This is a genomic window from Allobranchiibius sp. GilTou38, from assembly GCF_017565325.1.
GTDB classification, from domain to species: Bacteria; Actinomycetota; Actinomycetes; order Actinomycetales; family Dermatophilaceae; genus Allobranchiibius; species Allobranchiibius huperziae.
In genome coordinates, this window is sequence record NZ_JAGEKN010000016.1 from 1 (window position 1) to 41,063 (window position 41,063).

Below are 41,063 nucleotides of genomic sequence, written 5' to 3' on the forward strand. Positions count from 1 at the left end.
CCACGTGGTCCGGGACTTCTCGCATGCGGTCGGCGGCGTGGGCCTTCGCCACGTCCTCGACCCTCACGCCGCCGTCGATCGAGTGGACATCCATGAATCGAGGCATCGGTGACTCCTTGAGATGGTTCCGGAGCGTCCAACGTACGACGCGGTCGGACGCCGACGGCCCCTCCATCAGGACAGGTCGCCCCGGCCTTATCGAGGGTCTGAGTAGGTGCCCGGGCTGTCCGGAGTCGCGGTGAAGGCCTCCGGGCGCTCGCGGGGCGCGTCGGCGAGGGCGGCGCGGACGCCGGCGACGTCGAGGTCGGTCGTGTAGACCGGGGTGCCCGGCTGCTGGCGCCACGAGTCGGCGATCGTGCCCGCGTCGACCGGGTCGAAACCGAGGGCGTCGACCAGCTCCTGCACCACCTTCTTGGCGTCCGCATCGTCACCCGCGATCGGCAGAGCGATGCGCCCGTCGGCACCCTGCGGCTGGCCCTTGTCCTGCAGGTGAGCGGCGAAGATATTGTTGAACGCCTTGACGACCGGATGACCGATCCGGTCCTGCACCCAGTCGCTCTCGACCGCCCCGTCCTCGATCGCGGCGATGCGCCCGTCGCGTTCGCGTGGGTAGTAGTTGCCCGTGTCGACGACCACGACGTCCGCCGGGACGTCGGCGAAGAGGCCGGCGGGCAGCGACTCGACCTTGGCCTGGGGGATGGTGACGACGATCAGGTCCTTGTCCCGTACGGCGTCCTGCACGGTGACGGCGCTCGCGCCGGTCTCCGACGCCAGCTCTTGCAGCGTCTGCGGTCCGCGTGAGTTCGCGACCTGCACGTCGTGGCCGAGGGGCACGAGCCCGCGCACGAGGGCCCCGCCGATGTTGCCGGCTCCGATGATCCCGATCCGCATGATGCGACCTTCCATAGATGTTCGGTGTGCTGCGAACATAGCACCCACCTCAGGAACAGTCGACGGTCGTCGAACATGAGATGCTGAGGCGCATGGCGAGCAGGAGATCCGGGCCCCTCACGCACCCCGACCAGCAGGACATCGACCTGTCCCGGGTGATGGCGGCGTTGAGCGACCCCGTGCGGCTGGGCATCGTCTCGGCGCTGGACGGCATCGACCGTGGGGTGCCCTGCTGCTCGCTGGAGCTGCCCGTCGGCAAGTCGACCGCCAGCCACCACTTCCGCGTGCTGCGTGAGGCCGGCGTGCTCCTGCAGTCCGACGAGGGCACCCGCAGGATGAACCAGGTACGCCGCGCGGATCTGGACGCGCGCTTCCCCGGACTGCTCGACCTGGCGCTCGCGCACGGCCGGGAGGCGCCGGTGCAGGTGCGCTGAAAACGCCTCGGGCACACAGCGATCACTGTGTGCCCGAGGCGTCGTCGATGTGCTCTGCCGAGGTCAGCTCCGCACGACGGTCGGCGCGGTGAGCGGCGAACCGGACTTCAGGACCCGCCGGCGGGCGGCGGCGACCCCGCCGTACGACTGCTCGATCGAGGTCAGGCGTGCCGCGTAATGGCTGATCGGGGTCTCGAAGGTCATCCCGATACCGCCGTGCAACTGCACGACCTCCTCGGCGACCACACGGGCGGCCTGGGCGATGTAGACGAACGCGTCGTCTGCCGTGGCGTCCACATCGGTGTCGTCGGTCTGCGCGTCCCGCTCGAGGCTGGCGGTCGCCCACAGCGCGACCGAGCGGGCGAGTTCCACCTCGGCGTAGAGGTCGGCAGCGCGGTGCACCAGGGCCTGGAACGTCGACAGCGTCACGCCGAACTGCTTGCGCGACTTCAGGTAGTCGACCGTCACCTTGCTCGCGCGGTCCATCAGGCCCACGGCCTCGGCGAGCACCGCGATGCGGGCGCGGGCGACGCCGGCGTCGAAGGCGCGGCGACCCTGGTCGCCGGCGGTGCCCAGGAGAGTGGCGGGCGTCCCCTCGAAGGTGACCCGTGAGACCCGGGTCCAATCGGCGGTGCGGCCGTCCGTGCGGGTGATCCCCTCGGCGTCGCCGTTCACCAGGTAGACACCGAAGCCGGCGTCACCGGACGCGGTCACGAGCAGCCACTTGGCCTGATCGGCGTGTGCGACAGCGGTCTTCGTGCCCGACAGGGTGACCTTGTCATCATCGCCGGTCGCGGTGGTGGCGGGTGCGGCGTCCCAGACGCGGCCGGGCTCGGAGTGCGCGACGGCGGCGATCGCCTCGCCGGCGGCCAGCGCGCTCAGGACCTCATCCGGCGCGGAGCCGCTCGCGGACAACAGCCACGACGGCAGGTAGACGCCGTCGAGGAAGGGCTCGATGGCGGCGTTCTGGCCGAGCGCGTAGAGCGCGGCGTACACCTCGCCCGCGCCGGCGGCCAGGCCGTCGTGCTCCTCGTCGATGGTGAGCGCGCTCGCGCCGATCTCCGCCAGGGTCGAGAAGAGCTTCTCGTCCCAGCCGACATCGCTGGCTGCGGCCTTGCCGCGGAACTCGGCGGTGTACGTGCGGGCCAGGGCGTCGTCGATGCTCTCGGCGAAGGCTTCCTGGTCTTCGTTCAATGTCAGGTCCATCAGATGCTCTCGTTCGTCGTGTCGAAGGGGTCTGCCGGCGTCCTGCGGGTCACAGACCCAGGACCGCCTTGGCGATGACGCCACGCTGGATCTCGTTGGAACCACCGAAGATCGACAGCTTGCGCATGTTGAGGTACTGCAGGGCGGCCGTACTCGCGGCGTGCTCGCTGCTCAGGCCGACCGGTGTGCCGTCGGTGCCCTCGGTGTCCCCGACGAGCACGGAGTCGGTGCCGCCGGCATCCAGTCGCAGCGCGGTGAGGCTCTGCAGCAGTCGGGTGCCCTCGAGCTTCAACAGGGAGGACGCCGGGTCCGGCTTGCCGTCGGCCGAGGCGCCCGCGACACGCAGCTGGGTCGCCTCCAGAGCAAGCAGCCGCATCTTGGCGGTGTGCAGCCGGGAACGGAAGTCCGGGTCGTCGGCGAGGGTGCCCTCTTCGACGTCGGTCTCCTTGGCGGCGTCGACCAGCTCGGCGAAGACCCGCTGGCTCGTGCCCACCTGGGCGATGCCGTTGCGCTCGTTGCCGAGCAGGAACTTGGCGTAGGTCCAGCCCTTGTTCTCCTCGCCGACCAGGTTGGAGACCGGCACGCGGACGTCGTCGAAGAAGAACTCGTTGACCTCGACGCTGCCGTCGATCAGCTTGATCGGGCGGCGCTCGATGCCCGGGGTCTTCATGTCGACCAGGATGAAGGAGATGCCCTGCTGCTTGCGCTCGGCACCGGGGTTGGTGCGGGCGAGCAGGAACATCCAGTCGCCGTACTGCCCCAGCGTGGTCCAGGTCTTCTGGCCGTTGATGACGTACTCGTCACCGTCGCGGATCGCGGTGGTCTTGAGGCCGGCGAGGTCCGAGCCGGCTTCCGGCTCAGAGAAGCCCTGCGACCACCAGATGTCCAGGTTGGCCGTGGCCGGGAGGAACTTCTCCTTCTGCTCCTGGCTTCCGAACTCGGCGATGATCGGCCCGACCATGCTCACGTTGAAGGCCAGGGGAGTGGGCACCGCGGCCCGCTGCAGTTCGGAGGCGTAGATGTTCTGCTGCGTCGCGGTCCACTTCTTGCCACCCCACTGGGTCGGCCAGTGCGGCACGGCCAGCCCGTGCTCGTGCAGGATCCGCTGGCTCGCCACGATGTCCTCGCGGCTGATCTGCCCCCGCACCACCCGTTCGCGGATCTCGGCCGGCACCTTCTCGTAGAAGACGGTGCGCAGTTCGTCGCGGAACTGCTGCTCCTCGGGCGTGTATTCCAGATCCATCGGGGTCCTTCCAGGGTTGGTCCGGCGTGGCGATCTCTCCAGGCAGCATCTCACTTCCCGTACGCGCCGGTAGCATCACCCGGGGCAGGATGGAGCGCCGGATGAGCACAGCACGCAGGATCGCGCCGGATCCCGGCCAGGAGTCGGTGTGGGACTACCCGCGCCCACCCCGGGTCGAGGACACCGCCGAGCTGGTCGAGGTGGACCTGGGAGGGCGCACGGTCGCGAGCAGTCGCAGCGCCGTACGGGTGCTGGAGACGAGTCACCCGCCGACCTACTACCTGCCGGTCGCCGATTTCGCCGAGGGGGCATTGCGCCCGACCGCGGGATCCTCCTACTGCGAGTTCAAGGGCGTCGCGGCGTACTTCGACGTGGTGGGCGGTTCGGCGACGGCGCGCAAGGCGGCGTGGACCTATCCGGAGCCCAGCCCCGGATTCGAGCGACTGCTCGGCTACATCGCCGTCATGCCGGGCCAGGTCGACGAGTGCCGGGTGGACGGCGAGCGGGTCCAGCCACAGGCCGGGGGGTTCTACGGCGGGTGGATCACGGGGCGCGTGGTGGGCCCGTTCAAGGGTGAACCGGGGACGCTCGGGTGGTGAGCGCGCCACTGCGGATCGACCCGGACGACGCGACCCCTCCGTACGAACAGATCTGCCGGCAGATCGCGGCCGGGTCCAATGACGGCTCGCTTGCGGTCGGCACCAAGCTGCCGACCGTGCGAGGGCTCGCCGAGCAGCTCGGAGTCGCGCCGGGCACCGTCGCGAAGGCCTACACCCGGTTGGAGCAGTCCGGTCTCATCGAGACCCGCGGCCGGGCCGGCACCTTCGTGAGTTCGTCCGGTGACCGTTCGCAGGCCGAGGCGGCCGCGGCCGCTGCCGATTTCGCACAGCGGACGCGCCACCTCGCCCTCAACGAGGAATCGCTGATCTCGGTCGTACGCGCGGCCGTCACCAACGTGCGCTCGCGCTGAGGGCGTTACTTCAACTGGTTGGAGGACAGGCCGAGCAGCCGGCGGGCCACGATCAGCAGCTGGATCTGCTGGGTGCCCTCGAAGATGTCCAGGATCTTGGAGTCGCGGGCCCACTTCTCCAGCAGCTCGGTCTCGGCGTACCCGCTCGCGCCCGCGAGCTCGACGCACGCAAGTGAGACATTGACGCAGGTGCGCCCGGCCTTGGCCTTGGCCATCGACGCCTGCATCGAGTTGGGCTTGCCGTTGTCGGCCATCCACGCGGCGCGCAGGGCCAGCAGGTACGCCGCCTCGTAGTCGGCCTCCATCTGGATCAGCCGGGCCGCGGCGTACGGCTGGGTCGTGAGGGGTGCGTCGACGTCGGGGACGACGCCCTCCTTCGCCAGCAGCTCGGTCGTCAGGTCCAGGCAGGCCCGGGTGAGGCCGCACGCCATCGCGGCCACCAGCGGACGGGTGTTGTCGAAGGTCTGCATGACCCCGCCGAAGCCACCTTCGGTTCGGATCTGCGGATCTCCCAGCAGGTCGCGGGCGGGCACCCGGCAGTCCTGCAGCAGGAACGCTGCCGTGTCCGAGGCGCGGATGCCGAGCTTGTGCTCCAGCCGCACGAGCTGCATGCCCGGATTGCTGGTCTCGACCACGAACGACTTGATGGCCTGCTTGCCGAGCGACCGGTCGAGCGTCGCCCACACCACGACCAGGTCCGCACGCGAACCCGCCGTGACATAGATCTTCTCGCCGTTGAGGATGTAGTCGTCGCCGTCCTTGACGGCGGTGGTGCGAATCGCACCGGAGTCCGAACCGGCCTCCGGCTCGGTGATCGCCATCGCGGCCCACCGGTTGCCGTAACGCTCCTTCTGCTCGTCACTGGCGACGGCGGCGATCGCCGCGTTGCCCAGACCCTGGCGAGGAATGGACAGGGTCAGACCGACGTCGCCGCGACAGGTCTGCATGATCGACAGCACCGAGGACAGGTTGGCGCCGTTCTTGTTGGGCTTGCCCCGGCGGTCGTTGCGACCGGACCCGACGCCCGCCGGGGCGGTGCCGGGATCCTTGACCTGCGCCGATCCACTGGCGCCCGCGCCCTGGGTGGCGCCGGAGTCGGACATCCCGTCCAGCACCGCGGACAGCAGGTCGAGTTCGGTCGGGTACTCGTGCTCGGCCAGGTCGTACTTGCGGCTGATCGGTCGGAACATGTCGTCGGCCAGCGATGCCGCCTGGGTGAGCAGCGGGCGGAACTTCTTCGGGACTTCCAGATCAATCATGTTCAATTCCTGTCGTCGGTCGGGCCGGCTCAGACCAGCAGGGTGCCCTCGAGCACCCCGGCGCCGCGCAGGTCGCGGTACCAGCGTTCGTTGTCGTACTCCTTGACGAATCCGTGTCCGCCGAGCAGTTGCACGCCGTCGGAGCCGACCCGGGTCAGGTAGGTGGACGTGAGGCTGCGCGCGTGCGCGACGGACGCGCCCGCGTCACGCCCCGCGTCGAGCTGCGCCGCTGCCCGCCAGACGACCAGCCGCAGCGCGTCGACCTCGATCGCGGCGTCGGCCACCGTGAAGGCCACGGCCTGACGCTGGGCGATCGGCTCGCCGAAGGCGGTGCGTTCGACGGTGTACGTCGTGAGGTGGTCGACCACGGCCTGCCCGGTGCCCACCGCGGCTGCGGCCCAGGCCAGCCGGGCTCGGCGCACGGCGTCGAGCACGTCGGCGGACGTGCCGAGCACGTTGCCCGCCGGGACGCGTACGCCGTCCAGGTGCAGTCGGCCGGTAGCCGCCGCGCGCAGCCCCATGGCCGGGTCGTCGGTGGTGGTGAGGCCGGCGGTGCCGGGCTGCACCACGATCAGCCGGGGTTCGTCGTCGAGCAGCGCCGACACGATGAAGAGGTCCGCGCTCGCCGCGGCGACCACCAGCGACTTCTGTCCATCGATCACCACGTCGCCCCCATCGGTGCGGGCGAGCGTCCGGGGCTTCAGCGGGTCGAACAGCGGCTGCGGTTCGGTCATGGCCAGGGCCCCGGTCGCGGGATCGTCCTCATCGGTGAACGGCGGCAGGAAGGTCGCCTGCTGGGCCGAGTCCCCGTAGTTCACAAGGGCGTTGGCGACGGCGGCCGAGGACATGATGGCTACCGCCAGCCCCATGTCGCCACGGGCAAGCTCCTCGATGACCAGAGCGCTGGTGACCGCCGACGCCTCTTCGGCGACGCCGCCCAGATCGGTCGGGACACCGACGAGCGTGAGCCCCATCGACGCCGCCTGTCGGCGGACCTCGTCCGGCACCGCGCGGTCGGTGTCGGCCTGCCCACCGGCCGGTCGGATGACCTCGTCGGCCAACTCGCGGGCGGCCTCCTGGATCATTGCCTGGTCCTCGGACGGCGTGAGGTCGAACTCGCGGCGTGCCGTGCTGCGCTCGGGGCGGGTGGCGGACCCGGACCCGCTCTTGCGGGCGAAGGCCTTGCCGGCGGCGGTCTGGGCCCTGAAGCCCTGCTGCGCGCTCTTGTAGAGGATGCGCTCGACCTTCGAGCGCAGGACGGGGTTCTTCATGGCCTCGAGGCCGCCGGCACGGGCGATCAGGCGCAACCCGAACGCCTGGCCCTTGTCGGCGAGGCTCGGTTTGGAGTGCGTACTCACGGTGCGACGCTCCTTAGGGACGAGATGTCGTAAGTTTCCGGGCAGTAAAGTTAGCCTACTTGATAACTGGTACGCGCGGTACCGGTAACACGCGATACGGCCTCTACGGTCGGCACGCGAACGCGAGACCGCCCGACCGGGTGGCGGTCGGGCGGCCTCGTGAGAGTTGTGCGGGCGGTGTCAGGCCATCCGCTCGTACGCGGGCAGGGTCAGGAAGTCGGCGTACTCATCGGCCACCGCGACCTGCAGGAACGTCTCTTTGGCATCCTCGTAGTCGGCCGGCTCGCCGGGCAGGTCCGCGATGACCTCGTCGGCCAGCTGCAGCACCCACTCCCGCGTGATGAGCGTGCCCGTGTCGGCCGTCGTGACGTCGTTCTGGATCTGCTGCCAGATCTGCGAGCGGGAGATCTCGGCGGTCGCAGCGTCCTCCATCAGGTTGTGGATGGCCACGGCGCCGCGGCCGGTCAGCCAGCTGCGCAGGTACTGCAGGGCGATGTCGATGTTGGCGCGCAGTCCGGCCTCGGTGACGTCACCGGGCGTGGAGCGCACGTCCAGCAGCGCGGCGGCATCGACGTGCACGTCGTCGCGGGTCTTCTGCAGCTGGTTCGGTTTGCCGCCGAGCACCTGCTCGAAGACCTCGAAGCACGTTTTGACCATCGCGGGGTGGGCCACCCACGACCCGTCGAAGCCGTCGTTCGCCTCGCGCGTCTTGTCGGCGGTGACCTTCTCGTACGCCGCGGCGTTGGTCTGCTCGTCCTTGGTCGGGATCTGAGCGGCCATCCCGCCCATGGCGGACGCGCCGCGCTTGTGGCAGGTGCGCACGAGCAGCTCGGTGTATGCCCGCATGAACGGCACCGTCATCGTCACGGTGTTGCGGTCGGGGACGATGTAGTCCGCGCCGCGGGTGCGGTAGGTCTTGATGACCGAGAAGAGGTAGTCCCAGCGGCCGGCGTTGAGTCCCGAGGAGTGGTCGCGCAGCTCGTAGAGGATCTCCTCCATCTCGAATGCCGCGGGCAGCGTCTCGATCAGGCAGGTCGCCCGGATCGTGCCCTGGGGGATGCCGAGGAAGTCCTGGCCGAGCACGAAGGCGCGGTTCCATAGCCGGGCCTCCTTGTGGCTCTCCATCTTGGGCAGATAGAAGTACGGCCCGTGGCCGCGGTCGATCTGCTTCTGACCGCAGGCGGTGAGGTAGAGCGCGAAGTCGACGAGGGAGCCCGAGGTCTGCTCACCGTCCACCAGGATGTGCTTCTCCGGCAGGTGCCAGCCGCGCGGCCGCACGATGATCGTCGGCTGCTGCTCGAACGGCGCGACCTTGTACTCCTTGCCCTCGGCGCTGGTGAAGTCGAGCGTGCCGTCGATGGAGTCCATCAGGTTGAGCGGACCCTGCACGACGTTGCCCCACATCGGGGTGTTGGCGTCCTCCTGGTCTGCCAGCCAGGCGCGGGCGCCGGAGTTGAGGGCGTTGATCGTCATCTTGGCGTCGGTCGGGCCGGTCATCTCCACCCGGCGGTCCTCCAGGCCCGGCGCCAGCGGCGCCACCTTCCAGCTGTCGTCCTCGCGCACTGCGCGGGTCTCCTCGAGGAAGTCCAGGTCGGTCCCGTCGGCCACCTGCTTGATGCGGGCCGCTCGCGCCTGCAGCGCGGTGAGGCGGTCGGCGTTCAACTCACGCTGCAGGCGGGCGATGAGTGCCAGCGCCTTCGGCGACAGGATGACGTCATAGCGCTCCTGCAGAGGTCCCGTCACCTGCACGCCGTCGGGCAGCTGAAGAGTGGGTGCGTCGGACATCGATCCTCCTGAGAAGGCACGGAATCGGCGCGCTGGAGCGCCGCGGGCGTTGATCCGTCGATGTTACCAGCCGGTAACATCGACGCAGCCCTTCTGGGACAGTCTGCCGGACACGCCGTGTGCCGCCCCGTCGATGACGGAGCGGCACACGGTCGGAAGTGACGATGGGTTGAAAATCAGTCCTTCTTCGCCAGGTCGGCGATCGAGACCAGGTGGTACTTCTCGGCCGTGGCCTTGGTCACCATGACCGAGTCGTTGTCCTGTGCCTGCGCCGGGGTCAACGCGACGATGCTGGAGGGCAGCGCCTTCTTCAGTGCCGCCATCACCTCTGCAGTGCTGGAGGCACTGGTCGAGTTGTCCAGGTAGCTCGCCAGGGCGCCGTTGTACTCCGGGAACATGTTGATCGATCCGGCCTTCAGCGCCGGGTAGTACTTCTCGCGGCTGCCGATGTTGAACTTGTCGGTGACCTTCGCTCCTGCGCTCTTCAGGGCCTGGGAGTAGAGGTTGCCGAGTACGACGCTCTCGGGGAAGTTCGAGGAACCGACGCTGAGCGATACGCCGCTGGCCTTGCCCGGCATGTTGATCGGGTTCTTGGCCAGGAAGGCCTTCGCGACCGCCGCGGGATCCTCCTTGTCGGTGATGGCCTGGGAGACCATGTCGACCAATGCCTGCTGCGACAGCTTGGCCGACACCGCGTTGAGCACCGCCTCGACTCCCGGTGTCGCCTTGCTCTTGCTCACCAGCGGGGTGATGTTCTGGGCCGCGAAGTTGTTCTTCGGATCCTTGAGGGAGACGAACCCGTACTTCTTGATCGACGGGTCCGTGCTGAAGATGTCGGCCGCATCGATCTGACCGTTCACCAGCGCCCCGACGGTGACCGGGCCGCCGGTGTCGGTGACGGTGTACTTGCCGAAGACGACGCCGTAGTTCTTCTTCAGCCCCGGGAGACCGTTGGCGCGGGTCTTGAACTCGGCCGAGCCTCCCATGATGAGCTTCGAGGCGACGGTGCCGCTGCCCGATGTCGCGCCGTTGCTTCCCCCGGTCTTGGAGCTGTCCTTGCCGCACGCGGCCAGGCCGAGGCCCAGGCCGATCACTGCGACGATGCCGATGCTGCTTCTGATCATGGTCAGCCCTTCTTCGCAAGGTCCGCGATGGACACGAGCTTGTACTTGTCGGCGGTGGCCTTGGTCACCACGATGGCGTCGCTGTCCTGGGCCTCGGCGGGCTTGAGCGCGACGATGCTGGATGGCAGGGCCTTGGACAGCGCGGTGTCGACGGCGGTCGTGCTCGCCTCGGTGGCCCCCTGCTGCAGGTAGCTGAGCACGGCGCCGTTGTATTCGGGGAAGACGTTGATCGAGCCGGATTTCAGTGCCGGGAAGTACTTCTCACGGCTGCCGATGTTCAGCTTCGTCGACACCTTTGCGCCCGCGCTCTTGAGGGCCTCCGCGTAGATCTCGGCAAGGACGACGTTCTCCGGGAAGTTCGCCGACCCGACGGTGAGCGAGGCTCCGCTCGCCTTGCCCGACATGTTGACGGGGTGCGCCGAGAGGAAGCTCTTGGCCACAGCGTCGGGGTCCTTCTTGTCGGTGACCGCCTGGGTGACCAGGTCGCGCAGGGCCGCGGTGGACAACGTGGCGGAGACCGCGTTCAGCACCGCCTCCACACCGGGAGTGGCCTTGGACTTGCTGACCAGCGGGATGATGTTCTGAGCCGCGAAGTTGTGCTTGGGGTCGGTGAGCACCACGAAGTTGTCGGCCTTGATCGACGGGTCGGTGGTGAAGATGTCGGCCGCGTCCACCTGGCCGTTCTTCAGGGCGCCGATGGTCACCGGGCCGCCGGTGTCGGTGACGGTGTACTTGCCGAAGGCGACGCCGTAGTTCTTCTTGAGCCCGGGCAGCCCGTCGGCCCGGGTCTGGAACTCGGCCGGTCCGCCCATGATCAGTTTCGAGGCGACGGTGCCGGCGGCAGCACTACCGCTGCCACTGCCGCTGCCGGATTTCGAACTGTCCTTACCGCACGCGGCGAGGCCGAGGCCGAGGCCGGCGACCGCGACGATGCTGATGGTGCGCTTGATCATCTGTGCTCCTGTGGTGAAGTGCCTGCTGGTGAACTGGTCAGTTTTCGAAGGGACCGCTCCGGGGCCTCTCAGGCGGCTACCTCCGCCTCGTCGAGGGCGGCCACCCGGGAGTCGGCCTCCCCGGCGGCGCCGCGGCGCCGGTCGGCGCGTTTGGAGAACCGGCGGCTCACCCCGGGAGAGACGAGGACCCGCTGGATCGCTGCCAGGAGGAGGTCGAAGAGCAGCGCCAGCGCCGCGACGAGGACTCCGCCGCCGATCATCTGGGGAAAGTCGCGCTGGGCGAGTCCGTCGTAGATGAAGCGGCCGAGGCCGCCGAGCGGCACGAACGATGCGATGGTGGCCGTGGCGATGAGCTGCAGCGCCGCGGAGCGCACTCCCGAGAAGATGAGGGGCAGGGCGTTCGGCACCTCCACCTTGAGCAGCACCTGGCCACCCTTCATCCCCATGCCGTATGCGGCGTCCCGCACCGTGGGGTCCACGTTCTCGACGCCGGCGTAGGTGCCGGCGAGGATCGGCGGGACGGCGAGCAGCATGAGGACAATCTCGGTCGGAATGATGAATCCAGCCTGGGTGCGCCCGTGGAAGTGCGGGGAGATGATCACCACCAGCAGGATCAGCAGTCCGATGCTCGGGATCGACCTGATGGCGTTGGCGACGGAGACGGCCGAACCGCCCCTGCCCGTGTGGCCGATGAGCAGGCCCAACGGCACGGCGATCAGCATCGCGATCAGGAGCGCGATGCCGACGTAGGAGATGTGGCGTTCCAGCTGCGTGACGATGCCGTCGGTCGTCCCCGTCCCGCGCCAGTGCGACGGGTCGTTGAGCCAGGTGATGACGTTGCCGATCATGCTCGTACCGCCCGTCGCCACGGTGTGAGCCCTCGACCGGCCAGGATCACCAGCGCGTCCAGCGCGAGCGCGAGGATCACGCAGAGGATCAGGCCCAACACGATGGGCGGGTAATAGGGGCTGGTCCCGGAGGACAGCTGGTAGCCCGTCGTGAAGAGGTTGCCGAGGTTCTGGAAGCCGATGGTGCCGGCGATCGCCACGATGCTGACGTTGGAGACCACGGCTACCCGTAGGCCCGCGGTGATCACGGGCACGGCGATCGGCAGGTCGACCTTGAAGAAGCGGGCCAGCGGGGTGAAGCCGATGGCGGTGGCCGCCTGGCGGGTGTCCTCACTGACCGAGCCGAGGCCGTCGGCGACGACCCGCACCAGCAGCGCCACCGAATAGACCGTGAGGGCGATCGGCACCTGCAGTTCCGAGAGCTGGTCCAGGTGCAGCAGCGGCGGGATCAGCACGAAGAGCGCGATCGAGGGGATGGTGTAGAGCAAGCCCGAGACGGTCATGATCGGCGGATAGCTCCACGAGAACCGGTTCGAGAGCCACCCGAGCGGCAGCGCGATGATCAGTCCAAGGACGACTGGTACGACCGAGAGCCAGGTGTGGGACCAGAGCAGCTGCAAGTCCGTGCTGCGGTGGTCCATGAAGTAGCTCCAGAAGCTGAGCGGTGAGGAACTCACCTCGCTCGCGAGGCCGCTCACGCCGGACCCTTCTGCAGCGTGGCCGGCGTGGCACCGGAGACCCGGTGGTCGGCGCCGTTCTGGTCGGCCTGGCCGGGCTGGTCCGTGTGGTCGGCGAGGGACGGGCGGGGCTCGGTCTTGATGAGCTGCACGACCTCGTCGAGCTGGGCGCTGCCGAGCAGCCGGTGGTCCTCGTCGACGACCACGCCGCGCCCGGACGGCGAGGACAGGCAGGCGTCGAGGGCCGCACGCAGCGATCCGCCCTGGGTGGCGAGGGTGCCGCCGCGGTAGAGCAGCTCCTCGGTGACCTCGCGTCCGGCGGTCTGCCCCACGTTGATCCAGCCCTGCGGGTGCAGGTCACCGTCGACCGCGAGCAGCCACTCGGCGGCCTCGGACGCGGCCGGGACCGTCTCGCCCATCCGCACGGTGGGCTCCTCGTGGTGCGGCAGCTCCTGCCCCTCGCTGAACCCGAGCGCGCGATAGCCGCGGTCGCGCCCGACGAACCCGGCCACGAACGCGTCGGCCGGGCGGGCGAGCAGGTCGGCGGGGGTGGCGAGCTGGGCCAGGTGGCCGCCGACGCGCAGGACGGCGATCTGGTCGCCAAGCTTGATGGCCTCGTCGATGTCGTGGGTGACGAACACGATGGTCTTGCCGAGGTCGTCCTGCAGGCGCAGGAACTCGTCCTGCAGTTGCTCGCGCACCACCGGGTCGACCGCCGAGAACGGCTCGTCCATCAGCATCACCGGCGGGTCGGCCGCGAGCGCGCGGGCGACGCCGACGCGCTGCTGCTGGCCACCGGACAGCTGGGCGGGGTAGCGCTTGGCGAAGCCCCGATCCAGACCGACCCGCTCGAGCAGATCCATCGCGTCGCTGCGCGCCTTCTTCTTGTCGGTGCCGAGCAGCAGCGGCACGGTGGCGACGTTGTCGACGATGGTGCGATGGGGGAAGAGGCCGGCGTGCTGGATGACGTAGCCGATCCGGCGCCGCAGTTCGTGCGTGGCGATCTCGGAGGTGTCGCGGTCGTCCAGCCAGATGGAGCCGGCCGAGGGCTCGATCATCCGGTTGATCATCCGCAGGCTCGTGGTCTTGCCGCAGCCTGATGGACCGACGAGGACGGTGATCTTGCCGGTCTGCGCGGTCAGGTCGAGGGAGTCCACGGCGACGGTCCCGTCGGGATATCGCTTGGTGACGTTGTCGAAACGGATCATGCGCAATCTCTCCTAGGTGCCGAGCTGGACTTCGAGACGGTGCGCCGCTGCCGCAATCACAGCACCGCAGTGTGACAACGCGTTTCCGGTGAGTCGGTAGGTCGGGCCGAGGATCGTGACCGCGGCGACGATCCTGTCCTGCGATCGCACCGGAGCGGAGACCGCCGTGATGTCGGGCTCCAACTGCCCGCGGGTGGCGAGATAACCCTGCGGCGTCGCCTCTCCGGCCAGTGCGGCGCGCACGGCGTACGCGTCCCGGCCGACCTCCCGGCCGATCCACGAACTGTGCCGGATGGGCCAGGTGCCCTCGTGCGTCGCGGCGTACACGGCGGTCCGACCCGGTCCGGGCAGGGCGAGGTAGGCCGACTCGCCGGTCGCGTCGACCACGTCCGCGAGCAGCGGGCGGCTGTGAGCGACGAGGCGGTGACTGCTGAGGGCGCGGGTCCCGATCTGCACCATCCGCGGACCGGCGCCGAAGCTGCCGTCGGGGTCGCGGGTGACGAACCCGGAGTTCTCCAGGGTGCGCAGGAGACGCAGTGCGGTGCTCGCGGGCAGCGCGGTACGGCGTGCGCACTCGGTCAAGGTCAACGACTGTTCGCCGCACACTTCCGAGAGCAGGGCCATGGCCCGGTCGACGGCACGGGTCGACGACGCGGGGGCCTCGGAGGCCGTCCTGCCGGGAGCGCTCAACGGTTTCCATTCCATAGCAACGGGTTTTCGCTAGGCGGTAGCCTGGCACTCTTTTCCTGTCTGTGGAACCACCCGGCGATCTCTCGCCTGGCGGCGCTCGGTAGGGGAGGGTGTGGGGGTGGAACTGACGTCTGCGGGACTGCGCATCGGCGATATCGCTCGCATCGCGCTGAGTCGCGAAATGCTCTCTGTGACAACGGAAGTCAGCGAGCGAGTGGCCTCCGGCGCCGCCGTCGCGGAACGCCTGTCGGCGCAGCGGCCGGTCTACGGTCGTTCCACCGGGGTCGGCGGCAACCGATCGGTGCCCGTCCAGGATCCGGACGGTCAGCTGGCCCGGGTGCTGCGCTCGCACGCCACCTCGCTCGGCACGCCCCGTGACGCGACCCGGGTGCGGGCGATGATCGCTGTGCGGATCGGTCAGCTCGCGGCCGGCGGCAGCGGGCTCAGTCGGACGGCGTTCGACGCCCTGCTCGAGCTGCTCAACACCGACACCCTGCCTCCCGTGCTCGAGCGCGGGAGCATCGGCACCGGCGATCTCAGCGCCCTGGCCACGGTGGGGGTCGCGTTGCTGGACCACCCCGACGGCCCGCGTGTCCAACCGGGTGACGCGCTGGCGCTCATCTCCAGCAACGCCGCTGCCATCGGGGACGCGGCGCTCGCGATCCACCGCCTGGAAACCCTCACCAGAGCCGCCGTGCCGATCGCCTCGCTCACTCTGCGTGCGGTGCACGGCAACGTCGAGCCCTTCGGGCCGGCCGTCGAGCGTGCCACCCCGTTCCGCGGTGCGCACCGGGTGTGCGCCGGGATGAGGCAGGTGCTGGACGATGACGGGTACGCCGATCCGCCGGCCCGGATCCAGGATCCGTTCGGGCTGCGCGCCATGCCCCAGGGTCACGGGGTCCTGCTCGACGCGCTCGACCGGGCCGCGGGCACCGTCCACGCGATGGCGAACGCGCCGAGCGAGAACCCGGTCTTCGACGAGCACAGTGGGATCACCCATCACGGCGCGTTCCATGCCGCCTACCTCGCGAACGCGGTGGAGGGGCTGCTCGGTGCGCTCGTGCAGGCCGCCCAGCTCGGGCTCGGCCGCACGACGATGCTGGCGAGCCCCGGGCTCACCGGTGCCTCGGCGTTCCTCGCCGACGGCACTCCCGGCGCGTCCGGCACGATGCTGGTGGAACTGGTCGCGGCGTCGGCCATGGCGGCGCTGCGCTCCCTCGCCGCCCCGGCCAGCGCCGGGACCGTCACGCTGTCGCGGGGACTGGAGGACGACGCGTCCTTCGCGTCGGTGTCGGCGCGGGGCGCGCTCGATGCCGAGCAGGCCTACCGCGACCTGCTCGCCGCCGAACTCCTCACTGCCGCCAGAGCCCTCACCCTCACCGGGCGAATGCCTCGGTGGTCCCAGCTTGCACCCTTGCAGGCAGGTCTCGCTCGGTTGGAGGATCGCGACCTGACGGCCGATCTGCAGGCGGCACGGCAGGTGGTGCCGGACCTGGCCCACCGGCTGCGGGTCCGCTGAGTCAGTTCGGTGCCACCCCGAGCAGCCGCGCGGGATTGTCGTGGCAGTACGCCCGCATTTCGGCGTCGCTCAGGTGCGGATCGGCGATCAGGTCGAACGGCTCGGCGTACGGCCGGTCGCTGCCGAGGACGATCGTGCGCGCGCCGAGCGCCGTACGCAGCGCGTCCACACCGAGGCGCCCGTACGAGGAGGTGTCCACGAAGAGGTCATCATCGGCGCGCGCGACGGCGCGGGCGCGCACCGCGAACCGCTCGATGGACAACGGCGCGAGACCTGCGCCCGCCACGAAGCAGATGCGCAGATCCGGCAGGAGCGAGCGGCCGACCGTCTGCCAGGACCACCACGCCGCCTGCTGGGCCGCGGGGTACTGCACCACCGCCGGCCACCAGTCGGGTCCGGGATGCGGATCCACGGGACCGGGATGCACCAGGACGGGTCGATCGGCGAGCTCGGCTCGGCGCAGCAGGGGGGCCAGGGCCTCCAGGGACGCAGGCGTGTCCATCGAGTGCGACCCCACCTGCAGACCCACGATCCCGTGGGTGCGCAGCAGCCGGTCGAGGTGAGCCAGTTCCGGCTCGCGGGTCGATGCGACGGCCCAGCCGACGAACGGGCCGCCTAGACCAGCGACGCCGGTGTGCCACGCGGCGAGCAGCGGCTGCGCGTCGTCGGGCGGCAGCGCCTCCACCCCGAGCGGTGTCGACATGGCGAGAGCGACGAGGGCCCGGTCGATGTCGGAGGCGCGCCGCAGCTCGACGTCGTGGGCCGCGGCGTCGACGTCGTACGGCGCCTCGTACGCCGTGTGCAGCGTCCAGCCGCGCAGCATCGGGGGAGTGGCACGCCGGCGCAGCCGCTCGATGAACTCCGGCGGCCACAGGTGCTGGTGGACGTCGATGCCCCCCGGTGGCCGCTGCGTCATGGAGTCCATCCTGCAGCTGCGCCCGCCACGATTTCGGCTGCGCCCCGCGAGGTAGCACCATGGTGACAGTGACAGACACCGTCCCCGGCCCTGCCGCGCTCGACGCGACGCGCCCCTCCGAGCGCCCCGCGACCAAGCCGCCCACCAGGGCGCTGCACGGGTTCGCGCTGAACGCGGCGCTGGCGTCGATGGCGCTCGGCGGCTTCGCGATCGGCACCACCGAGTTCGTCACGATGGGCCTGCTGCCGCAGATCGCGCACGGCGTGCACGTTGGCATCCCGCAGGCCGGCCACGTCGTCTCGGCGTACGCGCTCGGCGTCGTGGTCGGAGCACCGACCATCGCCACGTTGGCCGCGAAACTGCCGCGCAAGGGTCTGCTCATCGCGCTGATGATCGCGTTCGCCGTCTTCAACACGGCATCCGCGCTCGCACCGAATTTCGGCACGCTGCTCGTTGCGCGCTTCCTGTCCGGGCTCCCGCACGGAGCCTTCTTCGGCATCGCCTCGGTGCTGGCCGCCGGCCTGGTCGACAAGGAACGGCGCACCTGGGCCGTGGCCATGATCCTGTCGGGGCTGACGGTCGCGAACATCGTGGGCGTCCCCGCGTCGACCCTCATCGGTCAGGATCTCGGCTGGCAGTGGCCCTACGCCGGCGTCGGCGTCATCGCCGCACTCACCGCGCTCGCCGTGTGGCGCTGGGTGCCGCATCAGCACACGGACACCGCAGCGAACGCCGGATCGGAGCTGGCGGCCCTGCGCCTGCCGCAGGTGTGGCTGGCGCTCGGGATCGGCACTGTCGGATTCGGTGGGATGTTCGCGACCTTCTCCTACATCGCGCCGACCCTGACCCATCTCACGGGCGTGCACGACGGCGTCGTCCCGTTGTTCCTGGTCTGTTACGGCGTGGGCATGACGACCGGCGCCTTCGCCAGCGGCCGGGTCGCCCGGATCGGGCTGCTGCGCGGGATCCTGCTCTCGCTCGTCCTCATCACCGGGCTCCTGTTCGCCTTCGGCCCGATGGTGCACACGGTGCCGGGCGCGGTGGCCGCGGTCTTCCTGCTGGGTTTCGTCGGCACCCTGCTGGTGCCGATGCTGCAGACCCGGCTGATGGACGTCGCGCGCGACGGCCAGGCGCTCGCCGCCGCGCTCAACCACTCCACGCTCAACCTGGCCAACGCGCTCGGCGCCTGGGTCGGGGGACTGGTGCTCTCGCAGGGTCTGGGGTACGAGTGGCCGAGCCGGGTCGGGGCGTTCCTCGCGGTCGGCGGCATCGCCATCACCGCGGTCTCGGCGGTGGCCGGGCGGCGTACGGCGCGCAACGCCGTGGCCGCCCGACCCGCCTGAGTCCCTACTTGGGGACGACGTAGTCCACCTTCACGGTGTTGCCGTCGCCACTTGTCAGCGCGCTGACGGCCGGAGTCGCCAGCCCGCAGCCGGCGAACTTCGGGATGGAGAACGTGCCCGAGAGGCTGAACGGGTCGAACAGCCCGGTGACCTTGCCGGTGAGGTTGAGCGTCACCGGCGTCGAGGTCTTGCAGTCGTTGCCGACCAGGTTCACCGGCAGACCCAGCGGGTCGAGGCTGGTGATGTGCAGGTTGACCCGCTGGGTGACCGACACCTTGTTCTGGTAGTCGATCGTCCCCGTGGCCTTGCCGACGTTCTTGATCGCGATCGTCGCCTTGGCGAGCGGCAGACCGGCCAGCTTGATGTCCGTGCTCGTGGGGGCCAGGTTCAGTACGGCGGTGAGCTTGCGGTTGGTCAGGTCGAACTGCGCCGTCTGCGTGCCGGTGGTCGTGACCGACTTGTTCATCGCCTTGATGTACGTCGTCGCGGTGGCGTTGTGCCGCAGGGTCCACACGGTGTCGGCCGAGGCGCCCGGCGCGGAGGTGAGCAGCAGTCCCGCGCTGCTCGCGACCGCCGCGCAGCCCAACAGTGTCGTTCGCGTCCTCATGGATGATCCCTTCGCTACTGATCGGTAACTTGCGGCACCACCATAGGGACTCAATGTGACGCCGCCCACCCGGGGGCGGGTCGGGCACGACCGGCGTGTCCGCGGACCGTGGGAGAATGGGCCCTTCGCCGCACTTCTCCGCTATCCCCTGAGGACCTCACACGTGTCACCCATGGCCCGCACCGCGCTGCAGCCTGCCGCGACGCCGCCGGACCTGATCCGCAACTTCTGCATCATCGCCCACATCGACCACGGCAAGTCGACCCTGGCCGACCGGATGCTGCAGATCACCGGCGTCGTCGACGACCGGGCGATGCGCGCGCAGTACCTGGACCGGATGGACATCGAGCGCGAGCGCGGCATCACGATCAAGAGCCAGGCCGTGCGGATGCCCTGGGAGGTCGACGGGACGACGTACTGCCTGAACATGATCGACACGCCGGGCCACGTCGACTTCACCTACGAAGTGTCCCGTTCGCTCGCAGCGTGCGAGGGTGCGGTGCTGCTGGTCGACGCGGCGCAGGGCATCGAGGCGCAGACCCTGGCCAACCTCTACCTGGCCATGGAGAACGACCTCACCATCATCCCGGTCCTCAACAAGATCGACCTGCCGGCCGCGCAGCCGGAGAAGTACGCGGAGGAGCTCGCCGGGCTCATCGGCTGTGAGCCCTCGGACTGCCTGCAGGTCTCGGGCAAGACCGGTGTCGGCGTCGAACCGCTGCTGGACCAGATCGTGCACCAGCTGCCCGCGCCCACCGGCAACGCCGACGGCCCCGCCCGCGCGATGATCTTCGACTCGGTCTACGACACCTACCGCGGCGTCGTGACCTACGTGCGCGTCATCGACGGCAACCTGGCACCGCGCGAGCGCATCACCATGATGTCCACGAAGGCGACCCACGAACTGCTCGAGATCGGTGTCATCTCACCGGAGCCCAAGCCCGCCCAGGGCCTCGGCGTGGGCGAGGTGGGCTATCTCATCACCGGTGTGAAGGACGTGCGGCAGTCGCGCGTCGGCGACACGGTGACCAGCTCGCGAAACGGCTCGGTGCAGGCTCTCGGCGGGTACCGCGACCCCAAGCCGATGGTGTTCTCCGGGCTCTACCCGATCGACGGATCGGACTACCCGATCCTGCGCGACGCCCTGGACCGCCTGAAGCTGAACGACGCCGCGCTGGTCTACGAGCCGGAGACCTCGGTCGCGCTCGGTTTCGGCTTCCGGATCGGCTTCCTCGGCATGCTGCACCTGGAGATCGTCCGGGAGCGCCTGGAGCGGGAGTTCGACCTCGACCTGATCTCGACGCTGCCCAGCGTGGTCTACGACGTCACCCTGGACGACGGGCGGGTCGAGGTGGTCACCAACCCGAGCGAGTTCCCCGAGGGCAAGGTCGCCTCGATCACCGAACCGATCGTGCGCGCGACGATCCTCGCGCCGAGCGAGTTCATCGGCGCGATCATGGAGCTGTGCCAGACCCGGCGCGGCACGTTGCGCGGGATGGACTACCTCTCACCCGAGCGGGTCGAGATGCGCTACACGCTTCCGCTCGCCGAGATCGTCTTCGACTTCTTCGACGCACTGAAGTCCAAGACCCGTGGATACGCCTCTCTGGATTACGAACCCGATGGTGAGCAGGTCGCCGACCTGGTCAAGGTCGACGTGCTGCTGCAGGGCGACATGGTCGACGCGTTCAGCACGATCGTGCACCGGGACAAGGCCTACGCGTACGGCGTGATGATGGCCGGCAAGCTCAAGGACCTCATCCCGCGCCAGCAGTTCGAGGTGCCGATCCAGGCCGCGATCGGCGCGCGGGTCATCGCGCGCGAGACCATCCGCGCCATCCGCAAGGACGTGCTCGCCAAGTGCTACGGCGGCGACATCAGCCGCAAGCGCAAGCTGCTGGAGAAGCAGAAGGAGGGCAAGAAGCGGATGAAGATGGTGGGCTCCGTCGAGGTGCCGCAGGAGGCCTTCATCGCCGCGCTCTCCCAAGACTCATCCGCCGCGGAGAAAGCGAAGAAGTAGGTGTCGCAGGGAGATTCGCCGCAGACCTACGTGGACGACGACCGCAGGGCGGCGGCGACCAACCGGTCGTTCACCCGTCGCGGCGGTCGGATGCCGCCCCGCCACCACCGCGCGCTGGAGGTGCACGGTCCGGCGTACCTGTTGTCCCCGCCGATCGAGGGCACCAGCGTGGCAGCCGGCTTCGTGCTCGACCTGCCGGCGGCCTTCGGGCGTACGGCACCGCTGGTCGTCGAGATCGGCTCCGGCTCGGGTGACTGCGTGGTCGCGGCCGCGGCCGAGCACCCGGAGTGGGACTTCCTGGCGGTCGAGGTCTGGCGTCCGGGGATCGCGCAGACCCTCGCCAAGGCCGCCCAGGCGCAGGTGGGCAATCTGCGGGTGCTGCGCGCCGACGCCGCGGGCGTGGTCGCGACGGCGCTGCCGGCCGCGAGCGTGGACCAGCTGTGGACCTTCTTCCCCGACCCGTGGCCCAAGGCCAAGCACCACAAGCGCCGGCTGGTCGACCCGATGTTCGCCGTCGACGTCGCGCGGGTGCTGCGGCCCGGCGGGCTGTGGCGTCTCGCGACCGACTGGGAGGACTACGCCCAGCAGATGCGGGACGTGCTGCGCGAGGCTCCCGGCTTCGAGCCGGGTGCGGAGTACGGCGACCGTTTCGACGGGCGGGTGATGACCCGGTTCGAGCGCAAGGGCATCGAGGCGGCTCGCGCGGTGCGGGACATCGTCGTCCGACGTGCGGATGCTACCGACCAGTAATATGTGGTCGTGGCCTCGACCTACGACCTCTACCAGCGGCTGACCGGTCGACCGTTCGGTCGGCGGGTCTTCTCGACCGCCTACGCGTTCAAGGCGCCCTACTTCGCCAGCGTGCGGCCGTTCGTGACGCAGATGGCGCCGAACCACGCCTCGGTGCGCATCCGTAAGCGTCGTGCCGTGCAGAACCACATCGGCACGGTGCACGCGATCGCGGTGGCGAACGGGCTCGAGGCGGCGCTCGGTCTGCTCTGTGAGGCGAGCGTGCCGGCGGGGATGCGTTGGATTCCCAAGGGCATCGAATTGGACTACCTGGCCAAGGTGCCCACCGACGTGCGCTGCGAGGCGCGGACCGAGCCGTCCGACTGGGCCGGCGAGCCGCCGTTCCAGGTGGACGTGCGCTGCAGTGCCTTCGTCGACGACGGCACCGAGGTCGTCCGCGGCGTCATCCCTGTCTGGGTCACTGCCAGACCCCACGAAGTTCTCCGCTAACGCTCCGATACTTCGCGGGGACCCCGGAAGCGCCACAGCTCGACGCTGAGACAATTGCGGGGTGCCCAGTGCCCTGCCCGACGGCGAACCCGTCCCCACCGACGGATCCCTGCCCGGCTCGGCCCTCGCCGGCATGGGGAGCCGACAGTTCGGCGTCTACCTGCACGTGCCGTTCTGCCGGGTGCGTTGCGGCTACTGCGATTTCAACACCTACACGCTGACCGAGCTGGGTGTGCCCGGGGAGGGCGCCGGGGTGAGCTCGTACGCCGACGCGGCACTTTCCGAGCTCGACCTCGCCGACCGCGTCCTGCGTGCAGACGGCGAAACCGCACCGGTGACAACGATTTTCGTTGGTGGTGGTACCCCCACGATGCTCGCCGCAGACGACCTCGTGCGGATGGTGGAAGGGGTGCGCGACCGCTTCGGGCTGGCGCCGGGCGCCGAGGTGACGACCGAGGCCAATCCGGACACGGTCACGCCCGAGGTGGCCCGAACGCTGGCCGCGGGCGGCTTCACCCGCATCAGCCTGGGGATGCAGTCTGCGGTGCCGCACGTGCTGGCGACCCTGGACCGCACCCACGATCCGGCCAACGTCGAGCGTGCGGTGGCCTACGCGAGGGATGCCGGGCTGCAGGTGAGCCTGGACCTGATCTACGGGACTCCGGGGGAGTCGCTGCAGGACTGGCGACGCAGCCTCGACACGGTGGTGGCCCTGGCGCCGGACCACGTGAGCGCGTACGCCCTCGTCGTGGAGCAGGGCACCAAACTCGCCGCGCAGGTGCGCCGCGGCGTCGTCCCCATGCCGGCCGACGACGATGAGGCGCTCAAGTACGAGCTGGCCGACGAGGTGCTCGGTGCAGCCGGCTACGGGTGGTACGAGATCAGCAACTGGGCGGCCCGCCCGGACGCACGCTGCCGGCACAACGAGAGCTACTGGCGCGGCGACGACTGGTGGGGCATCGGACCCGGTGCGCACAGCCACGTCGGCGGAGTGCGCTGGTGGAACGTCAAGCACCCCACGGCGTACGCCGGTCGGCTGGCCGACGGCATCTCACCGGGGGCGGGCCGCGAGGTGCTCACGCAGGAGCAGCGTTACGACGAGACCGTGCTGCTGGGCGTCAGGCTGGTCGACGGACTGCCGCTGGATTCGCTTGCTCCTCGAGGCCGTACGGCGATGGCGGGGTTGATCGCTGACGGGCTGGTCGAGCCGGCGGCGGCGGTGCGACCGATGGACCGGCGCGTGGTGCTCACGCTGCGGGGTCGGCTGCTCGCCGACACCGTCGTACGCCGGCTGCTCGGCTTCTGAGGGCTCGTCCCGTCCGATTGTCAGCGTCTTCGTGGCTGCTTCGCCCCGAAAGTGCTGACAACCGATCTATGACTCGTGCAGGTCGAGCCCGAAATCCAGCTCCGTGACGCTGTGCGTCAGTGCCCCGACGGAGATGACGTCGGCACCCGCCTGCGCGAGCGCACGCACCGACTCCTCGGTCACGCCTCCGGAGACCTCGACCGTCACCGGAGCGGGGTGGTCCCGGATCAGGGCGGCCCCCTCGGCGATCAGGTCCGGGCCCATGTTGTCCAGCAGCACGGCGTGCACCACGGGTGCGTGACCGGATCGCAGCCGGGCCGCGTCGAAGGCCAGCACCTGGCGCAACTGGTCGAGGTCGTCGACCTCGATCTCCACGCGGGTGAGGTGACCGGCGTGCTCGGCCAGCCGCCGCAGCACCTGTGTCAGACCACCGCCGAGTCCGATGTGGTTGTCCTTGACCAGGATCGCGTCGAAGAGCCCGAACCGGTGGTTGATGCCGCCGCCGTCGCGCACCGCCTGCTTCTGCAGTGCCCGCAGGCCGGGCGTCGTCTTGCGGGTGTCGGCGATCCGCGCCCCGGTGCCGTCGAGCAGGCGCACCAGGCCGGCCGTGCGGGTGGCGATGCCGCTCAGATGGGACAGCAGATTGAGTCCGACGCGCTCGCCGGTCAGGATCGAGCAGGCGCTGCCGCGCACCGTGGCGACGACCTGTCCTGGTGCGACCTCCGCGCCGTCCTTCGCGCTCCACTCGACTTGCAGCTGGGGATCGACGAGATCGAATGCCGTGTCGACGCACCGTGATCCGGACAGCACGCCCTGTTGACGCGCGACGACGTACGCCGTGCCGACGGCGTCCGCCGGCACCGTTGCCTGCGTGGTGACGTCGCCGACCCCGTCGAGGTCCTCCTGGAGCGCGCGCCGGATCAGCTCGACGAGGGCGAGGTCGGTGCTCACGCTGCGCTCCCGGCGGCGGTGGTGTCGACCCGTCGGTGGGCGCCGACGCTGCGCGGGTCGGCCAGCGCGGAGCGGGCGATGAGCCACCCGACGTACGCCGCGTCGTCCTGGGTCCACGCGTCGAGCCGGTCGACGGCCGCGCGCAGGTCGTGCGCGGTGCGCAGCACCCCGCAGCTGCTCTCCAGCACCTGCCGCACCTCGTCCAGCGCGGGGGCGGGAGCCTCGCCTGCGGCGCGCAGGCTCTCACGATCGGCGGCGGTCATGTCGCCACCGGCGCGCCAGGTGTCACCGGTCAGGTCGGCGGCAGCGGCTTCACCGCTCACGACAGCTTCGAGCAGCGAGTTGGATGCCAGCCGGTTGCCGCCGTGCAGGCCGGTGCGCGCCACTTCACCGACCGCCCAGAGGCCGGGGACGCTGGTGCGCGACCGTGCGTCGACGGTGACCCCGCCCATCGCGTAGTGCACCGCGGGTGCGACGGGCAGAAGGTCGGAGGCAAGATCCAGGCCCGCTGCGGACACCAGGTCGGCCACGGCCGGGAAGCGGGTCAGCACGTCGGGTACGTCGCGCGCGTCCAGTACCACGCGCCGACCGGACTGGGCCTGCGCCCAGACCGCGGCCGCGACCACGTCGCGCGGCTGCAGCTCGTCGACGAAGCGTGCACCGTCTGCGAGCAGCACGGCGCCTGCGCCCCGCAGCGCCTCGGTCAGCAGCGGCATGGGGTCGAGTCCGACGTCGAGGGCGGTCGGATGGAACTGCACGAAGTGCAGGTCGTCGGTGCGGGCGCCGACTCGGGACGCCATCGCGATGCCCTGGCCGAGTGCCGTCCGCGGATTGGTCGTGTGCGCGAAGAGCCCACCGAGACCGCCGGTCGCGAGGACGATCCGGTCCGTGTCGATCGTCACCGCGGCGCCGGAGGCCGCCCCGAGCGCGAGACCGGCGATCTTTCCGGCGCCGTCGGTCACCAAGCCGCGGGCGTGCAGTCCGGTGCGGATCTCGACGCTGTCGAGAGTGGCCACGTGGCCGGCCACCGTGCGGGTGATCGCGGCGCCGCTGCGGTCGCCGGCATGCGCGATGCGCCGCCGCGAGTGGCCACCCTCGAGCGCGAGGTCCAATGCCTGGTCGGCGGCGAGGTCGAACGGCACCCCCAGCGCGCGCAGGCGGCGTACGACGTCCGGCGCGGCCGCCGTGATCCGGGCGATCGTGCCCGCGTCGCCGAGGTCGGCCCCGGCGCGCCGGGTGTCGACGGCGTGCAGCTCGGGGGAGTCGTCCTCGCCGATGGCGGCCGCGATCCCGCCCTGCGCCCACATGCTCGCCGCGCCGGCGGTGAGGTCGTCCGGCGTCACCAGGATGCAGCGTTCCGGTGCGAGCGCCCGGGCGACCGTGAGTCCGGCCAGCCCGGAACCGACGACGACCGGCCTGCTGTCCGTCGATGTGCCCATCACGACACCGCGAGCATGCGCTCGATCGAGAGCCGCGCGGCGTCCTCCAGTGACGGCTCGACGGTGATCTCGTGGCGGCCGTGCTCGAGGGACGCGCGGATGGCGCTCAGGGTGTTGCGCTTCATGTGCGGGCACAGGTTGCACGGGCGGACGAAGTCGATGTCCGGGTGGCCTGCAGCGACGTTGTCCGACATCGAGCACTCGGTGATGAGAGCGACTTTCGCCGGACGGTGCCGCTCGACGTACGCCTGCATGTCGGCGGTCGAGCCGGCGTAGTCCGCGGCCTGCACCACGTCGGGCGGGCATTCGGGGTGGGCAAGGACGACGACGCCCTCGTTGCCCTGTCGGATCTCGGCGATGTCCAGCGGCGTGAACCGCTCGTGCACCTCGCACGCTCCGGGGTGGGTGATGACCTCGACGCCGGTGCGCGCGGCGACGTTCCGCGCGAGGTACTGGTCCGGGATCATGATCACCTTGTCGACCCCGAGCGACTCGATGACCCGCACGGCGTTGCCGGAGGTGCAGCAGATATCGCTCTCGGCCTTGATCGCGGCCGAGGTGTTGACGTAGGTGACCACGGGGACGCCGGGGTGCTCCGCCCGCAGCGCGCGCACCTGCTCGGGCGTGATGCTCTCCGCCAGCGAGCACCCGGATCGCAGGTCCGGGAGCAGCACCCGCTTGGCCGGGTTCAGCAGCTTCGCGGTCTCGGCCATGAAGTGCACGCCCGCCAGCACGATGGTGCCCGCGCGTACGTGCTGTGCCTCGCGCGCCAGGGCCAGGGAGTCGCCGACGATGTCCGCGACACCGTGGTAGATCTCCGGCGTCATGTAGTTGTGCGCCAGGATCACCGCGTCGTGCTCGACCTTGAGCCGCTCGATCGCCTCGATGTCGGGCTCGAACGTCGCCCACTCGACCTCGGGGATGACGTGCCGCACCTTCTCGTACGTCGCTGTGGTCATCTCGGTGCCTTTCGCAGTCACGGTGCGGGAGTAATGCTCCTGGTGAGTAAATGCTGAGACTGAGCATAACACTCGAGCTCGACAACCTCCGCTACGTGTTCGTCAGCGGCCGCGGGGGATCGGCAGCTTCGTCCCCACCTGCGCCCGCTCCGCGAACACCTCGCGCCGGAAGCGGTAGCGGCGCGCGGGCCGCCCGCCTGTCCCGTGGCTGAGGTCGCCGGTGGGCTCGACCAGCTGGTGCTGCTGTTCGACCAGCCGGCGGAAGTTCTGCTTGTGCACGTCCTGCCCGGCGATGGCCTCCACGACGTCCTGCAGCTGCCCGAGGGTGAACGTCGGCGGCATCAGCTCGAAGACCACCGGCCGGTACTGCAGGGCCGATCGCAATCGGGACAGCCCCGTCGCGACGATGCGGCGGTGATCGTGCAGCATCGCGACACCGGATTGCGCCCGCACCTGCTTCGCGCGCGGCGACTCGGCCACGATGCCTGCCTCCCAGAGCAGTTCGTACCGCTGCAGCGCCAGCTCGGGGCGCCACGGCATCGAGCCGGTTCCGAAGAGGTGCTCGCGGCGTTCCTCGCGCGCCTCCCGCGCGGCACCTCGCACACCGCGCACCCACCGCGCCAGGTCGTCGACGAGCTCCTGGTCGGTGCCGACCGAGCGACGGTCCTCCCAGGGCAGCAACGTGTAGGCGCCCGCCCACTCGGCGGCGGTGGTGTCGGCGCGGGTCAGGCCGAGATAGGAGATCGAGATGACCCGCCCGGTGCCGTCACCGCGTCCGAGGTCGGCGAACGTGTAGAGCTGCTCGACGTAGCCCAGCGTGTGCCCGGTCTGCTCGGCGGCGAAGACGCGCACGCCCTCCTGCAGAGAGTCGTGGTCGGCCCGCAGCTCCCCGGCGGGCAGTTGCAGCGGGTCGCCGGAGGCGAGCACCGCCGGCCCGTCCTCGCCCACGGAGGCCACGACGGCGACCAGCTCCGCGCGGAACCCCACGGCAGGGCGACCGGAGGAGCTCACGGCGACGGCACGGTGACGAAGTCGATGAGTTCCTCGACCCGGCCGAGCAGCTCCGGCTGGAGGTCGGCGTAGGTGCGCACGGTCGCGAGGATCTGCTTCCACCCGCGCGCGACGTCGGCCTGGGATTCGTGCGGCCAGCCGAGCTCGGCGAGGATCCCGTGCTTCCAGGACCGGCCGCGGGGGATCACCGGCCACTGCTGCCAGCCCAGCCGCTCGGGACGCACCGACTGCCACACGTCGATGTACGGGTGGCCGACGACGAGGACGTGCTCTCCGGCGTACGGCGACGCCATCGCCCCCGCGACGATCCGGGCCTCCTTGGTCCCGGGGACCAGATGATCGACGAGCACGCCCATCCGGCGTCGAGCGGTCGGCTTGAAGTCGCGGATCACCGACGTCAGGTCGTCGACGCCCTCGAGCAGCTCGACCACGACCCCCTCGATCCGCAGGTCGTCGCCCCAGACCTTCTCCACCAGCTCTGCGTCGTGGCGGCCCTCGACGAAGATGCGCGATCCGGCGGCGACGCGGGCCGTGACCCCGGCCACTGCACGGGAGCCGCTGGCGGTCCTGGTGGCGGCATTGCGGGTGGCGTCGATCGCGGTGGTGTCCTTCACCGCCACCAGCTCCACCGGTCTGCCGTCAACCAGGAACCCCGGCCCGAGGGGGAACGCCTTGCTGCGTCCGCGCCGGTCCTCCAGGTGCACCACGTGCATCCCACCGGCCTTCTCCACGCTGGTGATGGCCCCGCACCAGCCGGTCTCGACGTCCTCGACGACGACGCCGACCTCGGCCGGGAGGGGCACGGACCGACCGCGGCGGGGCGCGCGCCAGTCACCGGAGAGCACGTCGGCGCCGTAGCGGTCTGGGGTCACGGCACGAGGGTAGGGGCCCCCGGCCGAGGCCGGCAGGGAGGACACGCGCAGCGCCGCGGAGCACGTAGACTTGGCACTCGACGAAGTGGAGTGCCAGCCGACACCGTCTCGGGAGGTGACATGAGCGAAGAACGCCGCCAGCACGTGCTGCGCGCGATCGTGCAGGACTACGTCGCGACGTCCGAACCCGTGGGTTCCAAGGCGCTGCTCGACCGCCACCGCCTCGGGGTGAGCGCCGCCACCGTCCGCAACGACATGGCCGTCCTGGAGGAAGAGGGGCTCATCACCGCCCCGCACACCTCCGCCGGCCGGGTGCCCACCGACGCCGGCTACCGCGCGTTCGTCGACCGACTGAACGAGATCAAGCCGATGTCCCGGGCGGAGCGCGCCGCGGTGCAGACCTTCCTCGCACAGGCCGTCGATCTCGACGACGTGGTTGACCGCACGGTACGACTGATGTCGTCGCTGACCAACCAGGTCGCCGTGATGCAGTACCCCTCGCTCAACCCCGCGACGATCCGGCACACCGAGTTGGTCTCCCTCGACGGCGACCGCCTGATGGCCGTGGTGATCCTGTCCAACGGGCGGGTCGAGCAGCGCATCGTGCAGGTGGACGTCGACCTGGTCACCGAGGCCGGTCAGCAGTTGCTTCGGACCCTGCGCGATCGGGTCAACGAGGCCGTCGCCGGCGCGACTTGGTCCGAGGGCATTCGTCTGCTGCCGGCGGTCATCGACCGCATCGCCCCCGAGCATCGCGAGACCGCGGGTCTGGTGATCGCCGTTCTGGCCGACGCCCTGGCCCAGCAGCGGGAGGAACGGGTCGCGCTGGCGGGCACCGCTCACCTGGCCCGATCCGTCAGCGACTTCCCGATGACGATCGGCCCCGTGCTCGAGGCGCTGGAAGAACATGTGGTCCTGCTGCGTTTACTCGGACAGATGAGTCTGACGAGCAGCGTGTCCGGCGATTCGGTGGCCGTGCGCATCGGCGCCGAGAACACCGTCGACGGACTGCGCGGCGCCTCGGTGGTCAGTTCCACGTATGGAGCGGATTCGACCGCCGGGCTCGGCGTCCTCGGTCCGACCCGGATGGACTACCCCAGCACGATGGCGGCCGTGCGAGCGGTCGCGCGCTACGTGTCCGAGATTCTCGACCAACGCTGACCGCCGGTTCGCTACCGGCCATGTACTGCTTGAAGACGACCAGCTGACAAGGATTTTCGTGAACGACTACTACTCCGTCCTCGGCGTCTCACGGGACGCCAGCCCGGAAGAGATCAAGCGCGCCTACCGCCGCCTCGCCCGCAAGCTGCACCCGGACGTCAACCCCGGTGACGAGGCGTCCGAGGAGTTCAAGGCCGTCTCCCAGGCGTACGACGTGCTGTCGGACCCCACGAAGAAGTCGTCGTACGACATGGGTCAGGACCCGTACGGCGGCCAGGGTGCCGCCGGCTTCGGCCAGGGATTCTCCTTCAGCGACATCATGGACGCGTTCTTCGGCGGCACGGCTGCCGGCGGTGGCGGCCCGCGCTCGCGCGCCCAACGCGGCCAGGACGCGCTCATCCCCGTCGACGTGGACCTGCGGACAGCGGTCTTCGGCAGCGAGGAGGACATCACCTTCGACACTGCGGCCGTCTGTCACACGTGTGAGGGAAGCGGCGCCCGCGCCGGCACCGGCAAGCGCACCTGCGACGTGTGCCGCGGCGCCGGCCAGGTGCAGCAGGTGCAGCGCTCCTTCCTCGGTCAGGTCATGACGACCCGCCCCTGCGCCGCGTGCCGCGGTTTCGGTGAGGTCATCACCGACCCGTGCTTCGAGTGCTCCGGCGAGGGCCGGGTGCGCGACCGTCGCACCATCACGATCAAGGTGCCCGCGGGCGTCGACACCGGCACCCGCATCCAGCTCACCGGCGAGGGCGAGGTCGGCCCCGGCGGCGGCCCGGCCGGCGACCTCTACATCGAGGTCCGGGTGCGCAAGCACGCGACCTTCCAGCGACAGGGCGATGACCTGCACTGCTCGGTCGAGCTGCCGATGACCGCGGCGGCGCTGGGCACCGAGCTGCCCCTGGAGACATTCGACGGAGTCCGCGAGGTGGGCATCCGCGTGGGCACCCAGCCCGGTGACGTCATCACGCTGAAGGGGCTCGGCGTCACCAGGTTGCGCTCGGGGGTGCGCGGTGACCTGCTCGTGCACGCCAACGTGCGGACGCCGACCCGCCTGGACACCCAGCAGGAGGAGTTGCTGCGGCTGCTGGCCAAGGAGCGTGGCGAGGAGTCGCCCGAGGCCAATTTCCAGCCGGTCGGCCAGGGCCTGCTGGGCAAGCTGCGCGACGCGTTCAAGCAGAAGTGACGCCGTGACCGCGCCGATGTTCTACGCCGAGCCCGGGTCGCTGGCACAGGCGAGCGCGGGCGCGGTCATCACACTCACGGGACCGGAGGGTCGCCACGCCGTGCGGGTTCGCCGGATGGCGCCGGGGGAGCCGGTGCAGCTGTCCGACGGGTCCGGAGTGGTCGCCGTAGGTCGGGTCGACGCGGCCGAGGACGACATGCTGGCGGTCCTCATCGACGCGCTGGAGCGGCCCGATTCCCGCGGACCCCGGTTCGTGCTGGTGCAGGCGCTGGCCAAGGGCGGCCGGGACGAGCTGGCGATCGAGGCGGCCACCGAGCTGGGAGTCGACGCGGTCGTGCCGTGGGCCGCCGAACGATGCGTCGTGCAGTGGCGCGGGGACCGCGCCGTCCGCTCGCACCGCAAGTGGGAGAGCGTGGTGTCGGCCGCCGCGAAACAGGCGCGTCGGGCCACGCTTCCGGTGGTCGAGCCGCTGGCCACCAGCGCTCAGCTGGCAGATCGCCTGGCGGGTGCGCGGGTGGTGTTGCTTCACGAGGAGGCGACGAGCGCCATCGGCGCGCTGGACCTCGACGGTCTGGGTGACGGCGACCGGGTCGCACTGGTGGTGGGCCCGGAGGGCGGGGTGAGCGACCAGGAGCGCGCGAGCCTCGTCGCGGCCGGCGCCGACGTCGTACGCCTCGGTCCGTCCGTCCTGCGCAGCTCGACAGCTGGTCCTGCCGCGCTCGCGGTGCTGTCCGCGCGGTTGCGCTGGTGAGCAATTCGGGTCGATCCAGGCCGGATCACGCCCGTAGAATGGCCACACAATGACAGAACAGGACCGCCCCGCCGAGCAGATCGGTCAGCCCGTGAGGGCCGGCCACACCGTGCAGATCCCGCCCGACGTGGCCATGGTCACCCTCCTCGGCCCGCGGGACGAGTTGCTGCGCACCATCGAGCGCTCCTTTCCCAACCTGCTGATCCACGTCCGCGGCAACGAGTTCCACCTCGAGGGGCTCCCGGCCGACATGGCGCTGGTCGAAGAGCTGATCGACGAGCTGCTCGTCATCATCGACAACGGTCAGCCGCTCAACCGGGACGCCGTGGAGCGCTCGATCGGCATGCTGCGCTCCAACGCCAACGAACGGCCCGCCGACGTGCTGACGATGAACATCGTGAGCAACCGCGGCCGCACCATCCGGCCCAAGACCCTGGGGCAGAAGCAGTACGTCGACGCCATCGACACCAACACCATCGTCTTCGGCATCGGACCCGCCGGCACCGGCAAGACCTATCTGGCGATGGCCAAGGCGGTCGCGGCGCTGCAGGCCAAGGAGGTCAACCGGATTATCCTGACCCGGCCCGCGGTCGAGGCCGGTGAGCGGCTCGGCTTCCTGCCCGGCACGCTCACCGACAAGATCGACCCCTACCTGCGCCCGCTCTACGACGCGCTGCACGACATGGTCGACCCCGACTCGATGGCTCGCCTGATGGCATCCGGCACCATCGAGGTGGCGCCACTGGCCTACATGCGCGGACGCACCCTCAACGACGCGTTCATCATCCTGGACGAGGCGCAGAACACCTCTGCCGAGCAGATGAAGATGTTCCTCACCCGGCTCGGTTTCGGCTCCAAAATGGTCGTCACCGGCGACGTCACCCAGGTCGACCTGCCCGGCGGCACGAGCTCCGGTCTGCGGGTCGTGCAGGGCATCCTCGACGGGGTCGACGACGTGCACTTCTCCTATCTGAGCGCGCACGACGTCGTGCGCCACCGGTTGGTCAGCGCGATCGTGCAGGCCTACGACGAGCACGACGCCCATCCCGGCGGGATCCGACGATCGCCCGGTGGGTCCAAGGGCCGTCCGTGAGCATCGACCTGCTCAACGAGACCGAGAGCGACATCGACCTCGATGAGCTGCACGCCTGCGCGACGTACGTGATGGGGGAGTTCGGCGTGCATCCGCAGGCCGATCTGTGCGTGCGGGTCGTCGACGAGCAGGCCATGGAAGTGCTGCACGTGCAGTGGATGGACCTGCCGGGGCCGACCGACGTGATGAGCTTCCCGATGGATGAGTTGCGGCCGAATCGGGGCGGGGACGAACCCGTCGAGGGCGTGCTCGGCGATCTCGTGCTGTGCCCCACCGTCGCGGCGAAGCAGGCGGCCGAGGCCGGACACACGACCGAGGAGGAGCTGCTGCTCCTCACGGTGCACGGACTGCTGCACCTGCTCGGCTACGACCACGCGGAGCCGGACGAGCGACGCGAGATGTTCGAGCTGCAGCGCGTGCTGCTGCTGACGTTCCTCGCCTCGCGTGACCGCCCCGCGGCCAGCATCTCCCCGCCGTCCGGGGAGTGACCGCGCCGTGACCCTGCTGCTGGTCTGCGCGCTGCTCTCGGTGTCGGCGGGATTCGTGTTCGCCGCGACCGAGTCGGCCGTGAGCCGGATGGGGGTGCATCACGTCGAGACCCTCGTGGAGGAGCACCGCCGCGGGGCCCCGGCGCTGCTCGAGCTGGTCAAGGACAGCGGCGCCGTCGCGATGGTGCTGGCCCTGCTGCGCGTGCTCGCCGAGGCGACGGCGGCCGTGCTGGTGACGATCGCGGTCAGCGACGTCGTGAGTTCCCTGTGGGCGCGGCTGGTGGTCGCCATCGGCCTGATGGCCGTGATGTCGTTCGTGCTCGTGGGCGTGTCACCGCGCACGCTGGGGCGTCAGCACGGTGAGGCGATCTCGCTGGCCGTCGCTCCGGTCGTGCTCTGGCTGCGCACCCTGATGGGTCCGGTGGCGCACCTGCTCGTGTCGCTCGGCAACGCCGTGACCCCCGGACGCGGGTTCCGCGACGGGCCCTTCGACTCCGAGGCCGAGTTGCGTGAATACGTCGACCTGGCGACGGATTCAGAACTCATCGAGGCCGACGAGCGCAAGATGATCCACTCGGTCTTCGAGCTGGGGGACACGCTGGCACGCGAGCTGATGGTGCCGCGTACGGACATGATCACCATCGACCGGGCCAAGACGATGCGTCAGGCGATGTCGCTCTTCCAGCGCTCCGGTTTCTCGCGCATCCCGGTGGTGGACGGGAGCCCGGACGAGATCGAGGGCGTCCTCTACTTCAAGGATGTCGCGGGACGCCTGATCGACGGGCGCGTCGACGCACAGTCGCCGTGCGCGTCGGTGATGCGCGACGTCGCCTTCGTCCCCGACAGCAAACCGGTCGATGACCTGCTGCGCGAGATGCAGGTGGCCCGCCGGCACTTCGCCATCGTCATCGACGAGTACGGCGGCACGGCCGGGCTGGTCACCCTCGAGGACATCGTCGAAGAGGTCGTCGGCGAGATCGACGACGAATACGACCGTGCGACACCGGGACTGGAGAATCTGGACGACGGCCGGATTCGCGTGCCGGCCCGCATGTCGGTCGACGACTTCGCCGAGCACTTCGACATCACGATCGAGGAGGACGACGTCGACACGGTGGGCGGCCTGCTCACCAAACTGGTCGGCCGGGTGCCGATCCCTGGCGCGACCGCCGACCTGGGCGACCTGCGGATGACCGCCGAACGGATGGCCGGACGACGTCATCAGCTGGCCACCCTGGTGGTGGAGCGGTTGGCCGCCTCCGATCGTGACGACGCCGGTGCGACACAATCAGCCGACGGCGGGGCGCACCGAGTGGAAGAGAGAGCATCGTGACGGCATACCGGGCGGGATTCGCCGCCCTGGTGGGGCGGCCGAACGCGGGCAAATCGACCCTCACCAATGCACTGGTCGGCAGCAAGGTGGCCATCACCTCGAGCAAGCCCCAGACGACGCGCCACCCGATCCGAGGGATCTCGAACACGGAGTCGGCGCAGCTGATCCTGGTCGACACGCCGGGGCTGCACAAGCCCCGCACGCTGCTCGGCAAGCGGCTGAACGACGTGGTGCGCGAGACGTTGCTCGACGTCGACGTGATCGGCTTCTGCCTGCCCGCAGACGAGCGCATCGGACCGGGCGACCAGTTCATCGCCCGTGAGCTCGCCGAGATCCGACGCGGTCGGCGCCGGCCGATCGTGGCCATCGCGACCAAGATCGACACCGTCAATCGGGACCGGGTGGCGCAGCACCTGATGGCGATCGATGCGCTGGGGGAGTGGGACGACATCGTGCCGTGCTCGGCGATCAAGGACGAGCAGGTAGACGTGGTGCGCGAGGTGCTGATGAAGCACCTGCCGGAGTCCCCGCAGCTCTACCCCGACGACGTCATCACCGACGAGCCGCAGCTGGTCATGATCGCCGAGCTGGTGCGCGAGGCCGCCCTGGAGGGTGTGCGCGACGAGATGCCGCACAGCCTCGCCGTCGTGGTCGAGGAGATGGTGCCCCGCGAGGGGCGCGCTCCCGGCAAGGAGCTGCTCGACGTACGCGTCAACGTCTACGTCGAGCGGGATAGCCAGAAGGCGATCATCATCGGACGCGCCGGCGCGCGGTTGCGCGAGGTCGGCACGAACGCCCGCGTCGAGATCGAGCGGGTGCTCGGCCAACGGGTCTACCTCGACCTGCACGTGAAGATCGCCAAGGATTGGCAGCGCGACCCCAACCAGCTGTCGAAGCTGGGCTTCTGACGGGATGGCCGACGACGACAACGCCGCCTGGGCGGAGTTCGGTGACACCCTGCGGCTGCCCATCGACGAGGAGTCGGACTACCTCTTCGGGATCCCTTGGGAGCAGGCGGCGTTCATCGGCGACCGGCCGCTGATCGACATCGGTTGCGGCAGCGGACTCACGACCGTCGCGCTGGCCGATCGTTTCCCGATCGCCGAGATCCTCGCCGTCGAACCCGATCCGCTGACCCGATCGCTGCTGATGCTGCGGGTGGCCGAGCGCGCCGAGATGCGTTCGCGCACCACGGTGCTCGCGGAGTCGATCCTCGACGTGTGGCTCCCTCCGAACTGCGGCGGGGCGCTGCTCTTCAACGTCATCTACTTCCTCGGTGGACGGGCGCGCGACGCGTTCTGGACCCGGATGGCCGACGTCCTGGCTCCCGGCGCGCCCATTCTGATGAGCCGCTCGTACGGCGGCGTGCCCAACGGGCCGGTCGAGCGGCATCTGGTGAAGTCGGCCACGATGGGCCACCACGAGTACCAGCGCTGGTTCGAGGCGCACCCCGCCGGCGACGGCCGGGTGGAGATCACCAACACGTATCTGGTGCTGCGGGACGGCGAGCAGGTGCGATCGGTGCGCACGCGCGTCACGCCGTTCGGGCTGGACGAGGAACTGATCCTGTCCGAGATCCCGATCGGGAAGTTCTCCATCGAGGAGATCGACGACAAGTACATCGCGGTCCGCCGCCAGCAGGACCTGGGCCGCGTCAGGCGCTGAAGTAGTGACCCTCGTCCAGGTCGGCGATCAGACCCTGATGGGTGGGTGTCCATGCGAGCAGGTCGCGGGTGATGGCCGACGAGGCCGGTGAATCCATGCCGAACAGGGCGCCGATCCATCCGAAGTGGCGCTCGGCGTCGTCGGGGGTGATGGACCTGACCGGCAGTCCGAGACCGCGGCTGATGGCCTCGGCGATCGCCCGTGTGGTCACGCCCTCCTCGCTCACGCCGTGCAGCGCGGATCCGGCTGGGGCCTTCTCCAGTGCGAGTCGGAACAGGTGCGCGGCATCGAGCCGATGCACGGCCGGCCAGCGGTTGGGTCCATCGTCCAGGTAGGCGGAGAATCCCCGGTCTCGAGCGATCTGCACCAAGGTGGACATGAAGCCATGGTCGCCGTCGCCGTGCACGGTCGGCGAGAGGCGCACGGCCGATGAGCGGACCCCCTGCGACGCCAGTGCCAGTGTCCGCTGCTCCGTGCCCATCCGGGGCGAGCTACTCGGGTCCGGCGAGAAGTCCTCTGTCGCAACGGCTCCCGGCCGCAGGCCGAGAAGTCCTGAGGCGATCACGAGGGGGCGGTCCGAACCCTTGAGCGCCTCGCCCATGGCCTCGATCGCACGCTGGTCGGCGTCGGCCGCGCCCTGGAAGTCGCCGGTGAAGGCGATGTCGTGCTTGAACGCCGTGTGGACCACCCCGTCGGACCCGGCAGCGGCCTGGTGCAGGGCGTCCAGGTCGTCGAGGCCGCCACGATGCACCTGCGCGCCCGCGGCGGTGACGGCGGCGGCCGACGTGTCCGACCGTGCCAACCCGACCACGTCGTGACCTGCGGCGAGCAGCTCGGCGACAAGGGCGGAACCGATCCATCCGGATGCACCGGTGACGAATACGCGCATAGGGGAGAACCTCCGGTCGAACCCGCGGCGCACCGCAGAGAGTTGATGTCAGTTGCTGTCATCAACGGTAGCACTGCATGTCAGCAACTGTCATCACCTAGGATCCCGTCATGGGTCGATGGGAGCCGGGGGCGCGCGAGCGGCTCGAACAGGCCGCGATGGAGCTCTTCCTGGAGCGCGGTTTCGAGCAGACGACCGTCGCCGAGATCGCGTCCCGGGCGGGGCTGACCGAGCGCACCTTCTTCCGGTACTTCGCCGACAAGCGGGAGGTGCTCTTCTCCGGGGCGGGTGAGCTGCAGGAGTTGTTCGTCAGCGCGGTGTCGGCCACCCCGGCGGCCACCGCACCGATGGATGCCGTGGCCGCCGCCCTGGCCGTGGTGGCGCCGTTCCTGCAGGAGCGTGGGGCCTTCGCGAGCCGCCGCCAGGACGTCATCACCGCGCACGACGACCTGCGCGAGCGTGAGCTGGTGAAGCTGGCCTCGCTCGCGTCGGCCATCGCGGCGACGCTGCGGTCGAAGGGGGTCACCGAGCCGGCCGCGAGCCTTGCCGCGGAGGCAGGGATCGCGGTCTTCAAGGTCGCCTTCGAACGCTGGCAGGAAGCCCCCACGGACCTGGACTTCGCTCGCGTGATCGAGGAGTGTCTGGGCGAGCTGAAGGTCGTGACCGCAACCTCCTGACGGGGCGGGCGACGCCGTGAGTGAATGAGTGCGTGACGGGATCCCGTAGCACCGGTGCGAGGGCGAGATCCGTCGTCCTCGGTGCGGCGATGACCGCCGCCGCATTGGCAGCGTGCAGCACACAGGGTCCGGCAGGTCACGAGACCACCTCGGGAGCGATCGCCCCGACGTCAGCGCCGACGTCGACGTCGACGACCGGCTCGTCGTTTCCTACGAGAACCAGCACCTGGCTGAGCTATCACGCGAGTGGATCGCGACAGGCAGCCGTGGCGTACGGCGTGCCGCGCCGGTCGCCGCACAAGACCTGGTCCGCCGACCTCGGCGGCGCCGTACGCGGTCAGGCGCTCGTCTTCGGCGGCCACGTGCTCGCTGCCACCGAGAAGAACAGGGTGGTCGCGCTGGATCCCTCGACCGGCCGTGTGGTGTGGTCGCGGACTCTCGGTCGACCGCTCACCGACGTCGCCGGGCGTTCGGGGTGCGGCAACATCGACCCGCTCGGCATCACGAGCACGCCCGTGATCGATGCCGCGACCGGCACGATCTACGTCGTCGCCGAGATCGACGACGGCAACGGGTCGGTGCACCACCAGCTCTTCGGTCTCGACGCTGCGAGCGGCGCGGTGCGGGTCGACGTACGCGCCGATCCTCCACTCAGCGGTGGCCAGCAGGCGATCCACCTCCTGCAGCGGGCCGGGCTGGCATTCAGCGGGGGCCGGGTGATCGTGTCCTACGGCGGCAACTCCGGCGACTGCGGGAACTATCACGGGTGGGTCGTCTCGATCGACGCGCAACACCCCGGTGACCCGACGTCGTTCGAGGTGGCTTCCGACGGGGAGGGCGGAGCGATCTGGCAGTCCGGAGGCGCCCCCGCGGTCGATGCGGGCGGCAACATCTTCGTCACCTCCGGGAACGCCAATCCCGATCCGCCGCAAGGGGGTCCCGATCCGAAGAAGTACACCGAGAGCGTCATCAAACTCGACGCCGCGTTGAAGCCCCTCGCGTCGTACAAGGACGTCGTGGCGGGCGGGGACGAGGACCTGTCCACGGCGAACCCGGTGCTGCTCCCGGGTGGCTTGGTGTTCGCGGTCGGCAAGACCGACATCGGCTTCCTGCTGCGCGCGAGTGACCTCACGCTGGTCGCGAAGGTCGCGCATATCTGCGGCAGCGATCCCGACGGTGGACCGGCATACGACGCGCGCACCCAGAAGCTCTTCGTGCCCTGTCGGGGTGGCGGCATCCAGGTCGTCGACATCGCGCAGCGGTCCCGGGGCCGGTTGCTCTCCGGCGCAGACAGTTCGCCGGTCGTGTTGGCCGGCACCGTCTGGGCGCTGAACTCCGACGAGGGCAAGGTGGTCGGTTACGACCCGTCCACGGGGGTGAGGGTGGGAACGGCCGACGTCGGCGCCGATCTCCCGGTCTTCGAGTCGCCCAGCGCGCTCCCGGGGATGATGCTCGTGCCGACGGCGACCGGCGTCACGGCGTTCGACTGAGCGCGTCACTCGTGGCGCTGCACCGGGGGTCTCCGCGGCCGCCGGGATCCGGACACCCCCTGACCCGGGCGTCCGTCCTCGCTCTCAGGTCGAGCCTGGCGTCGACTTCGAGGATCCGACACCCGCGATGAATGCCTCGAGCGCGCTGGCGAGTGCTTCGGGAGCTTCCAGCGCCGGGTGGTGACCGACCGATTCGAGGTGGACGACGGTGACGTCGGTCGACACGGCTCGCCGCATCGTCTCGGCGGTGGAGGGGTGGCTCATGGCACCCACTGCCAGTACCGGGACCCGGAGGGAGTTGCTCTCGGCCAGAGCCTTGATGTCATCGCCCTCGGTGAGCGCGGAGGCGTAGAGCCCGTGGATGCCGCGCCAGGCATCGGGCCGCTCGTAGGTGCGGGTGAATTCGTCCAGGTCGGTGTCGGTGACGGCGTCGGGCACGAGCGTGAGGTGCGGATACCAGAGCCGGGCGGCGTACTCACGGAATCGACCGGTGAAGACGAATTCAGCGATGCCGGGGGTGGCCAACGCGCCGACGTGCCAGGCGCCACCGTGGGCGACGTCGGCGAAGCGTTCCCATCCGAAGCCGCTGAGGCCCGTCTCGATCGCGGTGAGGCTGAGGACGTCGTCGGGGTAGGTGGCCGCGAGACGGAAGACGGTGTTGCCGGCGATGTCTTGGCCGGTGAGGTGGACCGGACCCCAGCCGAGTTGAGCGATCAGCTCGTGCAGCGCCCTGGCGGCCAGCACGCTGCCGAAATCGGAGTCGTCGGCGGCGGAGTCGCCGATGCCCGGCAGGTCGACAGCTATGACCCGGTGCTCGGTCGCCAGCAGGGGCAGCAGTTTGTGGAACGCCCACCAAGTCTCAGGGAAGCCGTGCACGAGCAGAATCGGCTCGCCGCTGGTGCCGGCCGTGACGTAGTGAATCTCGGTGCCGGCGACGGCAGCCGTGTGGTGCTCGGCCCCGGGCACGGCGGGGGACAGGCTCTGGGTCACGGCGAACCTTTCGTTGTGATGAGTCAGCTCGATGTGTCGCCATTGTCCGTCGGCTCGGGGCGATCTCGGCGGCGGAATCGGATTTGGTCCAGGTGCAGGATCTCGTTGGTGGGGCCGGTGTAGCGCGGTGGTGCCGTGGGTTCGGGGCTGTCGGGTGGGGTGGCGACGGTGGGTTCGATGGGGTGGCCGTGGCGGGTGGCGAATCGGAACCGTGCGGGTCTGCCGGGTCTGCCAGGTTCGGGGTGGATGGTGTAGTCGCCGGTGTGGTGGCGGTCGTGGTGGTGGGGGCACAGGCTGATCAGGTTGGTGATGTTCGTGGTGCCGCCGTCGGCCCAGTGGGTGATGTGGTGGCATTCCAGGTGGTGGATCGCTGCGCAGCCGGGGTAGGCGCAGCCGCGGTCACGGTCTTCGACGAGGCGTCGGGTGCGGCGCGGGACGATGCGGTGGGCGCGGCCCACGTTGACGGGGGTGCCGCCGGTTTCCCAGACGGGCTGCACGAGCCCGTCGCAGGTCCA

The 41,063-nt window shown here is 70.0% G+C and carries 41 protein-coding genes; 19 read left to right on the plus strand and 22 right to left on the minus strand.

Annotated features, from left to right (window positions below; all coding sequences use genetic code 11):
• Positions 1 to 195: 195 nt before the first annotated feature.
• On the minus strand, positions 196 to 930 hold the full coding sequence (locus tag JOB34_RS16365) for an NAD(P)-binding domain-containing protein (protein ID WP_347813903.1): 735 nt from the start codon (positions 928 to 930) through the stop codon (positions 196 to 198).
• A gap of 53 nt (positions 931 to 983) precedes the next feature.
• On the opposite strand from JOB34_RS16365, the gene JOB34_RS16370 reads away from it, so the two are divergent.
• Complete coding sequence (locus tag JOB34_RS16370) at positions 984 to 1,325, plus strand: helix-turn-helix domain-containing protein (protein ID WP_179479910.1); 342 nt, start codon at positions 984 to 986, stop codon at positions 1,323 to 1,325.
• A gap of 63 nt (positions 1,326 to 1,388) precedes the next feature.
• On the opposite strand, the gene JOB34_RS16375 is transcribed toward JOB34_RS16370, so the two are convergent.
• On the minus strand, positions 1,389 to 2,531 hold the full coding sequence (locus JOB34_RS16375; protein WP_208053704.1) for an acyl-CoA dehydrogenase: 1,143 nt from the start codon (positions 2,529 to 2,531) through the stop codon (positions 1,389 to 1,391).
• A 49-nt stretch (positions 2,532 to 2,580) separates the two neighbouring features.
• A complete protein-coding gene (locus tag JOB34_RS16380) occupies positions 2,581 to 3,774 on the minus strand; it encodes an acyl-CoA dehydrogenase family protein (RefSeq protein ID WP_208053705.1) in 1,194 nt (397 codons plus the stop codon).
• A 101-nt stretch (positions 3,775 to 3,875) separates the two neighbouring features.
• Here JOB34_RS16380 and JOB34_RS16385 point away from each other — a divergent pair, with 101 nt between their 5' ends.
• Both JOB34_RS16385 and JOB34_RS16390 read left to right on the plus strand, forming a co-directional pair.
• Complete coding sequence (locus JOB34_RS16385) at positions 3,876 to 4,373, plus strand: DUF427 domain-containing protein (RefSeq protein WP_243758268.1); 498 nt, start codon at positions 3,876 to 3,878, stop codon at positions 4,371 to 4,373.
• On the plus strand, positions 4,370 to 4,744 hold the full coding sequence (locus JOB34_RS16390; protein ID WP_347813904.1) for a GntR family transcriptional regulator: 375 nt from the start codon (positions 4,370 to 4,372) through the stop codon (positions 4,742 to 4,744). The genes JOB34_RS16385 and JOB34_RS16390 overlap by 4 nt, the downstream gene beginning before the upstream one ends.
• Before the next feature lie 5 nt (positions 4,745 to 4,749).
• Here the strand turns inward: JOB34_RS16390 and JOB34_RS16395 are convergent, their stop codons facing one another.
• The 9 genes from JOB34_RS16395 to JOB34_RS16435 all read right to left on the minus strand — a co-directional run bounded on the left by JOB34_RS16395 (position 4,750) and on the right by JOB34_RS16435 (position 14,646).
• Positions 4,750 to 6,003, minus strand: coding sequence for an acyl-CoA dehydrogenase family protein (locus JOB34_RS16395; protein ID WP_208053707.1), 1,254 nt, complete (start codon positions 6,001 to 6,003; stop codon positions 4,750 to 4,752).
• Positions 6,004 to 6,032: 29 nt separating this feature from the next.
• Positions 6,033 to 7,361, minus strand: coding sequence for an acyl-CoA dehydrogenase family protein (locus JOB34_RS16400; protein ID WP_347813905.1), 1,329 nt, complete (start codon positions 7,359 to 7,361; stop codon positions 6,033 to 6,035).
• A 180-nt stretch (positions 7,362 to 7,541) separates the two neighbouring features.
• Entirely contained in the window at positions 7,542 to 9,146 is a 1,605-nt protein-coding gene (gene aceB, locus JOB34_RS16405) for a malate synthase A (protein WP_208053708.1), read from the minus strand.
• Between the two features lie 176 nt (positions 9,147 to 9,322).
• Entirely contained in the window at positions 9,323 to 10,270 is a 948-nt protein-coding gene (locus tag JOB34_RS17945; RefSeq protein ID WP_208053709.1) for a glycine betaine ABC transporter substrate-binding protein, read from the minus strand.
• A gap of 2 nt (positions 10,271 to 10,272) precedes the next feature.
• Entirely contained in the window at positions 10,273 to 11,223 is a 951-nt protein-coding gene (locus JOB34_RS17950) for a glycine betaine ABC transporter substrate-binding protein (protein WP_208053710.1), read from the minus strand.
• Positions 11,224 to 11,291: 68 nt separating this feature from the next.
• Positions 11,292 to 12,071 (minus strand): ABC transporter permease, encoded by a 780-nt coding sequence (locus tag JOB34_RS16420; protein ID WP_208053711.1) that lies wholly within the window; start codon positions 12,069 to 12,071, stop codon positions 11,292 to 11,294.
• Positions 12,068 to 12,769: an ABC transporter permease gene (locus JOB34_RS16425; protein WP_233762757.1), complete on the minus strand. Its 702-nt coding sequence runs from the start codon at positions 12,767 to 12,769 to the stop codon at positions 12,068 to 12,070. Before JOB34_RS16425 ends, JOB34_RS16420 begins: the two co-directional genes overlap by 4 nt.
• Complete coding sequence (locus tag JOB34_RS16430) at positions 12,766 to 13,956, minus strand: ATP-binding cassette domain-containing protein (protein WP_208053712.1); 1,191 nt, start codon at positions 13,954 to 13,956, stop codon at positions 12,766 to 12,768. The genes JOB34_RS16425 and JOB34_RS16430 overlap by 4 nt, the downstream gene beginning before the upstream one ends.
• Before the next feature lie 12 nt (positions 13,957 to 13,968).
• Entirely contained in the window at positions 13,969 to 14,646 is a 678-nt protein-coding gene (locus JOB34_RS16435; protein WP_208053713.1) for a helix-turn-helix domain-containing protein, read from the minus strand.
• 118 nt (positions 14,647 to 14,764) lie between these two features.
• Here JOB34_RS16435 and JOB34_RS16440 point away from each other — a divergent pair, with 118 nt between their 5' ends.
• Complete coding sequence (locus JOB34_RS16440; protein ID WP_208053714.1) at positions 14,765 to 16,165, plus strand: aromatic amino acid ammonia-lyase; 1,401 nt, start codon at positions 14,765 to 14,767, stop codon at positions 16,163 to 16,165.
• Between the two features lies 1 nt (position 16,166).
• Here the strand turns inward: JOB34_RS16440 and JOB34_RS16445 are convergent, their stop codons facing one another.
• Positions 16,167 to 17,081, minus strand: coding sequence for an amidohydrolase family protein (locus tag JOB34_RS16445; protein WP_208053715.1), 915 nt, complete (start codon positions 17,079 to 17,081; stop codon positions 16,167 to 16,169).
• A 59-nt stretch (positions 17,082 to 17,140) separates the two neighbouring features.
• Between JOB34_RS16445 and JOB34_RS16450 the strand changes: the two genes are divergently transcribed.
• The gene (locus JOB34_RS16450) at positions 17,141 to 18,424 is read left to right on the plus strand and encodes an MFS transporter (RefSeq protein WP_208053716.1); all 1,284 of its coding nucleotides are present in this window, start codon (positions 17,141 to 17,143) and stop codon (positions 18,422 to 18,424) included.
• A gap of 4 nt (positions 18,425 to 18,428) precedes the next feature.
• On the opposite strand, the gene JOB34_RS16455 is transcribed toward JOB34_RS16450, so the two are convergent.
• A complete protein-coding gene (locus JOB34_RS16455) occupies positions 18,429 to 19,031 on the minus strand; it encodes a hypothetical protein (RefSeq protein ID WP_208053717.1) in 603 nt (200 codons plus the stop codon).
• Positions 19,032 to 19,203: 172 nt separating this feature from the next.
• On the opposite strand from JOB34_RS16455, the gene lepA reads away from it, so the two are divergent.
• The 4 genes from lepA to hemW all read left to right on the plus strand — a co-directional run bounded on the left by lepA (position 19,204) and on the right by hemW (position 23,596).
• The gene (gene lepA / locus JOB34_RS16460; protein WP_208053718.1) at positions 19,204 to 21,051 is read left to right on the plus strand and encodes a translation elongation factor 4; all 1,848 of its coding nucleotides are present in this window, start codon (positions 19,204 to 19,206) and stop codon (positions 21,049 to 21,051) included.
• On the plus strand, positions 21,052 to 21,801 hold the full coding sequence (gene trmB, locus JOB34_RS16465) for a tRNA (guanosine(46)-N7)-methyltransferase TrmB (RefSeq protein WP_208053719.1): 750 nt from the start codon (positions 21,052 to 21,054) through the stop codon (positions 21,799 to 21,801).
• 9 nt (positions 21,802 to 21,810) lie between these two features.
• Positions 21,811 to 22,290 (plus strand): hotdog fold domain-containing protein, encoded by a 480-nt coding sequence (locus JOB34_RS16470; RefSeq protein ID WP_208053720.1) that lies wholly within the window; start codon positions 21,811 to 21,813, stop codon positions 22,288 to 22,290.
• Between the two features lie 61 nt (positions 22,291 to 22,351).
• Positions 22,352 to 23,596 carry a radical SAM family heme chaperone HemW gene (gene hemW / locus JOB34_RS16475; RefSeq protein ID WP_208053721.1) on the plus strand — a complete coding sequence of 415 codons (1,245 nt, stop codon included), beginning with the start codon at positions 22,352 to 22,354 and terminating at the stop codon, positions 23,594 to 23,596.
• A 66-nt stretch (positions 23,597 to 23,662) separates the two neighbouring features.
• Here hemW and nadC read toward each other — a convergent pair whose 3' ends face one another.
• Genes nadC through JOB34_RS16500 form a run of 5 tightly spaced genes read right to left on the minus strand, consistent with a single transcriptional unit; the run spans position 23,663 to position 28,828 of the window.
• Entirely contained in the window at positions 23,663 to 24,547 is an 885-nt protein-coding gene (nadC, locus tag JOB34_RS16480) for a carboxylating nicotinate-nucleotide diphosphorylase (protein WP_208053722.1), read from the minus strand.
• Positions 24,544 to 25,986: an FAD-binding protein gene (locus JOB34_RS16485; RefSeq protein ID WP_208053723.1), complete on the minus strand. Its 1,443-nt coding sequence runs from the start codon at positions 25,984 to 25,986 to the stop codon at positions 24,544 to 24,546. The genes nadC and JOB34_RS16485 overlap by 4 nt, the downstream gene beginning before the upstream one ends.
• Positions 25,986 to 27,017: a quinolinate synthase NadA gene (nadA, locus tag JOB34_RS16490; RefSeq protein ID WP_347813906.1), complete on the minus strand. Its 1,032-nt coding sequence runs from the start codon at positions 27,015 to 27,017 to the stop codon at positions 25,986 to 25,988. The genes JOB34_RS16485 and nadA overlap by 1 nt, the downstream gene beginning before the upstream one ends.
• 30 nt (positions 27,018 to 27,047) lie before the next feature.
• Positions 27,048 to 27,956, minus strand: a complete 909-nt coding sequence (locus tag JOB34_RS16495; RefSeq protein ID WP_347813907.1) for a hypothetical protein — start codon at positions 27,954 to 27,956, stop codon at positions 27,048 to 27,050.
• Positions 27,953 to 28,828: a DUF3097 domain-containing protein gene (locus tag JOB34_RS16500; RefSeq protein WP_208053725.1), complete on the minus strand. Its 876-nt coding sequence runs from the start codon at positions 28,826 to 28,828 to the stop codon at positions 27,953 to 27,955. The genes JOB34_RS16495 and JOB34_RS16500 overlap by 4 nt, the downstream gene beginning before the upstream one ends.
• Positions 28,829 to 28,948: 120 nt before the next feature.
• On the opposite strand from JOB34_RS16500, the gene hrcA reads away from it, so the two are divergent.
• Genes hrcA through JOB34_RS16540 form a run of 8 tightly spaced genes read left to right on the plus strand, consistent with a single transcriptional unit; the run spans position 28,949 to position 36,502 of the window.
• Positions 28,949 to 29,989, plus strand: coding sequence for a heat-inducible transcriptional repressor HrcA (gene hrcA, locus JOB34_RS16505; protein ID WP_208053726.1), 1,041 nt, complete (start codon positions 28,949 to 28,951; stop codon positions 29,987 to 29,989).
• Positions 29,990 to 30,047: 58 nt separating this feature from the next.
• Positions 30,048 to 31,172 carry a molecular chaperone DnaJ gene (gene dnaJ / locus JOB34_RS16510; protein ID WP_347813908.1) on the plus strand — a complete coding sequence of 375 codons (1,125 nt, stop codon included), beginning with the start codon at positions 30,048 to 30,050 and terminating at the stop codon, positions 31,170 to 31,172.
• A gap of 4 nt (positions 31,173 to 31,176) precedes the next feature.
• Positions 31,177 to 31,923, plus strand: a complete 747-nt coding sequence (locus JOB34_RS16515) for a 16S rRNA (uracil(1498)-N(3))-methyltransferase (RefSeq protein WP_208053727.1) — start codon at positions 31,177 to 31,179, stop codon at positions 31,921 to 31,923.
• A gap of 49 nt (positions 31,924 to 31,972) precedes the next feature.
• On the plus strand, positions 31,973 to 33,016 hold the full coding sequence (locus JOB34_RS16520) for a PhoH family protein (protein ID WP_208053728.1): 1,044 nt from the start codon (positions 31,973 to 31,975) through the stop codon (positions 33,014 to 33,016).
• The gene (gene ybeY / locus JOB34_RS16525) at positions 33,013 to 33,504 is read left to right on the plus strand and encodes an rRNA maturation RNase YbeY (protein WP_208053729.1); all 492 of its coding nucleotides are present in this window, start codon (positions 33,013 to 33,015) and stop codon (positions 33,502 to 33,504) included. The genes JOB34_RS16520 and ybeY overlap by 4 nt, the downstream gene beginning before the upstream one ends.
• 7 nt (positions 33,505 to 33,511) lie before the next feature.
• Positions 33,512 to 34,837, plus strand: a complete 1,326-nt coding sequence (locus tag JOB34_RS16530; protein WP_208053730.1) for a hemolysin family protein — start codon at positions 33,512 to 33,514, stop codon at positions 34,835 to 34,837.
• The gene (gene era / locus JOB34_RS16535; protein ID WP_208053731.1) at positions 34,834 to 35,745 is read left to right on the plus strand and encodes a GTPase Era; all 912 of its coding nucleotides are present in this window, start codon (positions 34,834 to 34,836) and stop codon (positions 35,743 to 35,745) included. The genes JOB34_RS16530 and era overlap by 4 nt, the downstream gene beginning before the upstream one ends.
• A 4-nt stretch (positions 35,746 to 35,749) precedes the next feature.
• Positions 35,750 to 36,502, plus strand: a complete 753-nt coding sequence (locus JOB34_RS16540; protein ID WP_208053732.1) for a class I SAM-dependent methyltransferase — start codon at positions 35,750 to 35,752, stop codon at positions 36,500 to 36,502.
• Here the strand turns inward: JOB34_RS16540 and JOB34_RS16545 are convergent.
• The gene (locus JOB34_RS16545) at positions 36,492 to 37,391 is read right to left on the minus strand and encodes an SDR family oxidoreductase (RefSeq protein ID WP_208053733.1); all 900 of its coding nucleotides are present in this window, start codon (positions 37,389 to 37,391) and stop codon (positions 36,492 to 36,494) included. The genes JOB34_RS16540 and JOB34_RS16545 overlap by 11 nt on opposite strands.
• Positions 37,392 to 37,501: 110 nt before the next feature.
• Between JOB34_RS16545 and JOB34_RS16550 the strand changes: the two genes are divergently transcribed.
• Both JOB34_RS16550 and JOB34_RS16555 read left to right on the plus strand, forming a co-directional pair.
• The gene (locus JOB34_RS16550; RefSeq protein ID WP_208053734.1) at positions 37,502 to 38,068 is read left to right on the plus strand and encodes a TetR/AcrR family transcriptional regulator; all 567 of its coding nucleotides are present in this window, start codon (positions 37,502 to 37,504) and stop codon (positions 38,066 to 38,068) included.
• Positions 38,069 to 38,157: 89 nt separating this feature from the next.
• Entirely contained in the window at positions 38,158 to 39,558 is a 1,401-nt protein-coding gene (locus JOB34_RS16555; RefSeq protein ID WP_208053735.1) for a PQQ-binding-like beta-propeller repeat protein, read from the plus strand.
• A gap of 84 nt (positions 39,559 to 39,642) precedes the next feature.
• Here the strand turns inward: JOB34_RS16555 and JOB34_RS16560 are convergent, their stop codons facing one another.
• The gene (locus tag JOB34_RS16560) at positions 39,643 to 40,548 is read right to left on the minus strand and encodes an alpha/beta hydrolase (protein ID WP_347813909.1); all 906 of its coding nucleotides are present in this window, start codon (positions 40,546 to 40,548) and stop codon (positions 39,643 to 39,645) included.
• Positions 40,549 to 40,571: 23 nt separating this feature from the next.
• The coding region (locus JOB34_RS16565) for an HNH endonuclease signature motif containing protein (protein WP_208053736.1) at positions 40,572 to 41,063 on the minus strand (492 nt) is incomplete at its 5' end.

Excerpts from the sequence above, each read along its gene's own strand:
- JOB34_RS16365 (WP_347813903.1), bottom strand. The coding sequence starts at position 930 with ATGTTCGCAGCACACCGAACATCTATGGAAGGTCGCATCATGCGGATC.
- JOB34_RS16370 (WP_179479910.1), top strand. The coding sequence starts at position 984 with ATGGCGAGCAGGAGATCCGGGCCCCTCACGCACCCCGACCAGCAGGAC.
- JOB34_RS16375 (WP_208053704.1), bottom strand. The coding sequence starts at position 2,531 with ATGGACCTGACATTGAACGAAGACCAGGAAGCCTTCGCCGAGAGCATC.
- JOB34_RS16380 (WP_208053705.1), bottom strand. The coding sequence starts at position 3,774 with ATGGATCTGGAATACACGCCCGAGGAGCAGCAGTTCCGCGACGAACTG.
- JOB34_RS16385 (WP_243758268.1), top strand. The coding sequence starts at position 3,876 with ATGAGCACAGCACGCAGGATCGCGCCGGATCCCGGCCAGGAGTCGGTG.
- JOB34_RS16395 (WP_208053707.1), bottom strand. The coding sequence starts at position 6,003 with ATGATTGATCTGGAAGTCCCGAAGAAGTTCCGCCCGCTGCTCACCCAG.
- aceB (WP_208053708.1), bottom strand. The coding sequence starts at position 9,146 with ATGTCCGACGCACCCACTCTTCAGCTGCCCGACGGCGTGCAGGTGACG.
- JOB34_RS17945 (WP_208053709.1), bottom strand. The coding sequence starts at position 10,270 with ATGATCAGAAGCAGCATCGGCATCGTCGCAGTGATCGGCCTGGGCCTC.
- JOB34_RS17950 (WP_208053710.1), bottom strand. The coding sequence starts at position 11,223 with ATGATCAAGCGCACCATCAGCATCGTCGCGGTCGCCGGCCTCGGCCTC.
- JOB34_RS16420 (WP_208053711.1), bottom strand. The coding sequence starts at position 12,071 with ATGATCGGCAACGTCATCACCTGGCTCAACGACCCGTCGCACTGGCGC.
- JOB34_RS16430 (WP_208053712.1), bottom strand. The coding sequence starts at position 13,956 with ATGATCCGTTTCGACAACGTCACCAAGCGATATCCCGACGGGACCGTC.
- JOB34_RS16445 (WP_208053715.1), bottom strand. The coding sequence starts at position 17,081 with ATGACGCAGCGGCCACCGGGGGGCATCGACGTCCACCAGCACCTGTGG.
- JOB34_RS16450 (WP_208053716.1), top strand. The coding sequence starts at position 17,141 with ATGGTGACAGTGACAGACACCGTCCCCGGCCCTGCCGCGCTCGACGCG.
- JOB34_RS16455 (WP_208053717.1), bottom strand. The coding sequence starts at position 19,031 with ATGAGGACGCGAACGACACTGTTGGGCTGCGCGGCGGTCGCGAGCAGC.
- lepA (WP_208053718.1), top strand. The coding sequence starts at position 19,204 with ATGGCCCGCACCGCGCTGCAGCCTGCCGCGACGCCGCCGGACCTGATC.
- JOB34_RS16485 (WP_208053723.1), bottom strand. The coding sequence starts at position 25,986 with ATGGGCACATCGACGGACAGCAGGCCGGTCGTCGTCGGTTCCGGGCTG.
- hrcA (WP_208053726.1), top strand. The coding sequence starts at position 28,949 with ATGAGCGAAGAACGCCGCCAGCACGTGCTGCGCGCGATCGTGCAGGAC.
- JOB34_RS16520 (WP_208053728.1), top strand. The coding sequence starts at position 31,973 with ATGACAGAACAGGACCGCCCCGCCGAGCAGATCGGTCAGCCCGTGAGG.
- JOB34_RS16540 (WP_208053732.1), top strand. The coding sequence starts at position 35,750 with ATGGCCGACGACGACAACGCCGCCTGGGCGGAGTTCGGTGACACCCTG.
- JOB34_RS16545 (WP_208053733.1), bottom strand. The coding sequence starts at position 37,391 with ATGCGCGTATTCGTCACCGGTGCATCCGGATGGATCGGTTCCGCCCTT.
- JOB34_RS16550 (WP_208053734.1), top strand. The coding sequence starts at position 37,502 with ATGGGTCGATGGGAGCCGGGGGCGCGCGAGCGGCTCGAACAGGCCGCG.
- JOB34_RS16555 (WP_208053735.1), top strand. The coding sequence starts at position 38,158 with ATGACCGCCGCCGCATTGGCAGCGTGCAGCACACAGGGTCCGGCAGGT.